The following is a 57,519-nucleotide window of genomic DNA, read 5'->3' as shown; positions in this document are numbered from 1 at the left end:
TGACGGCCTCGGCCAGGGTCAGCCCGCCCCGCGCCAGCTCCAGGCAGACCTCGATATCGAGTGCGACACGGGCGTCGGCGCGGGCGGCAAGGCCGTCCCCGTAGACCGCCGCTCCGTCCTGCGCACCACCGGCACGCACATGGAACTCGCCCTCGTCCAGGTGAACTTCGACGATCCCCGGATGGGTCAGCCCGTCCAGCGCGCGCAGCAGCGGGAGCGCGAACCAGTGGGCCCGCACCGCGTCGGTGGCCCGCCGTTCGGCCAGCGCGGGCGCACCCCACTCGGCGAGCGCGGCGAGCACCGGCATCAAGTCGCGGCCGCGCGCGGTCAGTTCGTAGACCGAGGCGGCGGCGGGCGGCGGGAGCCGCCGACGGGTGGCGAGGCCGCTCTGCTCCATGTCCCTGAGCCGGGAGGCGAGCACATCCGTGCTGACGCCCGGCAGATCGGCATGGAGGTCGGTGTAGCGGCGGGGGCCCGCCAGCAGTTCACGGACGATCAGCAGGGTCCACCGGTCGCCCACGGAATCGAGGGCACGCGCGGTGGCGCAGAACTGGTCGTAGCTCCGGCGGCGGACCGGGCGTGTTGCGGACTGTTGCTGACGTGGCATGCGACGCAGTCTAGACATGATGTTGGACTTTCCAAGCCCGAGCTTGGTAAAACCAAGTATCGCAATCAGGTCGGGGAGGCCACCGCATGGAGTTCCGGCAGTCCAGCAAGCTCGACGAGGTCTGTTACGAGATCCGGGGCCCGGTCATCGAGCACGCCAACGCCCTGGAGGAGGCGGGCCACAGCGTGCTCCGGCTCAACACGGGCAACCCCGCGCTCTTCGGTTTCGAGGCGCCGGAGGAGATCGTCCAGGACATGATCCGGATGCTTCCCCAGGCCCATGGGTACACGGATTCGCGCGGCATCCTGTCCGCCCGCCGGGCGGTGGCGCAGCGCTACCAGGCGATGGGGCTGGCGGACGTCGGGGTCGACGACATCTTCCTCGGCAACGGCGTCTCCGAACTGATCTCGATGGCCGTCCAGGCACTGCTGGAGGACGGCGACGAGGTGCTCGTCCCGTCCCCCGACTACCCGCTGTGGACCGCGGTGGTGACCCTCGCGGGCGGCAAGCCCGTGCACTACGCCTGCGACGAGGCGTCGGACTGGAATCCGGACCTCGCCGACATGGCCTCGAAGATCACCGGCCGCACCAGAGCCGTCGTGATCATCAACCCGAACAATCCGACCGGCGCCGTCTACCCGCGCGAGATTCTCGACGGCATCCTCGATCTGGCGCGCAGGCACGGCCTGATGGTGTTCGCCGACGAGATCTATGACCAGATCCTGTACGACGACGCCGAGCACCACAGCGTGGCGGCCCTCGCCCCCGACCTGGTCTGCCTCACGTTCAGCGGTCTGTCGAAGACGTACCGCGTGGCGGGGTTCCGCTCCGGCTGGATGGTGGTCTCCGGCCCGCAGCAGCACGCCCGCAGCTATCTGGAGGGGCTGACCACGCTCGCCTCCATGCGTCTGTGCCCCAACGCACCCGCGCAGTACGCCATTCAGGCCGCGCTCGGCGGCCGGCAGTCGATCCGGGAGCTGGTCGTGCCGGGCGGCAGGCTGCACGAACAGCGCAACCGCGCCTGGGAGAAGCTGAACGAGATCCCCGGGGTGTCGTGCGTGAAGCCGAAGGGCGCGCTGTACGCGTTCCCGCGCCTCGACCCGAAGGTGCACCGCATCGTCGACGACGAGAAGTTCGTACTGGATCTGCTGCTGCGGGAGAAGATCCAGGTCGTGCAGGGAACCGGCTTCAACTGGCCGCGGCCCGACCACTTCCGGATCCTCACCCTCCCGTACGCTGACGATCTCGACGCGGCGATCAGCCGCATCGGCCGCTTCCTGACCGGATACCGCCAGTGATCGGATGCCCCCGGTGACCTGCTCCACGTGCCGCTTTCCCGTCCATACCCAGTTCGCCTCGTCCGGGCTGGTCGGCCCGATCGTGGAGGACGGGCTCGATCCGGCCACCGACCCGGCGTGGGCGGATTCGGGGGCGCGGTCACCGGCCGAGTACGCGCGCTGGGCGGGTCATCTGTGCGGTATGACCTGCCTGCGCATGGCGCTCGGCGCCGGGGCCCCGTCCCTGTTCGCGCTGCGCGACGGGGCGCTCCGGTACGGCGCGTACACCGAGGACGCGCAGGGCGGGATCCGGGGGCTGATCTACGCCCCCTTCGCCGAGTACGCACGCGAGGTGCACGGCGTGGACGCCATGGTGCACCCCCGTCTCACACCGGAGGAGATTCCTGGTCTGCTGGACGGCGGCCGTACGGTCATGGCTTCGGTGCACCACGGAATCCGGTACCCCGGGCGGCCGGCTCCGGGGCGGGGCGGGCATCTGCTGCTGCTGACGTCCCGTACGGCCGACGGCACGGGCGTCCACTTCCACAACCCGTCGGGCACGACGGCGGGGACGCGGGCCGCAGAGCTCGCACTGCCCGACTTCGAGCGCTTCTTCGCGGGGCGCGGGGTGTCGCTGCCCGCGAGCGGCGCGCCGTCCGGAACGGGAGCGGGCCCGGGGGCGTAGCCGGCCCCCGAGCCCTGGTGTGCCACCCGTTCGGCACGCCGACACTTTTAAGGACCCGCGTCAGGTTTATGTCGCCGCGTCCTGCCTTTAGACGACCGCAGATCGAAGCTCTGCGAGCCGGAGTCGAACCGGCATCTCGACGCCCATGGGCACGGGCCCGTTTGATTCGGCGATGGGTGGCGAATGCTGAGTCTGGAGCAAGAGTCTGAGATTGATCGCGGTCTGCCTCTGCCATTTGGGCTACCCCGGCCCGTTCATGTGCGCAGAGCGCGTAATGCCGGGGGGAGGAATCGAACCTCCACTGGAACCGCGTCGTCACGACAAGCTTCAGTTTCAGCTTGCGCTCCTCGCGCACCCCGGCCGAAATGAGTCGGCCGGGGAATCAATGGTCGGTCACCCGAAGAGGTAACCGAATACCGCATCACCCACCCGCTGGTCGGTGACCTCCGCGCCGTTGGCTTCCTCGCGGGCGTACTTCACGGCCTGCTGGAGCTTCTCCACCCGGTCCAGCAGCTCGTTGACGCGCCGTGCGGGAAGGGCGCCGGAGAACTTCACCGTCGTCCAGTACCCGATCGGGACGTCCTCGTAGTACACCTCGACCTGCGCCGGGTGCTTGTCGGTGGCCTCCGCCTTCACGTGGTTGCGGGGCACCTTCTTCGTACGGAGGGTCCGCACCGGCTCGGTCTTCCAGGAGTCCGTCGACGGGTCCTGGGTCCAGGCCTCCGCGGCGTCGAGCACCGGTAGTTTGCGGACAAAGGTGGTCAGGTCCGTCAACTGCTTCTCCAGGAAGAGCAGATACGAGACCGGCACATCGCTCACGAGCACCCGCCCGTCGACCTTCACGTCCGCGCGGGCCGTGCAGTTGGCCCAGTCCTTCGTGGCGGTCACATCGAAGAGCCGGGTGAGGGTCGCCGCGGTCTCCCGCAGCACGTCCTCGGCCTTGATCTGCACCAGCGTCGACTCGGGCGGCAGCTGCTCGCCCTCCTCGTCCTTCGGCTGGTACGTCCGGGAGATCCCGGCCAGCAGGCCGGTCTTCTGGAGGCCGTGATGTGCTGCCGACAGGTCCTGGTGGGCCTTGGACTTGACGCCCTTCTCCACTGCGATGATCTGATTGAGTTTCGCCACAACGAGGAAGCTAGCAACGGCGATCCGGTCGGAACAAACGATTTTCATACTGCCCATCCCTCTCCGTACGGGTGGTTTCCGCCGGATGCACATGTCCTTGCCGCCGCCCGGCCGGGACCGCTTGCGACAGTGAGGCCCGCGCATGTGCGCGCCACCGCCCGAGGCCCCCGCTCGCGCACGGGCTCCGCCCTCGCGGCCTCTCCCCCGCCCGCGTCCGGACTCCATCCGCCACCGCCGTTCCCAGGCACCGAACGAAGGTCCCCGCCTTGCCTCGTCTTCCCCGCATCACCGTCCCCAAGAGCCTCACCGGCCCGAAGAAGCACACCGCGCTCACCGCGACGGCCGCTGCCCTGACCGTACTGGCCGCCGGAACGCCCGTCGCGTACGCCACACTCGGCGACGGAGCGCCCGCGGTCTCGCACACCACGGCGCGGGCGTTCGCCTCGCGCGGGGAGGCCTACATCGAGACCCGGCTCCTCTTCGGCACCGAACGTCCTGACGGGAGACCCGATGTGACGGTTCGCCAGTTCCTCGCGTTCGTCGACGAGGAGGTCACGCCGCGCTTCCCCAACGGGCTGACCATCCAGGAGGGCCGGGGGCAGTGGCGCGACTCCAACGGGGTCGTCGAACGGGAGCGCAGTTACGAACTGACCCTGCTCTACCCCGCGTCCGAGGCCCGCGTGCGCGACGCCCGGATCGAGCGCATCCGGGACGCCTACGAGAAGTCCTACGCCCAGGACTCGGTGGCCCGGATCGAAGAGCGCACGACCGCGGACTTCTGACACCCGGTCACCGTCTTCCGGCACCCTGCCGTCGCCCTCCGGTGCGCGGCGGCCGCGCGGCCGTTCCGCCGCCCGGTCACATCGCCGCGCGGGCCCCGCGCCCGCGCGGCCGGTTGATCCGGTGCGCCAGCGCGTGAACTCCCGCCACGGTCACCGGGAGAAGCGCCAGCGCCGCAGCCTTCGCGCCGGCGCCGTCACTCGTGATCCCGGCCGCCTTCAGCCGCCGCACGGCCCAGACCGAGTACGGGATGACGACCGTCGGCGCCGTGACCACCCCCGGCGTGTAGCCCCGGTAGGCCAGCGACTGCACCAGGTGCGCGACACCGTGCACGCCGAAGCCGACCAGCACGGTCCGGAAGAACGGACTGCGGCCGCCGGTGCGCGCTCCCTCCGCCGACGCCGCCGCCATGACCCCGCCCATGAGGCCGATCGCGACGGTGACATCGCGCTGCGAGAGCTCCATCCGCTCCCAGAACGCTTCGGGCACTCGCGGGAACCGCTCCTGGAGGCCGGGCCGGGCGTCCCGCGACCAGCCGGCCATGGTGGCCAGCTCCTCCAGGTCATTGGCCACCCAGGCGGCGAAAAGCCCCCAGGTCACCGCCTTGGAAACCGTTGCCTCCGCCATACCGGGCCCCCTGCGTCGTAGTACGAAGTACGATGACAGCACCCTACAACGCAACGCAACGTTGCGTTGCATTTCCCTGGAGTGCCCATGCCCGACCCGACCGTGAACCGCCGCCCGGGCCGGGGCCCCCGCGCCGCGGAGGCGATCTTCGACACCACGCTGCGCCATCTCGCGGAACGCGGCTACGCCCGGCTCACCATCGAGGCCGTCGCCCAGGAATCCGGGGTCAACAAGACGACGATCTACCGCTGGTGGCCCTCGAAGCCGGCGCTCCTGCGGGCGGCCCTGATCCATGCCCGGGTCCTCGACATCGACATCCCCGACACGGGCAGCCTCCGCGGTGATCTGATCGCCCTCACCGAACAGATCACCCGTCTGCTCACCGACGGGCGCACCGAACCCGTGGCCCGCGCCATGACCGCGGGCACCGGCCTGCCCGACGACGAACTCGCCGCCCTCACCCGCGACTTCTTCGCGGATCGCTTCTCCCGGGAACAGCCGGTCTTCACCCGCGCCGCCGCCCGCGGCGAACTCCCCGTGGACGCCGACCCGATGCTGCTGCTGGACCTGATCGCGGGGGCGGTCTGGATGCGGGTGCTGCTCCGCCGCGAGCCGGTACCGCCGGACTTCGCCCGGGATGTCGTCGATGCCGTACTGCCTCGCTGACCTCGCCGGGGGCGGGCGCGGTCCGGTCGGGTACTGTGCCGCGGCCGGGGCCGGGTTCAGCCTCCGCCGAGTTCCATGAGCGCGCTCACCGGGTCGGTGTCCGGGGTGGCGCGGGGCCACCAGTCGTCCTCGCCCGGCTCGGATTCGTAGCCGTACCAACGGCCGTCGTGGCCGAAACGGAGCTGGAGCGTGCCGCCGGGGTGGGTGAGGTGGTTGCGCCGGGGCTGGAAGCGCGGGAAGCCGGCTGCCGCGAGCGCGGGGCGGGCCCGGTCGAAGGGGCCGGCCGGGGGGTCCCAGGGGGTTTCGAGGACGGCCAGCCCTTCGGCGCCGCCCTGGCGCCAGGCCGCGACCGCCCTCGCCAGGTCGGTGGTGGTGCGGCCGGTGGCGTACGCCAGCTCGCGGTAGAGGGCGCGGGTGGTGGCGGTGAGCCCGGCGGTGGGACGGGACGCGGCCAGGCGCACCGCGTCCTGCCAGGGGGTGAGTCCGGCGAGCGGGTCGGCACCGGTGGTGAGGAACGTGTGCGCGCGGGCCGCCGCGTCCGTGGCGAGGTGGTCGAGGGCGAGCGGGTCACGTGCACCGGGCAGGCTCGGATACGAGGGCGGCTGTGCGGGATGCGGCAGCACCGGCAGCGGGGCGGGAAGCGGCGGGAGGTAGCGGTCGGCGAGGGCTTCGCGCGCTGGCACGGAAGGGGTGGCGGGGGCCGTGGGGCGTTCCCGGGCAAAGTGCGCGGCGTTGCGGCGGCCCAGCTCTTCGAGGAGTTCCCTCTCGCCCCGGCCGCGCAGCAGCAGGAGGACGAACGGGTCGGCGTCCAGGAGCCGTGCCATCTGGTAGCAGAGCGCGGCCACGTGCTTGCAGGGCCAGCCGTGGTCCGGGCAGGAGCAGCCGGGGTCGAGGTCCCCCGCTGCGGGCAGCAGCCCGATTCCGGCCTCGGCCGCCGTGTCGGCCAGCGAGTGCGGCATCTCCTTGGTGAGCAGCGCGGCGAGATGGCCGGGCCGGGCCGCGACCGCGTCGAGGAAGGTGTCCCAGTCGGGGTCGGTGAGGGTGCGCAGCCGCAGTTCGCAGCGGTAGGGGCGGGGGCGGCTGCCGTGGACGTAGGCGACGACCCGGCCGGGGGTGACGGTGATCGCGGCGACCTTGCCGCTGTCGGCGTACGTCCGGCCGCGGGAGAGCCGGCCCTCGTCCATCGAGAGGGCCTCCAGGGCGTCCACCCAGGCACGGCCCCACCAGCTGTCCGCGAAGGGGTCGTCGCCGTCGCCGGCGCGGGGCGGCACGGCCTCGAAGGTGCGCCGCAGGTCGTCGGGGCCTGGCCGTGGGCGCACGGCGGGGCGGGGGCCGTGGCCGGTGGGCGGGCGGGGGCTCATGCGGGCCTCCGGAGCGAGACGAGATCGGCCAGGTCGCGGTCGCTGAGCTCGGACAGCGCGGTCTCGCCGGTGCCGAGGACCGTGTCGGCCAGGGCACGCTTCGCCTCCAGCAGCTCGCCGATCCGGTCCTCGACGGTGCCTTCCGCGATCAGCCGGTGGACCTGGACGGGCTGCGTCTGGCCGATGCGGTACGCCCGGTCGGTGGCCTGTTCCTCGACGGCCGGGTTCCACCAGCGGTCGTAGTGGATGACGTGGGCGGCCCTGGTGAGATTCAGTCCGGTGCCCGCCGCCTTGAGGGACAGCAGGAAGACGGGGACCTCGCCGGACTGGAAGCGGTCCACCATCCGCTCCCGCTCGGCGACCGGCGTACCGCCGTGCAGGAGCTGGGAGGGAATGGCACGTGAGGCGAGGTGGGCGGAGAGCAGCCTGGCCATGGTCACGTACTGGGTGAAGATCAGGACGGAGCCGTCCTCGGCGAGGATCGTGTCGAGGAGTTCGTCGAGCAGGGCAAGCTTTCCGGAACGGCCGACGAGGCGGGTCGGCTCCTCCTTCAGATACTGCGCGGGGTGGTTGCAGATCTGTTTGAGCGAGGCCAGCAGCTTCATGATCAGACCACGCCGGGCGATGCCCTCGGACGCCTCGATGAACGCCATCGTCTCGCGGACCGCCGCCTCGTAGAGCGTGACCTGCTCGCGGGTGAGGAAGACGGGGTGGTCGGTCTCCGTCTTGGGCGGCAGCTCGGGGGCGATGCCCGGGTCGGACTTCTTGCGGCGCAGGAGGAAGGGCCGGACCAGGCGGGCGAGCCGTTCGACCGCCTCGTCGTTGGCGAGCCCGGCGGCCGTGCCGGTGCTCTCGACGGTGCGGGCGTGCCGGGCCCGGAAGGACTTGAGGGGGCCGAGCAGTCCGGGGGTGGTCCAGTCGAGCAGGGCCCACAGCTCGGAGAGGTTGTTCTCCACCGGGGTGCCGGTGAGGGCGACTCTGGCGGGGGCCGGGATGGTGCGCAGCGCCTTGGCCGTGGAGGACTGCGGGTTCTTCACGTGCTGGGCCTCGTCGGCGACGATCAGTCCCCAGCTGTGGCCCGCCAGTTGCGCGGCGCTGGAACGCATCGTGCCGTACGTGGTGAGGACGAAGCCGCCGTCGGGCCCGGCGAGGGTGCGGTCGGCGCCGTGGAAGCGGCGCACGGGGACACCGGGAGCGAATCGGCTGATCTCGCGGTGCCAGTTGCCCAGGAGGGAGGCGGGGCAGATCACCAGGGTGGGCGCGGGACGGGCGCGGTGCAGATGGAGGGCGATGAGGGTGATCGTCTTGCCCAGGCCCATGTCGTCGGCGAGGCAGCCGCCGAGGCCGAGCGAGGTCATCCGGTCCAGCCAGGCCAGACCGCGCAGCTGGTAGTCGCGGAGTGTGGCGTCGAGGCCGGGCGGCGGTGCGATGGCGGCGTGGTCGGCGGTGATGCGCTCCCGGAGCGCGGCCAGCGCGCCGACGGGCACGGCTTCGACCTGTTCGCCGTCGACCTCGGCGGTGCCGGTCAGGGCGACGGCGAGGGCGTCGACCGGATCGAGCAGGCCGAGCTCCCGCTTGCGTGCCTTGCGTACGAGCGCGGGGTCGACGACGACCCATTGGTCGCGCAGGCGCACCACCGGCCGGTGGGCCTCGGCGAGGAGGTCCATCTCCGCCTCGGTGAGCTGCTCGTCGCCCAGCGACAACTGCCAGTTGAAGGCGAAGAGCTGCTCGGCGTCGAAGAACGAGGTGCCGTCGGTGGCCGAGCCGGGCGCGGGCCGCACGACGGCGGAGGCGGTGAGCGAACGGACGAGCTCCCTGGGCCAGTGAACGCTCACTCCGGCCGCCGCCAGCCGGGCTCCGGCGTCGCTGAGCAGCTCGTACAGCTCGTCCTCCGTCAGGGCGAGCACATCGGGCACCGGCTGGTCCAGCAACCGCTCGAGCGGCGCCCAGACGCGGGCGGCGCGGCGCAGGGCGAGCACGGCGTCGATCCTGGCGCGCGGGCCGAAGGGCTCGCCCGCCCCGCCGTTCCACAGCGCGGCGGCGTCGGTGACGTAGGTCGGGTCGGCGAGGCTGTGCACCTGGGTGATGGCCGCGGCCGCGTGCCGCGCGGCGGCGGCATCGGCCCCTGCGGAGCCGGTGGCGTCGGCGGTGTCGTAGGTGTCGGCCGTGTCGAAGAGTTCGTACGCCGACAGGTCGAGGCGCAGCGACACCCGTACGCCCGCGTCGAGCCCGGCCGCGACCTCGACCGCCCAGTCCCGCGCCCCCGGCAGGTGCTGGGCCTCGCGGGCCGCGAAGGGCGTCCCCATCGCGTACGCCGCGGCGGGCGTACGGGGCAGGGTGTCGGCGACCGCGTCGAGGAACGAGCCGAGCAGCCACTGCGGCTCGGGGACCCGGAGCGGCGTGCGGTCCGGCAGCGGGACCGCGTGGCCCTCCGCGGGCATGGCGGCGGCTATCGCCCGGAGGTGGGCGATGTCCTCGGCGTCGCGCGGCCCTGCCCGCCAGGCGTCGTGGTCGTCGTCCGTCAGACCGGGGAGGAGTCTGCCGCGCGCGGCCAGGTTGAGCGCCTGGAGTGTGGCGGCGCCCCAGCATCGCGTGGCGGGGTGGGCGGACTCCTGGTGCCGGGCCCGGGCCAGCAGCGGGAGCGCGTCGGCGACGGGCAGCAGGACCGCGGGAACCGTACGGCGGCGGACGCCGTCCCCCTGCCCGTGCCGGCGGACGACCGTGATCTGCCCCGCACGCGCGCCGGGTGCCGGGCTCCCCGGGTCCGCGGGGTGCCCGCAGACCTCGCCCGGCTCCGGGAGGGGACCGCCGTCGGGGTCCCAGAAGGCGATGCTCCCGGCCCTCGGCAGCGGTGCGGGCAGGAAGACGGCGGCGCAGCGCACGAGACCGGCGGCGGAGGCGTCCTGCCGGTGTGGTGCCGTGGTCATCGGTCCCCCTCCCCTCCCGCGCCGGTCCTCTTGACCGCCTTGATCGTCATGACTCCTGCGAGTCTAGGCGGGGGGTCCGACAACCGGTCCTCAGTGCTTGGCCAGCGGCTTCGCACGGGACGGCCGTGCGGGAACCGCGGCCGGGGGCGCGGGAGCAGGCGCGGGCCCCGCCGCAGACGGCTGCTGCGGCCTCTGCTGGGCCGGGGCGGGACGTTGGGCCTGCACGGGTCGCTGCGGCTGAGCGGTGGGGCGGGGAGGCTGCGCGTGGCGCTGCGGCGGCGTCGGCCGCGGCGGCTGGGCGCTCTGCGGCGGCGAGGTCAGCTGCTGCTGCGCGGGCTGCTGTGCCCGTTCCAGGAAGCGGAGCAGCTCCACCGGGAACGGCAGCACCAGCGTGGAGTTCTTCTCCGCGGCGACCGCCACCACCGTCTGCAGCAGACGCAGCTGCAGCGCGGCCGGCTGGGCGGACATCTGCCCGGCTGCCTCGGCGAGCTTCTTCGACGCCTGGAGCTCGGCGTCCGCGTTGATGACGCGGGCACGCCGCTCACGGTCGGCCTCGGCCTGACGCGCCATGGAGCGCTTCATCGTCTCCGGCAGCGAGACGTCCTTGATCTCCACCCGGTCGATCTGCACGCCCCATCCGACCGCGGGGCTGTCGATCATCAGCTCAAGGCCCTGGTTCAGCTTCTCGCGGTTGGACAGCAGGTCGTCCAGATCGCTCTTGCCGATGATCGACCGCAGCGAGGTCTGCGCCATCTGCGACACCGCGAACCGGTAGTCCTCGACCTGGACCACGGCACTCGCCGCGTCGACGACCTTGAAGTAGATGACCGCGTCCACCCGCACCGTCACGTTGTCCCGGGTGATCCCGTCCTGCGCGGGCACCGGCATCGTGACGATCTGCATGTTGACCTTGCGCAGCCGGTCGATACCGGGAATCACCATGGTGAAACCGGGTCCCCGTACGTCGTCACGGAGCCTGCCGAGCCGCAGCACGACGCCCCGCTCGTACTGCTTGACGACCTTGGCCGCCGCGGCCAGGTACAGCGCACCCGCCGAGGCCGCCGCGACTATCGCGATCACGAGATCCTGGACCATGACGGCCCCCTGAAAGCCGGAAACTGACCGAGCTGACCGAAGCCGACCGAATCCAACGGATCAAGAGATCCGTACGATTCAGCCGCTAATACCACGGTATGCCCAGTCTCGGCCAATATGAACATGGATGGGCCCTCACCGTGTGCGGCCGTCCCCCCGCCGGCCGCGCACCGGATGCCGGGGCGCCGAGAAGGCGGCAGGGTGTCCAGCGTCAGCACGCACTTCGTAGACGAGGACCCGCCCATGCCCGTGATCGCTCCCCGACGCCGCCGTCTCGGCATCGCAGCCGGGACCGCGCTCCTGACCCTCACCGTCGCAGGTTGTTCCGGCCTCGGCCGGACCGCGGTCGGACCGATCACCTATACGACGGGGCGGGGCGCCGTGATCATGGTCAACAGCCCGTCGGTGAAGGGCTGCCACCGGCTCGCCCCCTCCGGCGCCACGGCAGTGAACAACGGCACCCTGATCGACATCATCCTGTACCGCACGCGCGACTGCACCGGTCCGGGGACGACCTACCTCGCGACGATGCTCAGCGATGTCAAGGGGCTCTCCGCCCTGCCGTGGCGCAGCTACAGCACCGTTCACTGACGAGAACCCCGGGCACGCCCGCGTACGAGTGCGACCAGGGCGGCCGTCCGGTCCCACCGCTCCCGGGCGATCAGCACGAGCACCACGATGAGCAGCGCCGGCATGATCGCGTTCGCCCGGTCCAGCAGCGTCAGCTGGACGACGGAGGCACCCGCCATCAGCCCGCAGAGCGCGATCGCCGCCAATGCGGCCAGGGCCGGGATCAGCAGGGCGATCGCCCCCGCCATCTCCAGCCCCCCGATGGTGTACATGGCGAACTGGCTCCAGCCCATCCGGTCGAAGCTCTCGACCGCCGACTCATGGGCGGTCAGCTTCGCGAACGCGCTGAACCCGAGGAACAGGGCGAGCACGACCCGTGCGACGGCGAGCGCGACGGCGCCGCGGCCGCGCCCCTCGGCCCGGGTGCCCGAATCGGCGGCGGGGGTGTTCCTGGCAAGTGTGGACTTCGGCATCCAGGTCTCCTCGGGGGAAGGCTTCGCAGCGTGTCGCTCACGAAGCAGCGTGTTCCTCACGAGAAGACAGACCCGTGCACGGCCCCGGACTCATCGCTTCCCCGACCGCGGATTCCCTCCGCTCCCGGGCTACTCGGGCACGGCACACACCCATATGCCGTCATCCGTGAGATACCGGTCGACGGCCAGGCCCGCCGCCGCCAGATGCCCCTCGAACTCTTCCTTCGACAGCTCCCGCGACCGGAACGTCTGGGTCCATCGCGCGTCGTCGAAGACGTACTCGGCATGCACCGAGTCCACCCCGTCCCCCACAGGCTCCGCCGAGACGATCCGTACGGTGTATCCGGCCGGATCGGTCCTCTCCCGCGGCAGGTTGCTGTGGTAGTCGGCGCCCTCGCGCTGGATGAGCACGACGCCGCCGTCCTTGACGTGCTTGCGGCAGGTCCGCAGCATCCCCTCACGCACCCGGTCCTCGCTCGTGTGCACCAGGAACGAGGCCAGCATCACCACGTCGAACCTCTCCTCGCCGAGGTCCAGCGACTCGATGGGGCTCCGCACGGTGCGGGCACCCCTGATGTGCTCCAGCATCCGCGCCGACTCGTCCACGGCGGTGACCTCGAAGCCGCGCTCGATCAGCGGATGGGTCACCCGGCCCGCACCGCAGCCCAGCTCCAGAATGCTCGCCCCGGCGGGCACGGCGGCGGCGATCACCTCCGGTTCGTCGCCGACGGACAGCCGTCGGTACAGCTCGACCGCGCAGCCGTCCGGTGTGATCGCCCCGGGGCCCGTCCCTGAATAACCCTCACGCACCAGTTGTCCGCTCATGTACCCACGAACGAACGGCCGTTGACGGCGGTTCCGGCGGCGGATCGATTTCCGTCACCGGACACCGTTCACACCGAGTGACGGGCGACCAGTGCCGCGCTGATGTGCTGGAGATCGGCCGGGCGGGCCGGGGAGAGGCCGGTCAGCCGGTCGATGCGGCGGATGCGGTAGTCGACGGTGTTGGGGTGGATGTGCAGGGCGGCGGCGGTGGCCCGCCGGTCCAGGCCCAGTTCGAGATAGGTCTCCAGGGTGCGCAGCAGCTCCGGCTTCGCCTCCAGGGGCCGTAGCAGCTGGGCGAGCCCGTGCAGGGCCTCGCTGGGCCGGCTGAGCTGGTACTCCAGCAGGACATCGGCCAGCCGGTACAGGCCGGGCGGCCGGCCCGTACGGGCGACCAGGTCGACGATCTCGGTGTTGCGGGCCACGGCGGCCGGCACCGCCTCCGGTTCGGCGGTCTCCGCCGCGGCGATGACGGTCACACCGGCCACGCGGGCCGCCTCCTCGACCAGCGCGCACAGACCGCCCGGTCCGCGCCACGGCGGCGGTGGCTCGGCGGCGGGCAGCAGCACCGTGCCGCCGGAGGCGTCGAGGGCGGTGAGCACCGGCGTACCGGCGAAGTGGTCGAGGGCCGTGCGGACGCGGCGGATCTTGCGCCGGGCCGCGACGCCCGCCCCCGGCCCCGGTGACTGGTTCAGTTCGTCGGGGTGCGGGGCCAGGGCGAGCGTCATCGTGAGGTAGCGGGCGGCCGGGCGCAGCCCGGTGCGGTGGGTGAAGCGGTCCAGGGGTTCGCCGGTCAGCAGGGCGGCCATCAATGCGTGCCGGCCGCCGTGTTCCTGGCTGTCGAGGATCTTCCGGGCCTCCAGGTACGCGCTGCTGACGGCGGAGGTCAGCTGCTGCTGGAGGACCATGATGCGGTCCATGATCTCCAGGACGGCGGGGAGATCGCCGGGGAGCGCCCCCTTCGCGGTCTCCTGCCAGCACATCGCCGTGCCGACCTGGTAGGCGGTGAGGATGGCGTCCAGCGGCACGCCCTCCTCGGCGCGCTCGGCCGCCGAGTCGCGCTGCTGGGCGAGTTCGGCGTCCGTGGCGGGGCGGCGGTGCTCGACGACGTCGGCGAAGAGCCGCAGATTGTGCTGGACGATGTCGGCGATGTCGCCGGAGATCTCCTCGTGCGGCAGCCCGGCGTAGACCGGCAGATCGGCCAGCAGCCGGGCGACGACACGGCCGGTCAGGGCCGGGACGCGGGCGCGCAGATGCGCGGCCACCGGGCGTCCGGCGATCGACAGCGGCCGGCCCTCCGGCTCCTGTGGGGGGCCGTGCTCCCCCGTGATGACGAGCGGCCGATTGTCACGCGTCACAAGTTCCCCCGCAGAAGTCTGCGTTACCCACCAGTTAAACGACGGCTGTTGAGTCTGCATGATGACCGGCGTCACACGCCATGCCACGCCCCGCCCCCCACCGTCGGAGGATTACGTGAACATGCCGCAGAACAAAGGTTTCTGTCGATCCGTCAGGACCATCATGGGCGCGCTCGCCCTGGCCGCTCTGGCCGTGGGAACCGGCGCGGTTCCGGCATCCGCCGCCGAGGACGGCACCACGTCCTATGTCGCGCTCGGCGACTCCATGGCCTCCGGGCCGCTCATCCCGGACATCACGGGGCCGGTGGCCTGCGGGCGCTCGACGCACAACTACCCGCACGAACTCGCGGAGCGCCTCGGAGCGTCGCTGCGCGACGTCACCTGCAGCGGCGCCGCGTCCAAGCACATGACCGAGAAGCAGTCGCTGTCGCTGCTCGACATCCCGATGGGTTCGGCCCCGCCCCAGTTCGACGCGCTGCGCCCGGACACCGACCTGGTGACGCTGACCATCGGCGGCAACGACGCCGGTCTGGTCGGCATCGCGCAGAAGTGCACCACCCTCGACCCGAACGCCACCCCGTGCAAGGAGAAGTACAACGAGGGCGGTGTGGACCAGGTGGGCCTGCGCATCGCGGAGTTCGCGCCGAAGCTGGGTGTCGTACTGGATTCGATCCACCAGCGCTCGCCGCATGCCCGGGTGATCGTCACGGGTTACGGCCTGTACATCAAGGCCGGCGGCTGCTGGCCGCTGCAGCCGGTCCTCCCGGTGGACGCCGACTTCCTCCAGGGCAGTGTCGACCGGATGAACGCGGTGATCGCCGAGCAGAGCGCGGCGCACGGCGCCGAGTACATCGATCTCGCCACGCCCAGCAAGGGCCACGACTCCTGCCAGGCGCCGTCGGACAAGTGGGTGGAGGGCTACGTGCCGACCGCGGCCGCCGCCCCGCTGCACCCCAACCGGAACGGCGAGGCGAACTACGCCGCCGTCATCGGCGCGCACCTCCAGGGGAGCTGACCGTTGCGGCACCGCCTGCTGCGCGGGCTGCTGGCGGCGGCGCTCGGCGCCGCCGCCCTGCTCGTCCCGGACGCCCCCGCGGCACGGGCCGACGGGCCGTCCGAACCCAACTGCGACCCGCTGGCGCCCGTCGAGTGCCTGCTGCCGTTCCCGAACGACTGGTACACCCGGCCCGACCCGGCCACCGACACCGGCCGCCGGGTGTCCTTCGGCGCCACCGCACTGCCGCGCGCCACGGCCGGCCGGCCCGTCGACCCGACGGCCTGGAACCGGTCCGACGGCTTCTCCCCCGGCTCGACGCTGATCGCACACGTCCCAGGTCTCGACCCGGCGGCGACCGGCACCGCCCCGCTCACCGGCATCGGCCGCTCCCTCGCCCCGGACGCCCCCGTGGTGCTGATCGACACCCGGACCGGAGAGCGGTGGCCGTACTGGGCCGAGGCGGACGCCAACGCCACCGACCCCGCGCGCCGGGCCCTGCTGATCCATCCCGCACGCAACTTCCGCGACGGCCACCACTACGCCGTCGCCCTCAGGCACCTCAAGGACGGGGCGGGGCGCACGATCCCGGCCGCCGAGCCGTTCGCCGCCGTCGCCGGGAGGACGCTGTCCGGCGGGCATCCGCTGCGCGCCCGGCAGCGACAGCTGCGCCCGGCCCTGAAGGCGCTGCGCAGGGCCGGAGTACGGTCCGAAGGGCTGTACCTCGCCTGGGACTTCACCGTCGCGAGCACCCGGAGCCTCACCGGCGACCTCTTCACCGTCCGCGACGACGCGTTCCGTCGGCTCGGCGGCCGTTCGCCCGCGTTCGCCGTCACCGGTGTCACCGACTTCACGGCCGGCCAGGACTCCCGGATCGCCCGGGAGGTGACCGGCCGGATCAGCGTGCCCGGCTATCTGGACCTGCCCGGCGGCCCGCCCGGCTCGGTGCTGCACCGCGGCCCGGACGGACTGCCCCGACGGCTCCCGGGAAGCACCCGACTCGCCTCGTTCCGCTGCGAGATACCGCGCTCCGCCTTCCGTACCCCCTCGTACCCCGCGCTCTACGGGCACGGTCTCCTCGGCCGCCGCTCCGAGGTCGCCGCGGGCAACGTCAAGGCGATGGCGGCAGAGCACAACTTCACATTCTGCGCGACGGACTGGATCGGGATGGCCGAGGAGGACATCCCCGTGGTGCTCGGCGCGCTCGCCGACCCGAACCTCTTCCCCGCCGTTCCCGAACGCAGCGAGCAGGGCATGCTGAACGCCCTCTTCCTCGCCCGCGCCCTGATCCACGCCGACGGGCTGACCACCGACGCGGCCTTCCGCGACGCGGACGGCCGCCCGCTCGTCGACATCCGGCACGGCGTCGGGTACGACGGGAACAGCCAGGGCGGAATCCTCGGCGGCGCCCTGGTCGCCGCCTCGCCCGACATCCGGCGCGGGGTCCTCGGCGTCACCGGCATGAACTACGGCCTGCTCCTCAACCGCAGCGTCGACTTCGCGCCGTTCCAGCAGGTCCTGGACCTCTCCTACCCGGACAAGCTGCGCCAGCAGATCGTCCTCCAGCTGTTCCAGATGGTGTGGGACCGCGGCGAGACCAACGCGTACGCGAACCACCTCACCGACCGCCATCAGGTACTGATGCACATCGCGTACGGGGACCACCAGGTCGCCAACGCGGCTGCCGACGTGGAGGCGCGCACCATCGGCGCCCGGCTGATCTCCCCGGCGCTTGCCCCGGACCGCAGTCCGGACGCCGTCCCGTACTGGGGCATCGCGACCGTCGCCTCCGGCCGACTGCCGTACCGGGGGTCCGCGATGACGGTGTGGGACAGCGGCACGCCCACCCCACCGCTCACCAACACCCCGCCCGCCGGGCCCCTTTACGGCCACGACCCGCACTCGGACCCCCGCAATTCGCCGGCCGCACGTCAGCAGAAGGCCACCTTCCTGACCACCGGCCGTGTCATCGATGTCTGCGGCGACACGCCGTGCACCGCCGCCCCCACCTCCTGACACCCCCACACCCCGACAGGGATGCAGACAAGGAGCACCATGCGCACGCACCGCATCACCCAGGCAGCCGTCGCGGCCGTCCTGCTCGCCGGTACGGTCCTCGTCCCGCCCGCCCTCGCCGCCACTCCCGCCGGCGCACCCGCGGCGAGCGCCGGGGCCACCGCGCGGGCCGCCGCCGTGCCGTTCACCGCGGCCACCGCCAACCGCGCCGCCGACGGCGGCTACACGCTCTCCTGGTCCTCCGCCGCCGGTTCGGTGACCGTCACCGCCGTCACCTCCCCCGACGCCACCACCGGCACCACGGTGGGCACCGCGCCCGGCACCGGTTCACTGACCGTCCCCGCCGGAACCCTCACCGAAGCGGGGCGCTGGTACTTCCGGCTGGTGCCGGACAGCGGTGCACCGCTCGTCGTCGCCGAACGCTCGCTCGGGATCGAGTCCGCCCGCAACTTCCGGGACATCGGCGGCTACCGCACCACCGACGGGCGCTGGGTGCGCCCGGGGCTGGTCTACCGCTCCAACAAGATCAACAAGCTCAGCGACGCCGAGCAGCAGCGCCTGCTCTCCCAGCGCCTCACCCTCGACGTGGACCTGCGCAACGCGGTGGAGCGGCACGAGGACCCGGACCGGCTGCCCGCCGGTGTGAAGTACCAGGTCGCCGATGTGGTGTCGCTCAGCCACGGCATCCGCTTCCACGACTCGGCCCTGATGACGCTGGCCGAGGCCATCGCGGCCGGGCTGTTCTCCGGCTCGTCCGACCTCGGCCAGTCCATCGGCTACCCGTTCATGGTCAACTTCGTGGGCGCCGACTACGCCTTCCGCGACCTGCTCACGGCCGTCGCGACGAACGACTCCGGCGCGACGGTCTTCCACTGCAGCTCGGGCAAGGACCGCACCGGCTGGAGCACCGCCGTGCTGCTCACCCTGCTCGGTGTGCCGCGCGAGACCGTCGAGGCGGACTTCCTCGCCAGCAACGACTACCTGGGCAACCCGAAGGCCGTCGAACTGAGCTGGCTGCGCGCGGCTTTCGACGAGGTCGACCATCTGTACGGCGACTTCGACAGCTACATACGCGAGGGCCTGAAGCTCGACGACGCGACGGTGGCCGCCCTGCGCAACAAGCTGCTGACGGACTGACGCACCGTCAATGACCGGTGTACTGACGCGTGGTGCCCCCGCCTTTCACCGGCTGAGGCCCGCCGTCAGTACGCCGGATAGCGGTCGGCCGGCCAGGCCACCGCGTGCTCGAACTCCACGCACAGGTCGTCGGCCAGCTCACTGATCACGCCCCGGCCCTCGGTCGACACCAGCCAGGCCGACGGCAGGTGTACGTCCCCGTGGCGCGCGCCGAGCAGATTGCCGCAGATCGCGCCCGTGGAATCGCTGTCGCCCGAGTGGTTGACCGAGAGCAGCAACGCCCCGGCCACCTGATCGGCGCCGGGCAGCACTAGGGCGCAGTACACCGCGATGGCGAGGGCCTCCTCGGCGACCCACCCGGCACCCAGCGTCTCCACCTTCTCGCCGGTCGGCGCGCCCTGCGCGGCCAGGTCGACGGCGGCCCGCAGCGCCGCCGTCGTCTCCTCGTGCCCCGGGTGGCGGCGCAGCAGCTCCATGGCCCGCAGCACGGCGCCCTCCGTCGAGTCGCCCTCCAGCAGGTGCGCGACGATCGCGGCGAAGGCCCCGGCGGCGTACGCACCGGTGGGGTGGCCGTGGGTGATCTGCGCGCACCAGTAGGCGAGCCGGAAGGCAGCCTCGGCGTCCTGGCCCACCAGCCCGAAGGGGGCCGACCGCATCACGGTGCCGCACCCCTTGGACCCGGTGTTGACGGGTCCGGGCTCACCGAGCCGGTCCTTCGGTTCGGGGACATGGCCGGTCGCGAGCCCGGTCAGGCAGGCGTTGCCGGGCGCCCGGCGCGCGTAGAGCCAGGGCTGCTGCCTGAGCCGGCCGGTACGCACCGGGTCGTCGCCGCCCCGGGCCGGTGGCGCGGGGTGGTTCTGGGTGTCCAGCCAGCGCAGATAGGCGTTGCGTACGATCCGGGTCTCGGCGCCGCCGTCCTCGGTGCCGCCCTTCGCCATCGCCCGGGAATGGGCCCTGATCAGCCCCTCGGCGGTGAACAGGGTCATCTGCGTGTCGTCCGTGACCCGCCCGACGGCCCCTTCCTCGTCCGGGAGCAGCCCCTGTACGCCGTGCTCACCGTGCGCGCGGCGGATACCGGCCAGGGACAGGAACTCCACCGGATTGCCCAGCGCGTCCCCGACGGCCCCACCCAGCAGACAGCCCCGGACCCTCGCCCTGCGGCCTGTGAGGTCCTCCCATGATGTGCCGTTCACGCACACTCTCCCAATCCGACGTCGACAGGTCGTCCCAAAAAGCCGTCGCGGGTCCATCCTGGTAGGAGAGGCGATCGCCATGCGTACCGGCAATGAACCGACGACTGCCCGCAGTCCACTGCGGCTGCGGCTCTGGCTGAGTCTATGGGGGCTGGCCTGGGCCGTTTTCGGCCTGGCCGCCTTCACGATGACCGGCCGGCCGGGCTGGGCCGCCGCCTGCGGCCTGCTGCTCCTGCTCGTCCTCGTGGACCTGACGATGATCGTCCACCACATCCACCAGGGCCCGCACTACCAGCCCGGCCGCGATGTCCCGCCGTACGAACCCGACCACGGCGGGCACGGCAGATACGGCCACTGAGCCGGGCCGGGCTCCCGCGTCCGCCCGGCGCCGCGGCTCAGTCCTGGGCCGGGAAACGGGCCGCCTTCAGGTACTCCGGGTTCGGGTCGAGCGCGGCGGCCAGCCGGAAATGACGGGCGGCCCGGTCCGTACGGCCGGAGCGCTCGAAAGTGCGGGCCAGCGCGAAGTGCGCGAAGGCGTTGTCCGGTTCGCGTTCCAGGACGAGTTCGAATTCGAGCTCGGCGGGGCGCAGCTGGGCGGCGGCGAAGAACGCACGGGCGCGCAGCAGCCGGGCCGCGGTGTTCTCCGGATGGGCCGCGATCACCGAATCCAGCAGCTTGACCGCGCCTCGGGGGTCGCGCGCGGCCAGCAGGTGTTCGGCCGCGCGGAAGTCGATGACGTCTGTCTCCGGGGTCCTCTCGGGCACGGTCTCGTCCTTCCCTTCGTCACCGGGTCCACAACGTCCGGCCGGGGCCCGGTATTCCGCGGCGGGGCCTGCGGACCGGACGGCGGGGTCAGTCTGCCGCGGCCCGCTCGGTCAGCTCCGACCAGACCTTGCGGACCTGCGGCTCCAGGTCCTCCAGCGGTCCGTCGTTGTCGATGATCAGATCGGCCACGGCCCGCCGCTGCTCCCGGGTCGCCTGGGCGGCCATCCGGGCGCGGGCCTCGGACTCGGTCATGCCGCGCAGCCGTACCAGCCGGTCGAGCTGGGTCTCGGGGCTCGCGTCCACGACGACTACCAGGTCGTAGAGCGGTGCCAGACCGTTCTCGGTGAGGAGGGGTACGTCATGCACGACGACCGAGTCGGGCTCCGCGGCCCGCTCCAGCTCGGCGGAGCGGGCGCCGACCAGCGGGTGGACGATCGCGTTGAGAGCGGCGAGCCGGCCGGCGTCGGAGAAGACGATCGAGCCGAGCTTCGGCCGGTCCAGGGTGCCGTCCGCGGTGAGGACGCCGTCGCCGAACTCTTCGACGACGGCCGTGAGCCCGGGTGTCCCCGGCTCGACGACCTCGCGGGCGATCCGGTCCGCGTCGATCAGCACGGCTCCGTATCCGACGAACAGCCGTGACACCTCACTCTTGCCGGCGCCGATCCCACCGGTCAGGCCCACTTTCAGCATGACCGGCAGCCTAGTACGCAAAGGGAGCGGCGGGAGGGGTCAGGCAAAGGGAGCGGCGGGAGGGGTCAGGCAAAGGGAGCGGCGGGAGGGGTCAGGCAAAGGGAGCGGCGGGAGGGGTCAGGCGTCCCCCTCGCGCTCCGCGAGGAACCGTTCGAATTCGAGGCCGATCTCGTCGGCAGACGGCAGGTCCACCGGCTCGGCCACCAGATTGCCGCGGGTCTCGGATCCGGCGACCGCGTCGTACTGGTGCTCAAGGCCCTCGACGAGCGAGACGAGCTCCTCGTCGCCCTGGTCGATCTGCCGGTCGATCTCGGTCTGGGTGCGGTGCGCCTCCGTGCGCAGGGCATGGGCGACGGCCGGCAGGACCAGGCCGGTCGCGGCCGTGATCGACTCCAGCACGGTGAGCGCCGCGTCCGGATATGCGGAGCGGGCGACGTAGTGCGGCACATGGGCGGCGACACCGAGGACGTCGTGTCCGGCCTCCATCAGCCGGTACTCCACCAGGGCTTCCGCGGAGCCGGGCACCTGCGCCTCGTCGAAGGGGCTGCGATGGCCGGGCATGAGGTCCGTGCGGTTGCCGTGCGGGGTGATGCCGACGGGGCGGGTGTGCGGAACGCCCATCGGGATGCCGTGGAAATTCACCGCGAGGCGGACGCCGAGGCGCTCGACGATCTGCTCGACGGCGGCGGCGAAGCGCTCCCACTCCACATCGGGCTCGGGCCCGGACAGCAGCAGGAAGGGGGCTCCGGTGGCGTCCTGCACGACCCTGACGTCGAGCGTCGGGGTCTCGTAGGCGGCCCAGCGGTCGCGCCGGAAGGTCAGCAGCGGGCGCCGGGCGCGGTAGTCGACGAGACGGTCGTGGTCGAAGCTGGCCACGACCTGGTGCGGCAGCGTTTCGAGCAGGCCGTCCACGATCTGCTCGCCGGTCTCGCCCGCGTCGATGTATCCGTCGAAGTGGTAGAGCATGACCAGGCCGACCGACTCCTGGGCGAGCGCCATGTCGACGACGGCCAGGCCCTTCGGCTCCCATTCGTACAAACTCTGCGGATCAGGCACGGTTACCGCTCCTCCTCGTGTTCCTGGAGAAGAACGTCCGGCAGGGCACACGCATTCCCGGACTGTGCCCTTTCACCCGCCGGTTCATGCCGGTACCAGGGCGGGAATCCGGGCCCCGGCGACAGCGGCGGGCGCCCCGTCCGTCTCACGAGGACACCGGCATCGGCGCCGAAGACACGGGCGTTGACGTTCATGTCGGTGAACAGCCGGGCGGAGAAGCCGAGTTCACGACAGGGGCGGTGCGTCCGGGGTCCTCGCCGGGTTGCGTCACGGGGCGTCAGCTCCCCAGGTAGCCCACATACGTTCCCCCGTTCACCCCCCAACCACTCACTCCTCTCACAACCCCTTCGCGGGCATTGGTCCAGACATTGACACGGCCGCACGGCGTCCCTACCGTCACTGGGCAGCACGTTCAGAGACTCGCCCCACATTCATGTACGAGAACCTCGGACATCTTCGACGGGAAGGCACCCCCATGCGCACCCGCACGCTGCTCCCCGCCCTGCTGGCCACCGCGCTCGCCACCGGCGGCCCCGCGCTCGCCTCCGCCACCACGGCGGGTGCGGCCACGGTCATCGATGTGAGCACCGCCGCCCAGCTCAAGTCCGCTCTCACCGCCGCGGCCCCCGGCGACACGATCCGGCTCGCGGACGGCACCTACACCGGCAACTTCAAGGCGACCGTCCCCGGCACCGCTTCCGCCCGGATCACCCTCACCGGCTCCGCCAGGGCGGTCCTCACCGCCGGCGGAGGCTACGGCCTGCATCTCGACGGCGCCTCCTACTGGACCGTCAAGGGCATCACCGTCACCGGCGGCCAGAAGGGCATCATGGCCGACGCCGCCACCGGCGTCGTCATCGATTCGGTGACCGTGCACGATCTGGACATGGAGGGCGTCCACTTCCGCAAGTCCAGCAAGGACGGCGTCATCAAGAACTCATGGATCCACGACACCGGACACGACGGCCGCGGCATGGGTGAGGGCGTCTACGTCGGCACGGCCGGTGATCTCTCCGACCGGAGCGACCGGGTCCAGATCCTGGGCAACACGATCGGCCCGGGGGTCGGCGGCGAGAACGTCGACATCAAGGAAGGCACCACCGGGGCGAAGATCATCGGCAACACCTTCGACGGCAGCGGGCTGACCGGCGCCAACTACGACGACTCCTGGGTCGATGTGAAGGGCAACGACGTCCTGGTCGAGGGAAACAAGGGCTCCCGTACGACCAACAACGGCTATGAGACCCACACCCAGCAGAGCGGCTGGGGCTGTGGCACCGTCTTCCGCGACAACGCCTCGGACCTGACCGGCGCCAAGGGCGACAAGCAGATCGCGATCAACGTCACCAACTACGGCGCGAGCTGCCCGACCACCGTCCGCAGCAGCAACACGGTGACCGGCGGCAAGGGCCTGACCAACATCACCGTCACGCCGTAACCGCGCCGCGCAAACGGGTGAGGCCCGCTCCCCGAGGGGAGCGGGCCTCACTTTTCAGCTACTGCGGTCGATCAACGACCGGAGGGGGTGCAGAGCGTCAGCTCTGGCCGCCCGCCAGCTTCTCGCGCAGGGCAGCCAGGGCCTCGTCCGACGCCAGGGCGCCGGAGTTGTCCGCGGACTCCGAGGAGTACGAGCCGCCACCGCTGCCGCCGGAGGCAGCCGGGGCGCCACCGGCCGGGGCAGCAGCGCCCTCGGCAGCAGCGGCCTCGTCGGCCTCGCGGGACTTGATGACCTGGGCCTGGTGCTGCTCGAAGCGCTGCTGCGCCTCGGCGTACTGCGTCTCCCACGCCTCGCGCTGGGTCTCGTAGCCCTCGAGCCAGTCGTTGGTCTCGGGGTCGAAGCCCTCGGGGTAGATGTAGTTGCCCTGGTCGTCGTAGGACGCGGCCATGCCGTACAGGGTCGGGTCGAACTCGACCGAGGCCGGGTCGGCACCGAAGGACTCGTTGGCCTGCTTCAGCGAGAGGCTGATGCGACGACGCTCGAGGTCGATGTCGATGACCTTGACGAAGATCTCGTCGTTGACCTGGACGACCTGCTCCGGGATCTCCACGTGGCGCTCGGCCAGCTCGGAGATGTGGACCAGACCCTCGATGCCCTCGTCGACACGCACGAACGCACCGAACGGAACGAGCTTGGTGACCTTACCGGGAACGACCTGCCCGATCTGGTGCGTGCGGGCGAACTGCTGCCACGGGTCTTCCTGCGTCGCCTTGAGCGACAGGGAGACGCGCTCGCGGTCCATGTCGACGTCGAGAACCTCGACGGTGACCTCCTGGCCGACCTCGACAACCTCGGAGGGGTGGTCGATGTGCTTCCAGGAGAGCTCGGAGACGTGCACGAGACCGTCGACGCCGCCAAGGTCCACGAACGCACCGAAGTTGACGATCGAGGAAACGACGCCGGAGCGGACCTGGCCCTTCTGCAGGGTCGTGAGGAACGTCTGGCGGACCTCGCTCTGGGTCTGCTCCAGCCAGGCACGGCGGGACAGGACCACGTTGTTGCGGTTCTTGTCCAGCTCGATGATCTTGGCCTCGAGCTCCTTGCCCACGTAGGGCTGGAGGTCACGGACGCGGCGCATCTCGACGAGGGAGGCCGGCAGGAAGCCACGGAGGCCGATGTCGAGGATGAGACCACCCTTGACGACCTCGATGACGGTACCGGTGACGATGCCGTCCTCTTCCTTGATCTTCTCGATCGTGCCCCAGGCACGCTCGTACTGAGCGCGCTTCTTGGACAGGATGAGGCGGCCTTCCTTGTCCTCCTTCTGGAGAACCAGGGCCTCGATCTCGTCGCCGACCTTGACGACCTCGTTCGGGTCGACGTCGTGCTTGATCGAGAGCTCGCGGGAGGGGATGACGCCTTCGGTCTTGTAACCGATGTCGAGCAGGACCTCGTCCCGGTCGACCTTCACGATGACGCCGTCGACGATGTCGCCGTCGTTGAAGTACTTGATCGTCTCGTCGATCGCGGCGAGGAAGGCTTCCTCGTTACCGATGTCGTTGACCGCTACCTGCGGGGTGGTGGCGGTGGTCTCGGTGCTGCTCGTCATGTGGGAAAGGGCTCCGGTACGGACAGTGAGTCGTAGGTACTGCTACGCCGGGAGCCCGTATCACCTCTGCAGAAGCCGGACAGCTCGGGAAGCGCCGATCCCGCCGGACGGGAGGCGCCTCGTGAACCGAGGGGACATACAACAGATGCGAGCGCGGCCTGCTAGGTCTGAGGCGCGCAGGCTCGCAGCGCAACTTGTAGCATACGGGGGCAGCCGGGCACGGTCAATGCGCGAAGCCGCACACCGGGGGCGCAACGGCTCATATCCGGCGCAACTCGTGTTCCCCGAGGCCAGATCGGCTCCAGGAGACAATCCGTGGGCACGGGAGCCGTGCTCACAGGCACCCCCGGTACGTACCGCGTGCGGCGGGGTGAAGGCAAACTACAACGACGGACACGATGAGCCAAGAGATCTACGCGGCCGAACCGGCAGCGACCCGCCGCGAGGCGTCGGAGGCCGAGAGCAGCCGGGCCAGCCGCGGCTGGTGGAACCGGAACGCCGACGAGTACCAGAGCGACCACGGCGCCTTCCTCGGCGACGACCGTTTCGTCTGGGGGCCCGAGGGGCTCGACGAGGCGGAGGCCGGCCTGCTGGGGTCCGCCGCGTCGCTGCGCGGCCTGGACGTCCTGGAGATCGGCGCGGGCGCCGCGCAGTGCTCGCGCTGGCTCGCCGCGCAGGGCGCCCGTCCGGTGGCCCTGGACCTCTCGCACCGGCAGCTGCAGCACGCGCTGCGGATCGGCGGCAGCGACGTGCCGGCCGTCCGGCTGGTGGAGGCGGACGCCGGGATGCTGCCGTTCCGGGACGGCTCCTTCGACCTGGCGTGCTCCGCCTACGGCGCGGTGCCCTTCGTCGCCGACCCCGTGCAGGTCTTCCGCGAGGTGCACCGCGTGCTGCGCCCCGGGGGCCGCTGGGTCTTCTCGGTGACGCACCCGGTCCGCTGGGCGTTCCCGGACGAGCCGGGGCCGGAGGGCCTCTCGGTCGCCGCCTCCTACTTCGACCGCACCCCCTACGTCGAGCAGGACGAGCGGGGCGACGCCGTGTACGTCGAGCACCACCGGACGCTGGGCGACCGGGTGCGGGACGTGGTGGCCGGCGGCTTCCGTCTGGTAGACCTCGTCGAACCGGAGTGGCCCGCCTGGAACCACCAGGAGTGGGGCGGCTGGTCACCGCTGCGCGGCAGCCTCATCCCCGGCACGGCGATCTTCGTCTGCGAACGGGCCTGAGCGGACGGGACCGAGCGGGCGGAGCGCGGGGGCCCGGGTCCGGGCGGGGGCGCGCCGTACGAGACTGGGGGCGTGATCCGTACCGACGCCCTGGACCAGTTGCCCGTACGCACCGCTGTGCCCGCCCTGGAGCGGGCGCTCGACGACCGCGGCGTCGCGGTGCTGTGCGCGCCGCCCGGCACCGGCAAGACGACGCTCGTACCGCTGGTCCTGGCCGGTCTGGCCGGGGGCGGTCCGGTGCGCAGGGTGGTGGTGGCCGAGCCGCGGCGGATCGCCGCGCGGGCGGCGGCGCGGCGGATGGCCTGGCTCATCGGGGAGCAGGCCGGCGGCCGGGTGGGGTTCACGGTCCGCGGCGAGCGGGTGGTGGGGCACGACACGGTGGTGGAGGTGGTGACCACCGGTGTGCTGCTCCAGCGGCTCCAGCGCGACCAGGAGCTGGCCGGGGTCGATGCGGTGATCATCGACGAGTGCCACGAGCGGCACCTGGACGCGGACACGGTCGCCGCGTTCCTGCTCGATGTGCGGGAGGCGATCCGGCCCGATCTGCGGCTGGTCGCCGCCTCGGCGACGACGGACGCACAGGGCTGGGCACGGCTGCTGGGCGATGCTCCGGTGGTCGAGGCGCAGGGTGTCTCGCACCCGGTGGAGGTGGTCTGGGCGCCGCCGGCCGCTCCGGTACGGCCGCCGCACGGGATGAGGGTCGATCCGGCGCTGCTGACGCATGTCGCCGCGACGGTGCGCCGGGCGCTCGCCGAGCGGGACGGCGACCTGCTGTGTTTTCTGCCGGGTGTCGGTGAGATCGGCCGGGTGGCGGGGCAGCTGGCCGGGGTGGCCGCCGAGGTGCTCCAGGTGCACGGGCGGGCTCCGGCGGCGGTGCAGGACGCGGTGCTGGCCGGGTCGTCGGAGGGCCGGCGGGTGGTGCTGGCGACCTCGGTGGCGGAGTCGTCCCTCACCGTGCCCGGGGTGCGGATTGTGGTGGACTCGGGGCTGGCCAGGGAGCCGCGTACCGATCACGCCCGGGGGCTGAGCGCGCTGACGACGGTGCGGGCCTCGCAGGCGGCGGGGAGGCAGCGGGCGGGCCGGGCCGGCCGGGAGGCGCCCGGGGCGGTGTACCGGTGCTGGGCGCAGGCGGAGGACGGGCGGCTCGCCCGGTTCCCGTCCCCGGAGATCAAGGTCGCGGATCTGGCGGCGTTCGCGTTGCAGGCGGCGTGCTGGGGCGATCCGGACGCATCGGGTCTGGCGCTGCTCGACCCGCCGCCGGCGGGTGCGATGAGCGCGGCGCGCGAGGTGCTGGCGGCGGTCGGCGCGGTGGACGCGGACGGACGGGTGACCGACCGAGGTGTACGGATGTCCCGTCTCGGCCTGCATCCGCGCCTGGCGCGGGCGTTGCTGGACGGCGCCGCCGAGGTGGGCGGGCGGCGGGCGGCCGAAGTGGTGGCGCTGCTGGGCGAGGAGCCGCCGCGGGAGTACGGGGACGATCTGGCGGCCGCGCTGCGCTCGGCGCGGCGGGGCGGGGACGGCTACGCGGCGCGCTGGCGGCAGGAGGTCCGGCGGCTGTCCTCGTCGGTGCGGGACGTGGCCGGGGGTTCGGGTCCGGACGACGCGGCCGTCGGTCTGGTGGCCGCGCTGGCGTTCCCGGAGCGGGTGGCGCGGGCGCGCGGCGAGGGGGTGTTCCTGATGGCGTCGGGGACGGGCGCGGAGCTGCGGGACGGTTCGGGGCTGCGCAGTGCGCCCTGGCTGGCCGTTGCGGTCGCCGACCGGCCCGCGCACGCGGCGTCCGCGCGGGTGCGGCTGGCGGCCGTCGTCGACGAGGAAACGGCACGGGCGGCGGCCGGACATCTGCTGCGGGAAGGCGAGGAGGTCCGGTGGGCCGGCGGTGATGTGGTGGCCCGCCGGGTGGAGCGGCTGGGCGCCGTCGAGCTGTCGGTGCGTCCGCTGCGGCAGCCGGAGCCCGCGCTGGTGCGCGAGGCGCTGGTCGAGGGGCTGCGGCGGGAAGGGCTCGGGCTGCTGCGGTGGACGCGGGAGAGCGAGCAGCTGCGGGAGCGGCTCGCGTTCTTGCGCCGTGAGCTGGGAGAACCTTGGCCGGACGTGTCGCAGGACGCGCTGCTGGAACGTGCCGGGCAGTGGCTGGAGCCCGAGCTGTCCCGGGCCCGGCGGCGCTCCGATCTGGCGCGGATCGACGCGGGGCAGGCGCTGCGGCGGCTGCTGCCGTGGGCGACGGGCGAGGCGGCGCGGCTGGACGAGCTGGCGCCGGAGCGGATCGAGGTGCCGAGCGGTTCCCGGGTCCGGGTGGAGTACGGCGGGGCGCAGCCCGTACTCGCGGTGAAGCTCCAGGAGCTGTTCGGCCTGCGGGAGACCCCGAGGGTGGCCGGGGTTCCGGTCCTGGTCCATCTCCTCTCCCCGGCCGGCCGTCCCGCGGCCGTCACCGCGGATCTGGCGTCGTTCTGGCAGGACGGCTACCGGGCCGTACGGGCGGAGCTGCGCGGCCGCTACCCGAAGCATCCGTGGCCGCAGGACCCGACGACGGTGGAGGCGACGCGGTTCACGAAGGCGCGGCTCAAGCGGGAGTAGGGGCGGGGTCCGGTGTCGTGTCCGGGCGGCGGGAGCGGGCCTCCAGCCACAGGGCGAGCGCGAGCAGTCCGACGCCGAGGGCCAGGAAGCCCCACGGCAGGTACGAGGTGAGCAGCAGGACCAGCAGGCGCTGGGACTCGACCAGGTCGACGATCGATTCGACGTAGTCCGGGCGCATCTTCACGTGCCCGGCGAACACGGTCATGGTGTCCTGCGGCATCCCCATCTTCCTGGCGTTGCGCAGCTCCTCCTTGTGGATCTCCTCGCCGTTGACGGGCGCTCCGGTGACCGGGTCCACCCAGAACATCCGCTTGGTGGTGTACCAGCGGGTCATGCCCGTCTTCGCGATCTGCTGCGGGGTGACGCCCTTGATCGGCATCTTCTTCGGCATCGGGACCTTGGTCCACGGGACGGTCTGCTCGAAGTAGTACACCTCCATGCCGTGGAAGGTACGGGTGCCCCGGTAGTGGATGGGTGAGCTGGTGCGGGCCTGGGCGTCGAAGTACTCGTAGTCGCGCTTCTGGGTGAGGAAGGGCCACTTGAACTCGATGCCCTCGCGCCTGACCGGGTCGCCGTCGACGGATTCGCCGGTGGCGTGGACGGGGGCCTGGGTGTGGGCGTCGAAGATGTAGCGCTCGGGGATCTCGGAGACCATCTTGCCGTCCGGGCCGGCCACGAAGCTGAGGGCGTCCCAGACGACGACGTCGCGGCCGGCGTTGCGTTCGATCTTCTCGGACTCCTCGACGTTGCCCTTGAGGGTCTGCACGATGGTGACCTTGGGGACCGTCTTCACCTTCATGTTGTCGTTGTAGTCGAGGAGGGTGGCGGGTTTCGCCTCCAGCACCGTCTCCTGGTATTGGCTGGGCGGGATCTTCGCCAGCCTCGGGAAGGCGTACCAGCGCAGCAGCGGCGACATGGCGGCGAAGAAGACGGCGAACGCCAGGAGTACGAGGCTGGCTCGGCGGCGCATGATGGTGCCCTCCCTCGGCTTCGGTTGCTTCTTCCGGTGGTCGGTGCCCCAGGAGCACTAGTTCTTGGGGCCCGGGACGGTGGTCAGCAGGGGTTCGGGCGAGGTCTCTCCCGGCGGGGCGCCGATCGCGCTCATGGTCAGGACGAGCGCGAGGGCTGCGGCCAGCCCGATGGCGGCGGCGACGAGAGCACGCATGCCGGTCCTCCCGGAGAGCATGGATCTGATGGGTCGTCAGCGTTGGGGCACCGTAGCAACGCGGGCGCGAGATGAGAACACGTGGAACAGCCCCTGTGCCGGGTGACGGCAAAGGGGCTGCTCGGACGTGCGGAGGATCCGGGTCAGGCGGCGGGTGTCTCGGGCGTCCCGGAGGGGTCGGGCGTCGCCGAAGGCTCGGACGCCTCGACCTTCAGCTCGACGACGACCGTGGCGCCGCCCTCGGTGGTGAGGCGCAGCTTGTAGGTCCCCTCGGTGCCGTCGGCGTAGATCCTGGGCAGCTTCAGGGTGCCGTCGGCGCCGGTCCTCAGCCCCGTGAGGGTACGGACCGTCTTGCCGTCGGCGTCCTTGAAGCAGGGGCCCTTGTCGTTCTCGACCGGCTTCACGTCATCGGTGATCATGGTGGCGGTGACGGCGACACCCGCCGCGACCGCACCCTTGTAGGTGGCCTTGACCTCGACGGTGTCGGCGAACTCGGTGCCGGGCGCCGCAGTCAGCGCCTTGTCGTCGGTCCTGGCGATCGCGTCGGCCCGGCGGGCGGTGACGGTCGCCGTGTAGGCGACGGGGGGCAGCGAGCGGCCGGTGGCGGCGGCCCGCACCGTGAACTTCCCGGACTTCTCGCCCGCCTTCAGCACCGGGGCGGTGGCCGTCCCGTCGGCTCCGGTGAGGAGGGTGACCGTCTTCTTCCCGCCGTCGAAGGCGGCGTCGGTGTCACCGGCGACGGTGAAGGTCACGGACACCTTGGCGAGCGGGCCGCCGAGGCCGTTCCTGGCCCGCACCTTGATCCGTTCGGCGAAGGCGTCGCCCGCGGTGGCGGTCAGCGTGCCGGTACCGGCGTTCTCCACAGCCGCGAGGGTCCGGGACGGCTTGGGAGTGGGCTTCGGGGTCGGCTTCGGGCTGGTCGACCCGCCGTCACCCGGCTTCGACGGGTTCGGCTTCGGCTTGGTCGTTCCGGACGGCGAGGGCGACGGGCTCGGGCTGCCGGAGTCGCGGTCCGCGCCTCCGCCGAGGCCGGGCGGCACGGCACCGGTGCCGTCGGGGATCTCGTGGGTGCCGCGGTTGTAGTAGTCGAACCACGAGCGGACGGTACGCAGATAGGCGTCCGAGTGGTTGTAACTCAGGACCGCCCGGTCGAGGTCCGCGGCGAGGGACAGATCGCGGGAGCCGGCGCAGAGGTAGCGGCCGGCGGCGAGCGCCGCGTCGTAGATGTTGTTGGGGTCCTTGCGGCCGTCGCCGTTGCCGTCCTGGCCCCAGGTCGCCCAGGTGGACGGGATGAACTGCATCGGGCCCACGGCGCGGTCATGGGTCGAGTCCCCGTCGTACGCCCCGTTGTCGGTGTCCTTGATCATGGCGAAGCCCCGGCCGTCGAGGACCGGGCCGAGGATCGGCGAGAACGTGGTGCCGTTCGCGTCGACCCTGCCGCCGCGGGCCTGGCCGGACTCGACCTTGCCGATCGCGGCGAGCAGCTGCCAGGGCAGCCGGCAGGCGGCGTCGCTGTCGGCGACGGTCCGCTCGGCCTTCTTGTACGCGGCCAGGATCGAGGCCGGGATGCCGGATTCCGCGCTGCCGGTGACGGGCAGATGCGTGGACGTGCCGGGCTTGTCGGGGGTGTTCAGCGGGGGGAGGTCCGTGTAGTACGGCGAGTTGCCGGTGGCCGCGCTGTCGTCGGGCGGAGGGGTCGTCCCGGTGGACTGCTGGTCGCCGCTGTCGGTGACCAGTGTGGCGCCCGGGGCCCCCGAGGCGGAGAGCGCCGCGACGGCGACGGCGGCCACAGCAGTGGTGGTCGCCCCCTTGCGAAGTCGGCGACCGAATTGCGCTGCCATAACCTCTGGCCCCTCCCCTTCGACGGCTGTCCGCGCTCCCCAGCAGCAGGACTCAGGCGACCCTACGGCAACTTGTGCCGTCGGGACACCGTGTGCTGACCGGTTCTCACCTGTTTTTCACGTTCCGGACAGCAAGCTGTACGGCGGTGGCCGGGCGAGCGGGACGGCTCGCCCATACTTGCCGCCATGCCGTTCACACTCAGCCATGCCGCCGCCGTCCTCCCCGGGATACGGCGGGACGGGACAGCACGCGGCCCGCTGTTCGCCTCGGCGCTCGTCGCGGGCTCCTTCGCCCCCGACATGACGTACTACGCGGACACCGCGGTTCCCGGCGCCATGGAGTTCGGGCAGGTCACCCACTCGGTGTGGGGTGTGCTCACGGTCGATGTGCTGATCACCGCGGCCGTGGTGGCGTTGTGGCTGCTGCTGCGCGAACCGCTGGTGGCGCTGCTGCCGGAAGCCTGGCAGGGGCGGGTGCACGCGTTCCTGCGGGGTCGGCGCGGGGCCCGGGGTGTCCGGGAGGCCGCCGGGTTCGTGCTGTCGGCGGTGACCGGGGCCGCCACCCATGTCGTCTGGGACGCCTTCACCCATCACGACCGGTGGGGGGTGCGCCTGGTGCCGGTGCTCGACGGCAGCATCGGCGGATTCCCGGTGTTCCAGCTGGTGCAGTACGGCAGTTCGGCGGTGGCCCTGGCCGTGCTCGCCCGGTTCACGGCGTCGGGGCTGCGGCGGACCGGGGCGCGCCCGGTCCCGTCGTCGGTGCCGGTGCTGGACCGTCGGGGCCGGTGGGCGGCGGGGGTGCTGCTGAGCGTCTGCGTACTGCTCGGTGTCGCCCACCGGTGCGCACGCTGGTACGCGTACTTCGGTCACATCGGCACCCCGCTGGACATCATCCCGACCGCCTGCTTCGGCGCCGGGGCGGGGCTGGCGGTGGGCCTGGTGCTGTACGGGGCGTGGCTGCGGCTGCGGCGACCGCGCACAGCCGCAGCCACGGTCGCCGAACGGATGTAGGGCCGACTTGCGCGCAGGCATCCGGGCGGGCCGGGGACGTGTTGTCCCAGGCCCGTCCGGCGCCTTCGGCGGGTCAGTGCGCCGCCGACTCCCAGTCCGTACCGACGCCCACCGAGACATCCAGCGGGGCGCGCAACTGCACGGCCGTGGACATCTCGTGGCGCACGATCTCCTCGACCTGCGCCCGCTCGCCCCCGGCGATCTCCAGCACGATCTCGTCATGGACCTGGAGCAGCATCCGGGACTTCAGCTTCGCCCCGGTCAGCGCCCGGTCGACCTGGAGCATGGCGACCTTGACGATGTCCGCGGCCGTGCCCTGGATCGGTGCGTTGAGCGCCATCCGCTCCGCCATCTCACGGCGCTGGCGGTTGTCGCTGTTGAGGTCGGGGAGGTAACGGCGGCGGCCGAAGACCGTCTCCGTGTAGCCCGTGGCCCTGGCCTCCTCGACCACCCGGTGCAGATAGTCACGCACTCCGCCGAACCGCTCGAAGTACGTGTCCATCAGGCCGCGCGCCTCGCCCGCCTCGATGTTCAGCTGCTGGGAGAGGCCGAACGCGGAGAGCCCGTACGCGAGTCCGTAGCTCATGGCCTTGATCTTGCGGCGCATCTCCGGGTCGACGGCCGACTTGTCGACGCCGAAGACCTGCGAGGCGACCGTGGTGTGCAGGTCCTCCCCGGAGGTGAACGCCTCGATCAGGCCCGCGTCCTCGGAGAGGTGGGCCATCACCCGGAGCTCGATCTGGCTGTAGTCGGCCGTCATCAGCGTCTCGAAGCCCTCGCCGACGACGAAACCCCGGCGGATGGCCCGGCCCTCGTCCGTACGGACCGGGATGTTCTGCAGGTTGGGGTCGGTGGAGGAGAGCCGGCCCGTCGCCGCCACCGTCTGGTTGAACGTGGTGTGGATACGGCCGTCGGCCGCGATCGTCTTGATCAGGCCCTCGACGGTGACCCGCAGCTTGGCCTGCTCGCGGTGGCGCAGCATGATCACCGGAAGCTCGTGCTCGGTCTGCGCGGCGAGCCAGGCCAGCGCGTCGGCGTCCGTGGTGTACCCGGTCTTCGTCTTCTTCGTCTTCGGCAGCCCCAGCTCGCCGAAGAGGACCTCCTGGAGCTGCTTGGGCGAGCCGAGGTTGAACTCGCGGCCGACCGCGGCGTGCGCCTCCTTCACCGCCTGCTGCACCGCACCGGCGAACTGCTGCTCCATGCCTTCCAGATGCGCCCGGTCCGCGGCGATGCCATGCCGCTCCAGACGGGCCAGCAGCGCGGACGTCGGCAGCTCCATGTCGTGCAGCAGCCCGGCCGCGCCGACCTCCGCCAGCCGTGTGGTGAAGGCGCCGCCCAGGTCCAGGACCGCGCGGGCCTGCGCCATCAGGGACTCGGCCTCGGCCTGGTCGTCCGCACCGAAGGCCAGCTGCCCGTCGGACGCGGCGGCGGGGGCCAGCTCACGGCCCAGATACTCCAGCGTCAGCGCGTCCAGCGCGAAGGAACGGCGGCCGGGCTTGACCAGATAGGCGGCCAGCGCGGTGTCCATCGTGACGCCGTCGACCCGCCAGCCGTGCTCGGGAAAGACCCGCATGGCGCTCTTCGCGTTGTGCATGACCTTGGGCCGGTCCGCATCGGCGATCCAGGCGGCGAACGCCTGCTCGTCGCCCTCGTCGAGCTGGGCCGGGTCGAACCAGGCCGCCGCGCCGTCCGCCGCGGCCAGCGCGATCTCGGAGACTGTGCCGCTGCCCACCACCCAGGTGTCGACCGTGGCCACGCCGAGCGGCTGCCCGCCGTGCCCGGCGAGCCAGGGCGCGAGCTCGCCCGCGCCCAGCACCACGCCGTCCAGCTCGACGCCCGCGGCGGGCGCCGGGGCCTCTTCCTCGGCGCCCGGGTCGACGGCCAGCAGCCGCTCGCGCAAGCTCGGGTTACGGATCTCCAGGACGTCGAGCACCCCCTTCACCGCCGCGCGGTCGTACGGTGCGCGCTCCAGGTCCTGCGGGGTCCTGGGCAGCTCCACGTCACGGACCATCTCGGTCAGCCTGCGGTTCAGCCGCACCGCGTCCAGATGGTCCCGGAAATTCTGGCCGGCCTTGCCCTTGACCTCCTCGGCACGCCCGACCAGCTCGTCGAACGAACCGAACTGGTTGATCCACTTCGCGGCGGTCTTCTCGCCCACACCGGGAATGCCCGGGAGGTTGTCCGACGGGTCGCCGCGCAGCGCCGCGAAATCGGGGTACTGCTGCGGCGTGAGCCCGTACTTCTCCTCGACCTTCGCCGGGGTGAAGCGCGTCAGCTCCGAGACGCCCTTGGTCGGGTACAGCACGGTGACGTTGTCCGTGATCAGCTGGAACGAATCCCGGTCACCGGTGACGATCAGCACCTCGAAGCCCGCCGCCTCGGCCTGCGTGGCCAGCGTGGCGATGACGTCGTCCGCCTCGAAGCCGTCGACCGCGAAACGGTGCGCGTGCATCGCGTCCAGCAGCTCGCCGATCAGCTCGACCTGCCCCCTGAACTCGTCCGGGGTCTTCGAGCGGTTCGCCTTGTACTCGGGGAACTCCTGCGCGCGCCAGGTCTTGCGGGAGACGTCGAACGCCACCGCGAAATGCGTCGGCGCCTCATCACGCAGCGTGTTCGCAAGCATCGACGCGAAGCCGTACACCGCGTTCGTCGGCTGCCCCGACCCTGTCGTGAAATTCTCCGCAGGCAGCGCAAAGAACGCCCGGTACGCCAGGGAGTGCCCGTCCATCAGGAGCAGGCGCGGTCGGTTGTCTGCCGTCTTCTTCGATGCCGTCTCAGCCACGCCCCCGATCCTGCCACGGACCACTGACATTCCCGACCGGCCCCGCTGGCCGCCCTCCCCGCCGGTGCCGCGTGACAGGATCCCAGGAGAAACAAGGACAGCCTCGATGCGCACCGCGCACCGCTCGGCTTCGCAGTCGGATCAAAGGGGAGCACACCATGGCCACCAAGCCGCCCACAGGAGATCCGGCCCAGGACGCACCCCGGGTCGGGCCGGCGCAGCACGCCGCCGCCGGGCTGCCGGCCGTCGCCCACAGCCTCCTCGTCGCCCAGCAGCAGATGGGCGTGCGACGCACCGCGCAGACCCTCCTCAAGGTCAACCAGAAGAACGGCTTCGACTGCCCCGGCTGCGCCTGGCCCGAGAGCGACAAACGGCACACGGCGGAATTCTGCGAGAACGGCGCCAAGGCCGTCGCCGAGGAAGCGACACTGCGCCGGGTCACCCCCGACTTCTTCGCCGCGCACCCCGTCGCGGACCTCGCCACACGCAGCGGGTACTGGCTGGGTCAGCAGGGGCGGATCACCCAGCCGGTGTACCTCCCCGAAGGCGCCGACCGGTACGAGGCGGTGACCTGGGAACGCGCCTTCGCGATCATCGCCGAGGAGCTGAACGCGCTCGCCTCCCCCGACGAGGCCCTCTTCTACACCTCGGGCCGCACCAGCAACGAGGCCGCGTTCCTGCTCCAGCTGTTCGCCCGCGAATTCGGCACCAACAACCTCCCCGACTGCTCCAATCTGTGCCACGAGTCCTCCGGCTCGGCACTGACGGAGACCATCGGCATCGGCAAGGGCAGCGTCTTCCTGGAGGACCTCCACCAGGCGGACCTGATCATCGTCGCCGGACAGAACCCCGGCACGAACCATCCCCGGATGCTCTCCGCCCTGGAGAAGGCCAAATCGGCCGGCGCGAAGATCATTTCGGTGAATCCGCTGCCCGAGGCCGGCCTGGAACGGTTCAAGAACCCGCAGAGCCCGATCGGCATGATCAAGGGCGCCGCGCTCAACGACCTCTTCCTCCAGATCCGCATCGGCGGCGACCAGGCCCTCTTCCGGCTGCTGAACAAAATGATCCTGGAGACCGAGGGCGCCGTCGACGAAGCCTTCGTACGGGACCACACCCACGGCTACGAGGAGTTCGCACGGGCGGCCCGCCAGGCCGACTGGGAACAGACCCTCACCGCAACCGGCCTCGACCGCGGCGCCATCGAGGAGGCGCTCGCCATGGTCCTCGCCTCGAAGCGCACCGTCGTCTGCTGGGCCATGGGCCTCACCCAGCACAAGCACTCCGTGCCGACCATCCGCGAAGTCGTGAACTTCCTGCTGCTGCGCGGCAACATCGGCCGCCCCGGCGCCGGGGTCTGCCCCGTCCGCGGCCACTCCAACGTGCAGGGCGACCGCACCATGGGCATCTTCGAACGCCCCTCCCCCGCCTTCCTCGACGCCCTCGACAGGGAATTCCAGATCACCTCACCGCGCCACCACGGCTACGACGTCGTCCGCTCCATCCAGGCCCTGCGCGACGGTGACGCCAAGGTCTTCTTCGCCATGGGCGGCAACTTCGTCGCGGCCACCCCCGACACGGACGTCACCGAAGCCGCGATGCGCCGCGCCCGCCTCACCGTCCACGTCTCCACCAAGGTCAACCGCTCGCACGCCGTGACCGGCACCCGCGCGCTGATCCTGCCGACGCTGGGCCGCACCGACAAGGACGTCCAGGCGAGCGGCAGGCAGTTCGTCACCGTCGAGGACTCGATGAGCATGGTCCACGCCTCGCGCGGCAACCTCACCCCCGCAAGCCCCCATCTGCTCTCCGAGCCCGCCATCGTCGCCCGCCTCGCCCGCGCCGTCCTCGGCCCCGGATCGGCCACCCCCTGGGAGGAGTTCGAGAAGGACTACGCGACCATCCGCGACCGCATCTCCCGCGTCGTCCCCGGCTTCGAGAACTTCAACGCCCGCGTCGCACACCCCGGCGGCTTCACCCTCCCGCACGCCCCCCGCGACGAACGCCGCTTCCCCACCGCGACCGGCAGGGCCAACTTCACCGCCGCCCCCGTCGAGTACCCCGAACTCCCCGAAGGCAGGCTGCTGTTGCAGACCCTGCGCTCCCACGACCAGTACAACACCACCATCTACGGCCTCGACGACCGCTACCGCGGTATCAAGGGCGGCCGCCGCGTCGTCCTGGTCAACCCCGACGACGCCCGCGCCCTCCACCTGCCCGACGGCGCGTACACCGACCTCGTCGGCGAATGGAAGGACGGCGTGGAACGCCGCGCCCCCGGCTTCCGCATCGTCCACTACCCGACCGCCCGGGGCTGCGCCGCCGCCTACTACCCGGAGACCAATGTGCTGGTTCCCCTCGACTCCACCGCCGACACCAGCAACACCCCGGCCAGCAAGTCCGTCGTCATCCGCTTCGAGAACACCGGCACACGGCCCGCCCAGGACCGCCCCGCGGGGTGAGCGGAGGCGGACAGGAGCGGTGCCGCAAGGCGTACAGGCCGCCGGGACGTCACGGGAGCGGGCGCCAAACACCCGGAATCCGGGGGTCCCGCCCGATCCCCGGACGGGACCTAAGCACCCGCTCAGTCGTCTGATAAGAACGATGTACACAGCACCGAAGCTGTGAACCACCGCAGACGATCGGAGCAGGCCCATGGGCGAGCACACCACACCCAAGTTCCCCCAGGAGATCATCGACGAGTACGCCGCAATCGGCGTCGACCTGCCCGCCCTCTTCTCCGCCGGCCACCTCGGCGAACGCATGGGCGTCACCATCGTCGAAGCCTCCGCGGACCGTGTCGTCGGCACCATGCCCGTCGAGGGCAACACCCAGCCCTACGGACTCCTGCACGGCGGCGCCTCCGCCGTCCTCGCCGAGACCCTCGGCTCCATCGGCTCCATGCTCCACGGCGGCAGCACCAAGCTCGCCGTCGGCGTCGACCTGAACTGCACCCACCACCGCGGCGTACGCAGCGGACTCGTCACCGGCGTCGCCACCCCCGTACACCGCGGCCGCTCCACCGCCACGTACGAGATCACCATCACCGACGAACAGGACAAGCGGGTCTGCACCGCACGCCTCACCTGCATGCTCCGCGACGCCCCCCGCCCCGGCGCCGCCTGACGGACCGGAACACACCGAACACACCGCGGCACCACTGCCCGGCCGGAACACAATCCGGCCGGGCAGCGTCATACCCGCACACAACCACCCCACCGCCACGGGCAATTGGCAACGGGAAACGCCAACTCCCTTGACCGAGAACCATGTTGTGTGGCCCACTCGGCACCGCGAACACACCGGCCCCGCACCCCGCACACACAACACCGCGTCGACCAGATCACCGCCGATGTGACACAGCGTAACCATCCTCCGGTTCGTCGACGCCCCACACGGCCCCCCGGCCCGGCCCCCCTCAGCCACCCGGGCACCCCGCCATGCCCGCACACACCACACCCCTCCCCACCTCGCACGACAGCACCATGATCGGCTCAAGCCCCTTAGCAGAGCTGCGCGTTCTCAGAATGCGGTCACTTCACCGTCCAGTAAAAAGCCGTACATGTCCGCACAGCCACCTCAAGCCTTGCTCAACGGCATAACAAGACAGTCACATCCTGCGGCGGACCCATCCCCGACCCCCACACCTACGCCTAGAGTCACCGCCAGTCACCGCGCCGCCGGGCGCGTCTGCAGCACGGCCCTGTACCACCCAGTACGGCCCGGCGAACGACACGGCACCTCAAGCAGAGGAGGCCGCGCCAGGGAAAGGACCTTTCGTGCGACACCGTTCTTTGCTCATACTCACCACCGTGCTCACCACCGGAGCACTCACCCTCACCGCCTGCGGGTCGCGCGACGACAGCAACAAGAGCAGCGACAGCGGCGGCACCCAGACCGTCGTCATCGGCGTCGACGCGCCCATCACCGGCGACCTGTCCGCCCTCGGCCTCGGCATCAAGAACTCCGCCGACCTCGCCGCCCAGACGGCCAACAAGGAAAAGACCGTCCCCGGCATCAAATTCGAGGTCAAACCCCTCGACGACCAGGCACAGCCCTCCGTCGGCCAGCAGAACGCCCAGAAGTTCATCGACGACGAAACCGTCCTCGGCGTCGTCGGCCCCCTGAACTCCGGCGTCTCCCAGTCGATGCAGAAGCCGCTCAACGACGCCGGCCTCACCCAGATCTCCCCCGCCAACACCGGCACCGAACTCACCCAGGGCGAGAACTGGAAGACCGGCGACAAGAAGCGCCCCTTCAAGACCTACTTCCGCACCGCCACCACGGACCAGATCCAGGGCGCCTTCGCAGCGAAGTACCTCTTCAACAACGCGAAGATCAAGCAGGTCTACCTCATCGACGACCAGAAGCCCTACGGCGCCGGCCTCGCCGCATCCTTCAAGAACACCTTCACCACCCTCGGCGGCAAGATCGTCGGCAACGACCACGTCAACCCCGACGACCGCGACTTCAACGCCGTCGTCACCAAGGTCAAGAAGTCCGGCGCCAAGGCCGTCTACTACGGCGGCGAATACCCCGCCGGCGCACCCCTGAGCCAGCAGCTCAAGGACAGCGTCCAGATCCCCCTCATGGGCGGCGACGGCATGTACAGCGCCGACTTCATCAAGCTGAACAAGAAGGCCCAGGGCGACATCGCCACCTCCGTCGGCAAGCCCGTCGAAGAACTCGACTCGGCCAAGAAGTTCATCGCGGACTACAAGACCGCCGGATACAAGGACGCCTACGAGGCCTACGGCGGCGGCACCTACGACGCCACCTGGTCGATCATCGAAGCCGTCAAGATCGCCGTCGCCGACAACGGCGGCAAGCTCCCCACCGGCGACGACGCCCGCGCCAAGGTCCTCGCAGCCATGGCCAAGGTCAAGTTCGACGGCGTCACCGGCCCCGTCTCCTTCGACGAATACGGCGACACCACCAACACCATGATGACCGCCTACCAGGTCAACGGCGGCAAGTGGACCTCCAAGCTCAGCGAGGCCTACAAGCCGTAACCAGCTCCCCGGCCCACGCCTGACAACCCACACCAGACCGCGCGGGAGCGCTACCAGCCTCCCGCGCGGTGCCATATCCGAACCACTCCACGGAGGCCCTGCGGTGAACGAACTGCCGCAACAGCTGGCCAATGGACTCATCCTCGGCGCGATGTACGGACTCATCGCGATCGGCTACACGATGGTCTACGGAATCATCCAGCTCATCAACTTCGCCCACGGCGAGATCTTCATGATCGGAGGCTTCGGAGCTCTCACCGTGTACCTCTGGATGCCGGCCGGTGTCTCCCTCCTCGCAATCATCCCCATCATGATCATCGGCGGCGTCATATGCTCCGTCGCCGTCAGCGCAGCCGCCGAACGCTTCGCCTACCGGCCCCTGCGCACCGCCCCACGACTGGCCCCGCTCATCACCGCGATCGGACTCTCCCTCGCACTCCAGCAGGCCATCTGGAAGTGGTACCCCGACGCCAAGAAGGACCACCCCTTCCCCCAATTCAAGGGCGAAGCGATCGACATCTTCGGCGCCCACATCCAACGCGGTGACCTCTTCGTCCTGATCACGGCACCCATCTGCATGCTCGCCCTCGGGCTCTTCGTCTCCAAGACCCGCGCCGGCCGCGGCATGCAGGCCACCAGCCAGGACCCCGACACCGCCAAGCTCATGGGCATCAACACCGACCGCATCATCGTCATGGCCTTCGCCATCGGCGCCGCGTTCGCCGCCGTCGCCGCCGTCGCCTACGGGCTCAAGAACGGCCAGATCGGCTTCCGAATGGGCTTCATCATGGGCCTCAAGGCCTTCACCGCAGCCGTACTCGGCGGCATCGGCAACATCTACGGCGCCATGCTCGGCGGCGTCGTCCTCGGCATCGCCGAATCCCTCGCCACCGGCTACATGAGCAACGTCCCCGGCATGGAACTCTTCGGCGGCGGCGCCTGGAAGGACGTATGGGCCTTCGTCCTCCTCATCATCGTCCTGCTGCTGCGCCCCCAGGGCCTGCTCGGCGAACGCGTCGCGGATCGGGCGTGATACCGATGACCACCAACCACACCACCACACCCGGCCCCGCCGTCCTGCCGATCCCCGCCGCCGCGGCCCGCATCGGCACCGTCGCCGGCTCCGTCGTCGCACTGGCCGGCACCTTCCTCGCCTGGACCTGGACCGACGAATTCCCCGGCGACCTCACCGTCACCGGCTACCCCGGCGGCCTCCAGGTCCTCACCCTCATCGCCGCAGCACTCACCCTGCTCCTCACGCTGTCCGGGTACGGCATCCGGGGCCTGGGCTGGCTCACCCCCGGCGGCACCAACAGCCCCGTACGCCTCCTGGCCCTGGGCACCCTCGGCACCACCGGCTACACCATCGGCGCCATCGCCTACGACCTCGGCGGCGCCGTCAACCTCGAACCCGGCGCCTGGGTCAGCGGCATCGGCGCACTCATCGCCACCGTCGCCGCACTCGGACTCCCCGGCGACCAGCCGCTCGACAGGACCGAGACCACCGCCTGGCAGCGCTTCCGCAACAGCCTCGGCGCCCCCCAGGCACCCCGCGCCAAGGCCCTCCCCTCCTGGGCCGAAATCCTCATCATCGTCGCCGCGTTCGGCATCGGCCTCTACGTCTTCGCCTACGGCATCGACACCGACTACACCGAACTCTTCATCGGCTTCCTCATCACCGTCGGCTTCGCCTTCACCGCACTCCACCGGGCCGGACTCGTCTCCCGCCTCACCGCACTGACCGCGAAGCACCGCAACATCACCCTCACCGCAGCCCTCGTCGCAGCCGTCTGCTTCCCCTTCACCCAGCAAAAAGAGGAATACGCGCTCATCGGCGCCAACATCCTCATCTTCGGCACCGTCGCACTCGGCCTCAACGTCGTCGTCGGCCTCGCCGGCCTCCTCGACCTCGGATACGTCGCCTTCCTCGGCGTCGGCGCCTACGCCGCCGCCCTCGTCTCCGGCTCCACCATGTCCGCCATCGGCGTCGAATTCCCCTTCTGGGCCGCCGTCCTCACCGGCGCCGGAGCCTCACTCGTCTTCGGCGTACTCATCGGCGCACCCACCCTGCGACTGCGCGGCGACTACCTCGCCATCGTCACCCTCGGCTTCGGTGAAATCTTCCGCCTCACCGTCAACAACCTCAACGGCAACAGCGGACCCGACCTCACCAACGGCTCCCAAGGCATCCCCAGCATCCCCGACCTCAACTTCTTCGGCTTCGACTTCGGCCTCAAACACAACATCCTCGGCTTCGACCTCGGCAGGTCCGCCAACTACTACCTGCTGATGCTCGTCTTCACCGCCGTCGTCGTCCTCGTCTTCCGCCGCTCCGGAGAATCCCGCATCGGCCGCGCCTGGGTCGCCATCCGCGAGGACGAAACCGCAGCCACCGCCATGGGCATCAACGCCTTCCGGCTCAAACTGCTCGCCTTCGCCCTCGGCGCCACCCTCGCCGGACTCGCCGGAACCGTCCAGGCACACGTCAACTACACCGTGACACCCGAGCAGTACCAGTTCGCCGGCTCCGTACCCCCCAACTCCGCCTTCCTCCTCGCCGCCGTCATCCTCGGCGGCATGGGAACCCTCAGCGGACCCCTCGTCGGCGCCGCACTGCTCTACCTCATCCCGGCCAAACTCCAGTTCATGCAGGACTACCAGCTCTTCCTCTTCGGCATCGCACTCATCCTCCTGATGCGCCTGCGCCCCGAAGGACTGGTCGCCGACCGCAGGAAGCAGCTCGAATTCCACGAGAACGACCAGCCCGGCGTACCGGAACCACGACAGTCCGAAGAAACCGGCACCGGCATCGCCAAGGCGGGGGCGTGACCACCATGACCACCACAAAGACCGCCACCACCGTCCTCGACGCCAACGGCGTCACCATGCGCTTCGGCGGCCTCACCGCCGTACGCAACGTCGACCTCACCGTCAACACGGGCGAAATCGTCGGCCTCATCGGCCCCAACGGCGCAGGCAAAACCACCTTCTTCAACTGCCTCACCGGCCTGTACGTCCCCACCGAGGGCAAGGTCAGCTACAAAGGCACCGTCCTGCCGCCCAAACCCCACCTCGTCACCCAGGCAGGCATCGCCCGCACCTTCCAGAACATCCGGCTCTTCGCCAACATGACCGTCCTGGAAAACGTCCTCGTCGGACGCCACACCAGAACCAAAGAAGGCCTCTGGTCCGCCCTCCTGAGGCTCCCCGGATTCACCAAGGCCGAAAACGCCAGCCGCGAACGCGCCATGGAACTCCTGGACTTCATCGGCCTCGCCGACAAGGCCGACCACCTCGCGCGCAACCTCCCCTACGGAGACCAGCGCAAGCTGGAAATCGCCCGCGCACTCGCCAGCGACCCCGGACTCCTCCTCCTCGACGAGCCCACCGCCGGCATGAACCCCCAGGAAACCCGCGTCACCGAAGAACTCATCTTCGCCATCCGGGACCAGGGCATCGCCGTCCTCGTCATCGAGCACGACATGCGGTTCATCTTCAACCTCTGCGACCGCGTCGCCTGCCTCGTCCAGGGCGAAAAGCTCGTCGAAGGCACCGCGACCGAGGTCCAGAGCGACGAACGCGTCGTCGCCGCCTACCTCGGCACCCCCTTCGAAGGCGCCCCCGGCGCCGAAGAAGCCGTCGAAGTCGAAGCAGCCGAAGCCGACGCCGCGAAAACAGCCACCACCAGCACCGAGGAGGAGGACACCCGATGACCGCACTTCTGGAGGTCGAGGACCTCCGCGTCGCCTACGGCAAGATCGAAGCCGTCAAGGGCATCTCCTTCACCGTCGAAGCCGGCCAGGTCGTCACCCTCATCGGCACCAACGGCGCCGGCAAGACCACCACCCTGCGCACCCTCTCCGGCCTGCTCAAACCGGCCGGCGGCCGCATCGTCTTCGACGGCAAACCACTCAACGACGTACCCGCACACAAGGTCGTCTCCCTGGGCCTCGCCCACTCCCCCGAGGGACGCCACATCTTCCCCCGGCTCACCATCACCGAGAACCTCCAGCTCGGCGCCTACCTCCGCAACGACAAGGCAGGCATCGAAAAGGACATCCAGCGCGCCTACGACCTCTTCCCCATCCTCGGGGAACGCCGCAAACAGGCCGCCGGAACCCTCTCGGGCGGCGAACAGCAGATGCTCGCCATGGGCAGGGCCCTCATGTGCCGGCCCAAGCTCCTCATGCTCGACGAACCCTCCATGGGCCTCTCCCCGATCATGATGCAGAAGATCATGCAGACCATCGTCGAACTCAAGGCCCAGGGCACCACCATCCTGCTCGTCGAGCAGAACGCCCAGGCCGCACTCTCCCTCGCGGACCAGGGCCACGTCATGGAGGTCGGCAAGATCGTCCTCTCCGGCACCGGCCCGGACCTCCTCCACGACGAGTCCGTCCGCAAGGCGTACCTCGGCGAGGACTGACACATACGGGAGAGGCCCGCGTCCCGGACATCCGGGGCGCGGGCCTCTCCCGTACGCTCACCTACGGCCTACTCAGCCGCCTTCTTCTTCTCCTCGGCATCCTCGATCAACGCCTCGGCAAGCTGCTGCATCGACAGCCTGCGGTCCATCGACGTCTTCTGGATCCACCGGAACGCAGCAGGCTCGGACAGCCCGTAATCCGTCTGCAGAATGCTCTTCGCCCGGTCCACCAGCTTCCGCGTCTCCAGCCGCTGCGCGAGATCCGCGACCTCGGACTCCAGCGCCTTCAGCTCCGCGAACCGCGACACCGCCATCTCGATGGCCGGCACCACGTCGCTCTTGCTGAACGGCTTCACCAGATACGCCATCGCCCCGGCATCCCGGGCCCGCTCGACGAGATCGCGCTGCGAGAACGCGGTCAGCATCAGGACCGGCGCGATGGACTCCTCGGCGATCTTCTCCGCCGCGGAGATCCCGTCCAGGACCGGCATCTTCACATCGAGGATGACCAGGTCCGGCCGGTGCTCCCGCGCCAGCTCGACGGCCCGCTGCCCGTCCCCGGCCTCGCCGACGACCGCGTAGCCCTCTTCCTCCAGCATCTCTTTGAGATCGAGACGGATGAGCGCCTCGTCCTCGGCGATGACGACGCGGGTCGTCAGCGGCGGAACGTGCGACTTGTCGTCTTCGGCGGGTGACTGGGGCGGCTCGGGGGTTGTCACGGTGCTCCTTTTTTCAAGGCAGGTCCTGCTACCTGAGCCTACCTAGCTCCTGTATGTTTGAGTCACAGCGGGCCTGCGCTAACCTTTGATGCTAAGGCCAGCCCTGGTAGTCCAGCGGAAGAGACACGGTGCTCAAACCACCGACAGCGTGGGTTCGAATCCCACCCAGGGCACTTCACCTTTGATTCCAAGGTCCAGCATCGCCTTGCGATCTTCACTCCTGCCGGTGAACGCTTCTTCGAATCTGGCACACGCCACCGAAGGCCGCACAAGACTCCACTGCATGGAACAGCACAATCCATCGATACGTGACGAAGCACTCGCCCTCTTACGGAGCGGCTCCACCAATCGAGCGGTTGCAGAACTCCTCCACGTCCCTCGCGGAACTATCGGCTGGTGGCTGCACCAGGATCGCAAGCAGCGCGGCGTGCAATACGAGCAGCCCACCGACTGCCCGGCGTGTACTGGGAGAGACATCGATCGCGCTGCTTACGCATATCTCCTCGGGCTCTACCTCGGAGACGGCCACATCACCTCCAAGCCCAAACAGCACCACCTGTCGATCTTCTGCGGCAACACATGGCCCGGCTTGATCGATGAAGCAGAATCGGCAATGCGCCGAGTGATGCCCTTGCCGCGCACCGGACGACGCCACAGAAACGGGTGCGTCGAGGTCAAGTCCTATACGAAGCACTGGACATGTGTCTTCCCCCAGCACGGCCCCGGCAAGAAGCACGAGCGACCCATCGTCCTCGCCTCCTGGCAGCAGGAGATCGTCGACGCCCACCCCTGGGACTTCGTCCGCGGCCTCATCCACTCCGACGGCTGCCGGAACATGAACTGGACGACGCGGATGGTCGGTGGCGTGCGGAAGCGGTACGAGTATCCGCGGTACTGGTTCACCAACGTCTCGGACGACATCCGGCAGCTCTACACCGACACTCTCGACAAGCTCGGCATCGAGTGGAAGCACTGCACCCGCGCCGGAAAGCACTACAACATCTCCGTCGCCCGACGGGCGTCCGTCGCGTTGATGGACGCCCATGTCGGGCCGAAGTACTGACGACCGGCCTACCTCGGGCTGTCGTCCTCGCCGATGTGGTGCACCCGCACCAGGTTCGTCGAGCCCGGGACGCCCGGCGGGGAGCCGGCCGTGATGACGACGATGTCGCCCTTTTTGCAGCGGCCGATCTTCAGCAGCTCCTCGTCGACCTGGGCGACCATCGCGTCCGTCGAGTCCACCTGCGGGCCGAGGAAGGTCTCGACGCCCCAGGTCAGGTTCAGCTGGGAGCGGGTGGCCGGGTCCGGGGTGAAGGCGAGGAGCGGGATGGGTGAGCGGTAGCGGGAGAGGCGCCTGACCGTGTCGCCGCTCTGGGTGAAGGCGACCAGGAACTTCGCGCCGAGGAAGTCGCCCATCTCGGCCGCCGCGCGGGCCACCGCGCCGCCCTGGGTGCGGGGCTTGTTGCGGTCGGTCAGGGGCGGGAGGCCCTTGGTGAGGATGTCCTGCTCGGCGGCCTCGACGATGCGGGACATCGTGCGGACCGTCTCGATCGGGTGCTTGCCGACGCTGGTCTCGCCGGAGAGCATCACCGCGTCCGTGCCGTCGATGACCGCGTTGGCGACGTCCGAGGCCTCGGCGCGGGTGGGGCGGGAGTTGTCGATCATCGAGTCGAGCATCTGGGTGGCGACGATGACCGGCTTGGCGTTGCGCTTGGCGAGTTTGATCGCGCGTTTCTGGACGATCGGCACCTGTTCCAGGGGCATTTCGACGCCGAGGTCGCCGCGGGCGACCATGATGCCGTCGAAGGCGGCGACGATGCCGTCGATGTTCTCGACGGCCTGGGGTTTCTCCACCTTGGCGATGACGGGGAGGCGGCGGCCTTCCTCGTCCATGATGCGGTGGACGTCCTCGATGTCGCGTCCGCTGCGTACGAAGGAGAGGGCGATGATGTCGGCGCCGGTGCGCAGGGCCCAGCGGAGGTCTTCGATGTCCTTCTCGGAGAGTGCGGGGACGGAGACGGCGACGCCGGGGAGGTTGAGGCCCTTGTGGTCGGAGACCATGCCGCCTTCGATGACGGTGGTGTGGACGCGGGGGCCGTCGACTTCGGTGACTTCGAGGGTGACGCGGCCGTCGTCGACGAGGATGCGTTCGCCGGTGGTGACGTCGGCGGCGAGGCCTTCGTAGGTGGTGCCGCAGGTGTGGCGGTCGCCTTCGACGGGTTCGACGGTGATGGTGAAGTGGTCGCCGCGTTCAAGGAGTACGGGGCCTTCGAGGAAGCGTCCGAGGCGGATCTTCGGGCCTTGAAGGTCGGCGAGGATGCCGACGCTGCGTCCGTTCTCGTCGGAGGCTTTGCGTACGTGGCGGTACCGCTCTTCGTGTTCGGCGTAGGTGCCGTGGCTGAGGTTGAGGCGGGCGATGTCCATTCCCGCGTCGACCAGTGCCTTGATCTGGTCGTATGTGTCGACGGCGGGGCCCAGGGTGCAGACGATTTTTGCTCGGCGCATGGTTCGACCCTAGACCTTACCTACGGGTAGTTGATTGGCGTGCCGTGACTGCTCAACGACCTTTGGGTGAAGGGTTGTTGACAAGTGTTGAATTGTGCGGCGGGGTGCTCGGATGAGCATTTTTTCTAGAGTTTTGGCGGTGTCATGAGGAAGCGGGCGTTGACCTGGGCGTGGACGGTCTGGCGTTGTGGTTCGAGGTCGAGTGCGGGGGCGGGTTCGGGTGCGGCTCCGGCGTAGGCGGCGCGGCTGCGGGTGGTGCCGGGTGTGGGGAGGGCTGTCGGGGTGGTGTTCTCGGCGCCGAGGTCGGCGAGTTCGAGGAGTGCGGTGAGGTGGGCGCCGAGGGCGTCGGCGTATTCGCGGGCGCGTTGGACGGCTTCGTGGACGGCTTGGCGGCGGGCGGCGGCGTGGGCGGGTGAGTCGGGGCGCAGGCCCCACCAGGGGCCGTTGACCCGGGTCATGTCGAGGTCGGCGATTCGGGTGGTGAATTCGCCCAGTGCGGTGAAGTCGTTGAGGACGGCGGTGATGTGGACGCGGCCGTGGTAGGCGCGGATTTGTTCGTTGCGGCCTTTCTGGGTGAGTTCGGGTGTGATGGAGAATGCGCCGGTTTCGAGTTTTTCGATGGCTTGTCCGTAGGAGCGTGCGAGTTCGAGTACGTGGTTGTTGCGGCGGGTGAGGTCTTCGAGGGCGTTGCGGCGGTCCTTGCCGCGGGTGGTGACGGTGATGGTGATGCGGGCGGTTTCGGGGTCGACTTCGAGGCGGGCTTCGCCGCGGACGGCGACGCGGGGGTGTTCGGGGGTGCCGTAGGGCGGTGGTGTGGTGGTCATGGGTTCACTGTCGCATCCGGGTCCGACAGTGGGTGGTCATCAGATCGAAACCCGCAGGGGGTGTTGCGGGGTGTGGCTCCTGGGTCATCATCTACGCGCGTTGTGCGCGGTGGGCCTTGTTGTCGGGGAGCCGCGTGGTGCGCGAACCGAGTTGTGTGAGATCTGAGATGTGGGAGACGAAATGCCGCTGAACCGTAGGACGTTCCTGGGCACATCGGCGGCCGCCGGTGCGGGTGTGGCGATCGCGGGGGGTTCTGCGGTGCCTGCCGCGGCCCACGGTCATGGGCACGGCCATGGGCGTGGGCCGAGGCGGTACTCGTTCACGGTGATGGGGACGACGGACCTGCATGGGAATGTCTTCAACTGGGACTACTTCACCGACAAGGAGTTCGACGACAAGGCGCACAATGATGTGGGTCTGGCGAAGATCTCCACTCTGGTGGAGCAGGTGCGCCGGGAGAAGGGGCGTCGTAACACGCTGTTGATCGATGCGGGTGACACGATCCAGGGCACCCAGTTGTCGTACTACTACGCCAAGGTCGATCCGATCACGGCGAGGCGTGGTCCGGTGCATCCGATGGCGCAGGCGATGAATGCGATCGGGTATGACGCGGCGGCGTTGGGCAACCATGAGTTCAACTACGGCATTCCGGTGTTGCGGAAGTTCGAGGAGCAGTGTGACTTCCCGCTGCTGGGTGCGAACGCGTTGGATGCGAAGACGTTGCGGCCGGCGTTTGCTCCGTATGTCATGAAGCGGTTGCGTACTCCGCATGGCCGGGATGTGAAGGTTGCGATTCTGGGGCTGACGAATCCGGGTGTCGCGATCTGGGACAAGGCGAATGTCGGTGGGAAGATGGTGTTCCCGGGGTTGGAGGAGCAGGCGGCGAAGTTTGTGCCGCGGCTTCGTTCGATGGGTGCGGATGTGGTGATTGTTTCGGCGCATTCGGGCAGCAGTGGTACGTCGTCGTACGGTGATCAGATTCCGTATGTGGAGAACGCGGCGGGTCTGGTGGCGGAGCAGGTGCCGGGTATCGATGCGATTCTGGTGGGGCATGCGCATCAGGAGATTCCCGAGCATTTCGTGGAGAACAAGCAGACCGGTAAGAAGGTGGTGCTCTCGGAGCCGTTGAAGTGGGGGCAGCGGTTGACGTTGTTCGACTTCGATCTGGTGTGGGAGAGGGGTCGCTGGGTGGTGGAGAGGGCGGGTTCGCAGGTGCTGAACTCCAACACTGTGGCGGAGGATCCGGGGATCACGGGGCTGTTGGCGGATGAGCACAAGAAGGTTGTGGCGTATGTCAATCAGGTCATCGGTACGTCGACGGCGGCGATGACGACGGCGGAGGCGGCCTGGAAGGACGAGCCGATCATCGATCTGATCAATGTCGTTCAGACGGAGACGGTGAAGGCGGCTCTGGCGGGTGGTGCGTATGGGGCGCTTCCGGTGCTTTCGCAGGCGTCGTGTTTTTCGCGTACGGCGCAGATTCCGGCCGGCGATGTGACGATCAGGGATGCGGCGGGTCTGTATCCGTTCGAGAACACGCTTGAGGCTCGGCTGCTGACGGGTGCTCAGCTGAAGGATTATCTGGAGTTCTCGGCGCGGTATTACGTGCAGACTCCGGTGGGCGCGCCGGTGGACACGGCGAAGTTGACGAATGCGGATAATATTCCGGATTACAACTATGACGCGGTGTCGGGTCTGACGTACGAGATCGATGTCGCGAAGCCGAATGGTTCGCGGATCGTGGGTCTTTCGTTCGAGGGGAAGCCGGTCGATCCGGCGGCGGAGTTCGTGCTTGCGGTGAACAATTACCGGGCGAGTGGTGGCGGTAACTTCCCGCATGTTGCGGGTGCCAAGCAGTTGTGGGCGAATTCGGAGGAGATCCGTAACACGATCATTGCTTGGGTGCAGGCGAAGGGTTCGGTGGATGGTGCGGAGTTCGCTTCGGTTGACTGGCGGCTGACGCGTGAGGGGACGCCGGTGTTCTAGCCGGTTGTTCTTGGTGGGCGGCCGTCTTCTCCTTCGGGAGGGGGCGGCCGCGTTCTGTGTGTGGTGGGTGTCAGGTGGCTCTCAGGGGGATGAGGTCGGGTCCTTGGGTGGGGATGTGGGGGTGTTGGGGGGTGAGGCCGAAGGTGGTGAAGGCGGTGCGTTCGGGGAGGGGGTAGGGGTTGGTGCCGGTGAGGTCGTTGAGGATGGTGGCGCTGCGCCAGGCGGCGAGTCCGAGGTCGGGGGCGCCGACGCCGTGGGTGTGGCGTTCGGCGTTCTGGACGTAGACGTTGCCGGTGACGGTGGGGTCGAGGACGAGGCGGAACCGGTCGTCGATGCGGGGGCGTTCGGAGTCGTCGCGGTGCATGTAGGGGTCGAGGCCGCCGAGGATGCGGTCGAGGGAGCGTTCCCGGTAGCCGGTGGCGAGGATGACGGCGTCGGTGGTGAGTCGGGTGCGGGTGTTCTGCTGGGTGTGTTCGAGGTGGAGTTCGATGCGGGCGTTGGCTACGCGTCCTGCGGTGCGTACGCAGACTCCGGGGGTGAGGGTGGTGTCGGGCCAGCCGCCGTGGAGGGTGCGACGGTAGAGCTCGTCGTGGATGGCGGCGATGGTGTCGGCGTCGATGCCTTTGTGGAGCTGCCATTGGTGGGGGACGAGTTCGTCGCGTACGGGTTCGGGGAGTGCGTGGAAGTAGCGGCTGTAGTCGGGGGTGAAGTGTTCGAGGCCGAGCTTTGAGTACTCCATGGGTGCGAAGGCCCGGGTGCGGGCGAGCCAGTGAAGGTTTTCTTGGCCTGTGGGGCGGGCGCGCAGGAGGTCGAGGAAGATTTCGGCGCCGGATTGTCCGGAGCCGATGACGGTGATGTGTGGGGCTTTGAGGAGTTCTTGGCGGTGGTGGAGGTAGTCGGCTGAGTGGATGACGGGGAGGTTCTCGGCTTCGGTGAGGGGTCTGAGGGGTTCGGGGATGTGGGGTTCGGTGCCGATGCCGAGGGCGATGTTGCGGGTGTGGGTGCGGCCGAGTGCTTGGGCTTCGCCTTCGTTGTCGAGTTGGGTGAAGTCGATTTCGAAGAGTTCGCGTCGGTTGTTCCAGCGGACTGCGTCGACCTGGTGGCTGAAGTGGAGGCCGGGGAGTTGGTCGGTGACCCAGCGGCAGTAGGCGTCGTATTCGGCGCGTTGGATGTGGAAGCGTTCGGCGAAGTAGAAGGGGAAGAGGCGGTCGCGGCTGCGTAGGTAGTTGAGGAAGGTCCAGGGGTTGGTGGGGTCGGCGAGGGTGACGAGGTCGGCGAGGAAGGGGACTTGGAGGCTGGCTCCGTCGATGAGGAGGCCGGGGTGCCAGTGGAAGGCGGGGCGTTGTTCGTAGAAGGCGGTGTTGAGGGGGTGGGGGTTGGGGGGTACGCCGTGGGCGAGGGCGGCGAGGGAGAGGTTGAAGGGGCCGATGCCGATGCCGATGAGGTCGTGTGGCTGGTCGGTGTGGGGGGTGGGCAGGTCGGTCATCGGGGGGTGTTGCCTTCCGCGAGGTCGTTGGCGAGTTGGTTGACGAGGTCGAGGAGTGTGTGGAGGTGGTCGGGGGTGGTGTGGGGGTTGAGGAGGGTGGCTTTGAGCCAGAGGCGGTCGCGGGTGTGGGCCCGGCCGAGTACGGCTTGGCCGCGGGTGAGGAGGGTGCGGCGGATGGTGGCGACGGTGGTGTCGTCGGCGTCGGTGGGGCGGAAGAGGACGGTGCTGATGGTGGGGCGGTCGTAGAGGTCGAGGGTGGGGGTTTCGGCGATGAGGTCGGCGAGGTGGTGGGCGGTGGTGAGGGTGCGGTCGACGAGGTCGGCGATTCCGGTGCGGCCGAGTGCCTGGAGGGTGACGGCGATCTTGAGTGCGTCGGGGCGTCGGGTGGTGCGCAGGGAGCGGCCGAGGAGGTCGGGGAGGCCGGCTTCGGTGTCGTCGTCGGCGTTGAGGTAGGGGGCTTGGTGGTGGAGTGGGTCGAGGTGGTGGCGGTGGGGGACGGCGAGGATGCTTGCGGGGGCGGGTTGCCAGCCGAGTTTGTGCAGGTCGAGGGTGACGCTGTGGGCGCGGTCGAGGCCGTGGAGCTTGCCTCGGTGGGTGGGGCTGAAGAGGAGGGGGCCGCCGTAGGCGGCGTCGATGTGGAGTTCGGCGCCGTGGGTGGCGCAGAGGTCGGCGATGTCGGCGAGTGGGTCGATCCGGCCGGTGTCGGTGGTGCCTGCGGTGGCGGTTACGAGGAGGGCGCGGTGGGGGCTGTGGAGCCGGGTGAGGGCTTCGTCGAGTGCGGCGAGGTCCATGACGCCGGTGGGGGCGGGGATGACGACGGGGGCGGGGAGGCCGAGGAGCCAGGTGGCGCGGGTGATGCTGTGGTGGGCGGTGGTGGCGCAGATGGTCCGTACGGGGCCGTTGCGTTCGCGGGCGAGGAGGAGGGCGAGTTGGTTGGCTTCGGTGCCGCCGGTGGTGATGAGTGCGTCGGGGGTGGGTTGGTGGGGGTAGATCTCGGCGGCGAGGGCGGCGGTGGTGTCGGCTTCGAGGGCGGAGGCGGCGGGGGCCTGGTCCCAGGAGTCCATGGAGGGGTTGAGGGCGGAGGCGGCGAGGTCCGCTGCGGTGGCGAGGGCGAGGGGCGGGGTGTGGAGGTGGGCGGTGCAGAGGGGGTCCGCGGGGTCTGCTGCTCCTTCGGTGAGGGCGGTGACGAGGGTGCGCAGGGCGTGGTGGGGGCCGGTGCCGTGGTCGGGGATGAGGGGGTGGGTGGCGGTGCGGATTCGTGGGGTGACGGCGTCGGGGCCGCCGGCGGGGAGGGGGCCGTCGCGTCGGTGGGCTCCGTCGTGGAGTGCGGTGAGGACGGTGTCGATGAGGGGGCGCAGGGCGGTGGGGCCGGTGGTGGTTCCGGCGAGGGGTGGGGGTGGGGTGGGCATGGCGGTGGGGCCCTTCGGGTGCGCGTGTCGGGGCATGGGTGGGCTTGCCAGCTTTCCGGGTTTTCGTGGGCGTGGCCGGGGAGCCGGGTGATGTGAACTCGAAAGGGGGATGGGTAGTGGGGTGGGGGGGTGTTGGAGTGGGTTCTGGTGGTATGGGTGTGGCGGTGTCGAGGTGGGGTCCGGTGGTGTGGGTGTGGCGGCGGACATGGGTGTGCCCGGCGTCCCCCGGGGTGTGGGGGTGGCGCCGGGCACGGGTGGTGCGGGTGCGGGGTGTCGGTCAGTGGGTGTTGCGTACGGTGAGGGCGCGGCGCAGGTCGTCGATCTGGTCGGTGAGCTTGCGGTGCAGGGCGGGGATGAGGGCCTTGTCGCTGAGGGCCTGTTCGCCGAGGTTGAGGTTGTCGGTGTCGACGGCGTACGCGGGGTAGGCGTAGCGTCCTGCGGCGTCGGCGATGGCGGGGCCCCGGCGGGCGGCGAGCCGGGTGGCTTCGGGGTAGTAGCGGGGCACGTACGAGCGTACGAGGTCGGCCTGTTCGGGCTGCCAGAAGCCTTGGGCGGTGGCGGTGAAGAGGTAGTTGGAGAGGCTGTCGTCGTTGAACAGGGCGTGCCAGGCGGTGGCTTTGGCCTCGGGGGTGGGGAGGGCGGCGCGGCAGCGGGCGGCGCCTTCCCGGCCGGTGGCGCTGGGGTCCTGTTCGAGTTCGGCGGTGATGGTGGCTTCGTCGGTGGCGCCGAGGACGGCGAGGCGGGTGAGGATGCGCCAGCGCAGTTCGGGGTCGAGTTCGGGGCCGCCGGGGACGGTGCCGTTGGTGAGCCAGTCCTGGATGGTGTCGGGCTGGGTGGCGGCGTCGATGAAGTGGCGTACGGCGATGAGGCGGAGGCCGGGGTTGTGGCCGTCCTCGGTGCGGCGGATGAGGTCGCGGCACAGGGCGGTGAGGGTGGCGAGGGCGGCGGGGCGGTGTTCGGGGGTGAGGTAGCGGCCGGCGATGTGGGTGTCTGCGAAGGCGAGTACGCCTTGGGCGAGGGCGAGGTCGGTTTCGTGCGGGAGGTGGGTGCGGGCCGCTTCGAGGTAGGTGGTGGGGGCGAGTTCGCCGTCGCGGACCATGTCGCGGGCGGTGTTCCAGACGACGGCGCGGGTCAGGGCGTCGGGGATGCCGGAGAGGCCGGTGAGGACGGTTTCCCAGGAGTGGGCGTCGAGGCGGATCTTGGCGTAGCCGAGGTCGCCGTCGTTGAGGACGAGGAGTGCGGGGCGGCGGCCGGGGCGTGGGTGGGGTGTGTTGCCCGGGGGGACGTCGATTTCGAACCGCTCGCGCAGGACGAGCCGTTCGGTGCCGTTGTGGGGGTGGATGTCCGGGGCGTGGTCGTAGGCGCCGACGGCGATGCGGTGGGGGCGGCTGCCGTTGTGGTCGATGCCGAGGGTCCAGGTGCCGTCGGATTCCTCGACGCGGGAGGTGAGGGTGTCGACTCCGGTGGTGCGCAGCCAGGCGTCGGCCCAGGCGTGGACGTCGCGGTCGGTGGCCGATGCGAGGTTGTCGATGAAGTCGGCGAGGGTGGCGTTGGCGAATTTGTGGCGGGCGAAGTGGGTGTTGATGCCGGCCAGGAAGTCCTTCTCGCCGAGCCAGGCGACGAGTTGGCGCAGGGCGGATGCGCCCTTGGCGTAGGAGATGCCGTCGAAGTTGAGCATCGCGGAGGCGGTGTCGGGGACGGCGGCGGGGTCGGGTGCGACGGGGTGGGTGGAGGGGCGCTGGTCGGCGTCGTAGCCCCAGCCCTTGCGGGCGACGCCGAAGTCGACCCAGGTGTCGGTGAAGCGGGTGGCTTCGGCGAGGGTCTGGTAGCCCATGTACTCGGCGAAGGACTCGTTGAGCCAGATGTCGTCCCACCAGGCGAGGGTGACGAGGTCGCCGAACCACATGTGGGCCATCTCGTGGGCGATGACCATGCCGCGGGTCTGGCGTTCGGTGTCGGTGACGGCGGAGCGGAAGACGAACTCGTCGCGGAAGGTGACGAGGCCGGGGTTCTCCATGGCGCCGGCGTTGAACTCGGGTACGAAGGCCTGGTCGTAGGAGTCGAAGGGGTAGGGCTCGTCGAACTTCTCGTGGAAGCGGTCGAAGCAGGCCCGGGTGATGTCGAGGATCTCGTCGGCGTCCGCGTCGAGGTGGGGGGCCAGGGAGCGGCGGCAGTGGATGCCGAAGGGCAGTCCGGCGTGTTCGGTGGTCACGGAGTGCCAGGGGCCGACGGCGACGGCGACGAGGTAGGTGGAGATCAGCGGGGTGGGGGCCAGGGTCCAGTGGCCGTCGCCGCGGTGTTCGGCGATGCCGTTGCCGAGGACGGTCCAGCCTTCGGGGGCGGTGACGCCGAGTTCGAAGACGGACTTGAGGTCGGGCTGGTCGAATGCGGCGAAGACGCGCTGGACGTCCTCCATGAAGAGCTGGGTGTAGACGTATGTCTCGCCGTCGGTCGGGTCGGTGAAGCGGTGCATGCCTTCGCCGGTGCGGGAGTAGCTCATGGCGGCGTCGATGTGCAGCTCGTGGGCGCCGGGGGTGAGCGCGGTGAGGGGGAAGCGGTTCTCGACGAGGTCGGCGGGGTCGAGGGGCTGTCCGTCGAGGCTGATCGAGCGCAGGGTGGCCGGCTTGAGTTCGACGAAGGTGTCTCCGGCCGCGGTTGCGGTGAAGTGGATGACGGTGCGGGAGTCGAAGGTCTCCTCCCCCGCGGTCAGGTCGAGGTCGATCGTGTACCGGTGTACGTCGAGGAACTGGGCTCGGGTCTGCGCTTCTTCGCGCGTCAGTACGGACATGCGTCCATGCTGCCGTACGCGGCGGGCGGGGCGCAGGGGGTTCTCGCAGGGCTGAGTGGGGGTGGGTGCCGGGCTGGGTGCCGGTGGTGCCGCTGTCGGCCGGCAGTGCTGCGGCCCGCAGGAGCGGGGGTGGCGCGCGGGCCGTGGCCCGGCTTCGGTCGGTGCTCTGGTGGGCGGTATGTCTCCGGAGCCCGAACCGGCAGCCGCCCCTGCGTGCCGCGGGGACCGTCGTGCCGTCGGGCCGCCCCCGGCCCGCGCGCCGGGGGCGGGGCGGGCTGCTGGTGCGGGCCGTGGGGCGACGCCGTGCCGGTCGGTGTCGTGGGCTCAGTCGCCGGGCGCCGTCTCCGGTGACATCTTCGGGTTCAGCAGGTCGAGTGCGATGTCGGTGATCATGTCCTCCTGGCCGCCGACCATCTTGCGGCGGCCGGCCTCGACCAGGACCGTGCGGGTGTCGAGCCCGTAGCGGCTCGCCGCGTTCTCGGCGTGCCGCAGGAAGCTG

47 protein-coding genes, 1 tRNA gene and 1 pseudogene (2 of these 49 cut by a window edge) are annotated in these 57,519 nt (G+C 70.3%); 23 read left to right on the top strand and 26 right to left on the bottom strand.

All coding sequences use genetic code 11. The features are described from left to right. Positions 1-607, bottom strand: partial view of a winged helix-turn-helix transcriptional regulator gene (locus tag IE107_RS04015; RefSeq protein ID WP_189541087.1) — the 5' portion only. 62 nt of this gene lie to the left of the window's left edge; only the first 607 of its 669 coding nucleotides appear in the window; its start codon is at positions 605-607; its stop codon lies beyond the left edge, outside the window. A gap of 86 nt (positions 608-693) precedes the next feature. Here IE107_RS04015 and IE107_RS04010 point away from each other — a divergent pair, with 86 nt between their 5' ends. Both IE107_RS04010 and IE107_RS04005 read left to right on the top strand, forming a co-directional pair. Further along, on the top strand, positions 694-1,905 hold the full coding sequence (locus IE107_RS04010; RefSeq protein ID WP_189541085.1) for a pyridoxal phosphate-dependent aminotransferase: 1,212 nt from the start codon (positions 694-696) through the stop codon (positions 1,903-1,905). Positions 1,906-1,918: 13 nt separating this feature from the next. Continuing rightward, positions 1,919-2,569, top strand: coding sequence for a peptidase (locus tag IE107_RS04005; RefSeq protein WP_189541084.1), 651 nt, complete (start codon positions 1,919-1,921; stop codon positions 2,567-2,569). 275 nt (positions 2,570-2,844) lie between these two features. Here the strand turns inward: IE107_RS04005 and IE107_RS04000 are convergent. Both IE107_RS04000 and IE107_RS03995 read right to left on the bottom strand, forming a co-directional pair. Next, a pseudogene (locus tag IE107_RS04000) lies at positions 2,845-2,930 on the bottom strand. A 32-nt stretch (positions 2,931-2,962) separates the two neighbouring features. Further along, positions 2,963-3,694, bottom strand: coding sequence for a DUF7873 family protein (locus tag IE107_RS03995; protein ID WP_189541082.1), 732 nt, complete (start codon positions 3,692-3,694; stop codon positions 2,963-2,965). A 266-nt stretch (positions 3,695-3,960) separates the two neighbouring features. Here IE107_RS03995 and IE107_RS03990 point away from each other — a divergent pair, with 266 nt between their 5' ends. After that, on the top strand, positions 3,961-4,476 hold the full coding sequence (locus IE107_RS03990; protein WP_229866676.1) for a DUF3574 domain-containing protein: 516 nt from the start codon (positions 3,961-3,963) through the stop codon (positions 4,474-4,476). 76 nt (positions 4,477-4,552) lie between these two features. Here IE107_RS03990 and IE107_RS03985 read toward each other — a convergent pair whose 3' ends face one another. After that, positions 4,553-5,101 carry an HXXEE domain-containing protein gene (locus tag IE107_RS03985; RefSeq protein ID WP_189541080.1) on the bottom strand — a complete coding sequence of 183 codons (549 nt, stop codon included), beginning with the start codon at positions 5,099-5,101 and terminating at the stop codon, positions 4,553-4,555. Between the two features lie 87 nt (positions 5,102-5,188). On the opposite strand from IE107_RS03985, the gene IE107_RS03980 reads away from it, so the two are divergent. Next, complete coding sequence (locus IE107_RS03980; protein ID WP_189541078.1) at positions 5,189-5,767, top strand: TetR/AcrR family transcriptional regulator; 579 nt, start codon at positions 5,189-5,191, stop codon at positions 5,765-5,767. 56 nt (positions 5,768-5,823) lie between these two features. On the opposite strand, the gene IE107_RS03975 is transcribed toward IE107_RS03980, so the two are convergent. The 3 genes from IE107_RS03975 to IE107_RS03965 form a co-directional block, all read right to left on the bottom strand. Continuing rightward, a complete protein-coding gene (locus tag IE107_RS03975) occupies positions 5,824-7,128 on the bottom strand; it encodes an SWIM zinc finger family protein (RefSeq protein WP_189541076.1) in 1,305 nt (434 codons plus the stop codon). Next, positions 7,125-10,055 (bottom strand): SCO1167/SCO6262 family helicase, encoded by a 2,931-nt coding sequence (locus IE107_RS03970; RefSeq protein WP_189541074.1) that lies wholly within the window; start codon positions 10,053-10,055, stop codon positions 7,125-7,127. The genes IE107_RS03975 and IE107_RS03970 overlap by 4 nt, the downstream gene beginning before the upstream one ends. Before the next feature lie 90 nt (positions 10,056-10,145). Further along, positions 10,146-11,150 carry a slipin family protein gene (locus tag IE107_RS03965; RefSeq protein WP_189541071.1) on the bottom strand — a complete coding sequence of 335 codons (1,005 nt, stop codon included), beginning with the start codon at positions 11,148-11,150 and terminating at the stop codon, positions 10,146-10,148. A gap of 243 nt (positions 11,151-11,393) precedes the next feature. Here IE107_RS03965 and IE107_RS03960 point away from each other — a divergent pair, with 243 nt between their 5' ends. Beyond that, entirely contained in the window at positions 11,394-11,741 is a 348-nt protein-coding gene (locus IE107_RS03960; RefSeq protein WP_189541069.1) for a hypothetical protein, read from the top strand. Here the strand turns inward: IE107_RS03960 and IE107_RS03955 are convergent. From IE107_RS03955 to IE107_RS03945, 3 genes are all read right to left on the bottom strand, one after another. Continuing rightward, positions 11,735-12,193: a DoxX family protein gene (locus IE107_RS03955; RefSeq protein WP_189541067.1), complete on the bottom strand. Its 459-nt coding sequence runs from the start codon at positions 12,191-12,193 to the stop codon at positions 11,735-11,737. The genes IE107_RS03960 and IE107_RS03955 overlap by 7 nt on opposite strands. A 129-nt stretch (positions 12,194-12,322) precedes the next feature. Next, a complete protein-coding gene (locus IE107_RS03950) occupies positions 12,323-13,018 on the bottom strand; it encodes a class I SAM-dependent methyltransferase (RefSeq protein WP_189541065.1) in 696 nt (231 codons plus the stop codon). Between the two features lie 68 nt (positions 13,019-13,086). Beyond that, positions 13,087-14,301, bottom strand: coding sequence for a PucR family transcriptional regulator (locus IE107_RS03945; protein WP_229866694.1), 1,215 nt, complete (start codon positions 14,299-14,301; stop codon positions 13,087-13,089). A 187-nt stretch (positions 14,302-14,488) separates the two neighbouring features. On the opposite strand from IE107_RS03945, the gene IE107_RS03940 reads away from it, so the two are divergent. From IE107_RS03940 to IE107_RS03930, 3 genes are read left to right on the top strand one after another with little or no spacing between them, the layout of a single operon-like run. Further along, a complete protein-coding gene (locus tag IE107_RS03940; protein WP_189541063.1) occupies positions 14,489-15,388 on the top strand; it encodes an SGNH/GDSL hydrolase family protein in 900 nt (299 codons plus the stop codon). Positions 15,389-15,391: 3 nt separating this feature from the next. Next, positions 15,392-17,383, top strand: coding sequence for a hypothetical protein (locus IE107_RS03935; protein WP_189541061.1), 1,992 nt, complete (start codon positions 15,392-15,394; stop codon positions 17,381-17,383). 39 nt (positions 17,384-17,422) lie between these two features. Further along, positions 17,423-18,520 (top strand): tyrosine-protein phosphatase, encoded by a 1,098-nt coding sequence (locus IE107_RS03930; RefSeq protein WP_189541059.1) that lies wholly within the window; start codon positions 17,423-17,425, stop codon positions 18,518-18,520. A 65-nt stretch (positions 18,521-18,585) separates the two neighbouring features. On the opposite strand, the gene IE107_RS03925 is transcribed toward IE107_RS03930, so the two are convergent. Next, positions 18,586-19,713 carry an ADP-ribosylglycohydrolase family protein gene (locus IE107_RS03925; RefSeq protein ID WP_229866675.1) on the bottom strand — a complete coding sequence of 376 codons (1,128 nt, stop codon included), beginning with the start codon at positions 19,711-19,713 and terminating at the stop codon, positions 18,586-18,588. 79 nt (positions 19,714-19,792) lie between these two features. On the opposite strand from IE107_RS03925, the gene IE107_RS03920 reads away from it, so the two are divergent. Then, complete coding sequence (locus tag IE107_RS03920; RefSeq protein WP_189541055.1) at positions 19,793-20,071, top strand: DUF6343 family protein; 279 nt, start codon at positions 19,793-19,795, stop codon at positions 20,069-20,071. A gap of 37 nt (positions 20,072-20,108) precedes the next feature. On the opposite strand, the gene IE107_RS03915 is transcribed toward IE107_RS03920, so the two are convergent. The 3 genes from IE107_RS03915 to IE107_RS03905 all read right to left on the bottom strand — a co-directional run bounded on the left by IE107_RS03915 (position 20,109) and on the right by IE107_RS03905 (position 22,224). After that, positions 20,109-20,477: a tetratricopeptide repeat protein gene (locus IE107_RS03915; RefSeq protein ID WP_124718274.1), complete on the bottom strand. Its 369-nt coding sequence runs from the start codon at positions 20,475-20,477 to the stop codon at positions 20,109-20,111. Between the two features lie 88 nt (positions 20,478-20,565). Then, positions 20,566-21,168, bottom strand: a complete 603-nt coding sequence (coaE, locus tag IE107_RS03910) for a dephospho-CoA kinase (protein ID WP_189541053.1) — start codon at positions 21,166-21,168, stop codon at positions 20,566-20,568. A gap of 117 nt (positions 21,169-21,285) precedes the next feature. Beyond that, positions 21,286-22,224 carry a PAC2 family protein gene (locus tag IE107_RS03905; protein ID WP_189541052.1) on the bottom strand — a complete coding sequence of 313 codons (939 nt, stop codon included), beginning with the start codon at positions 22,222-22,224 and terminating at the stop codon, positions 21,286-21,288. A 475-nt stretch (positions 22,225-22,699) separates the two neighbouring features. Here IE107_RS03905 and IE107_RS03900 point away from each other — a divergent pair, with 475 nt between their 5' ends. Further along, positions 22,700-23,662 carry a right-handed parallel beta-helix repeat-containing protein gene (locus IE107_RS03900; RefSeq protein WP_189541050.1) on the top strand — a complete coding sequence of 321 codons (963 nt, stop codon included), beginning with the start codon at positions 22,700-22,702 and terminating at the stop codon, positions 23,660-23,662. Positions 23,663-23,759: 97 nt separating this feature from the next. Here the strand turns inward: IE107_RS03900 and rpsA are convergent, their stop codons facing one another. Next, positions 23,760-25,271 (bottom strand): 30S ribosomal protein S1, encoded by a 1,512-nt coding sequence (gene rpsA, locus IE107_RS03895; RefSeq protein ID WP_072483117.1) that lies wholly within the window; start codon positions 25,269-25,271, stop codon positions 23,760-23,762. A 398-nt stretch (positions 25,272-25,669) separates the two neighbouring features. Between rpsA and IE107_RS03890 the strand changes: the two genes are divergently transcribed. Then, the gene (locus tag IE107_RS03890) at positions 25,670-26,494 is read left to right on the top strand and encodes a class I SAM-dependent methyltransferase (RefSeq protein WP_189541048.1); all 825 of its coding nucleotides are present in this window, start codon (positions 25,670-25,672) and stop codon (positions 26,492-26,494) included. A gap of 72 nt (positions 26,495-26,566) precedes the next feature. Continuing rightward, positions 26,567-29,065, top strand: a complete 2,499-nt coding sequence (hrpB, locus tag IE107_RS03885; RefSeq protein WP_189541046.1) for an ATP-dependent helicase HrpB — start codon at positions 26,567-26,569, stop codon at positions 29,063-29,065. Here hrpB and pgfA read toward each other — a convergent pair. From pgfA to IE107_RS03870, 3 genes are all read right to left on the bottom strand, one after another. Beyond that, positions 29,052-30,035, bottom strand: coding sequence for a cell envelope lipid trafficking protein PgfA (gene pgfA / locus IE107_RS03880; RefSeq protein WP_189541044.1), 984 nt, complete (start codon positions 30,033-30,035; stop codon positions 29,052-29,054). The genes hrpB and pgfA overlap by 14 nt on opposite strands. A 57-nt stretch (positions 30,036-30,092) precedes the next feature. Next, a complete protein-coding gene (locus IE107_RS03875; RefSeq protein WP_189541042.1) occupies positions 30,093-30,230 on the bottom strand; it encodes an SPW_0924 family protein in 138 nt (45 codons plus the stop codon). 143 nt (positions 30,231-30,373) lie between these two features. Further along, positions 30,374-32,071: a lytic transglycosylase domain-containing protein gene (locus tag IE107_RS03870; RefSeq protein WP_189541040.1), complete on the bottom strand. Its 1,698-nt coding sequence runs from the start codon at positions 32,069-32,071 to the stop codon at positions 30,374-30,376. Between the two features lie 186 nt (positions 32,072-32,257). Between IE107_RS03870 and IE107_RS03865 the strand changes: the two genes are divergently transcribed. After that, the gene (locus IE107_RS03865; protein WP_189541038.1) at positions 32,258-33,082 is read left to right on the top strand and encodes a DUF4184 family protein; all 825 of its coding nucleotides are present in this window, start codon (positions 32,258-32,260) and stop codon (positions 33,080-33,082) included. A gap of 73 nt (positions 33,083-33,155) precedes the next feature. Here IE107_RS03865 and polA read toward each other — a convergent pair whose 3' ends face one another. Then, complete coding sequence (gene polA / locus IE107_RS03860; protein ID WP_189541036.1) at positions 33,156-35,864, bottom strand: DNA polymerase I; 2,709 nt, start codon at positions 35,862-35,864, stop codon at positions 33,156-33,158. 158 nt (positions 35,865-36,022) lie between these two features. On the opposite strand from polA, the gene IE107_RS03855 reads away from it, so the two are divergent. The 7 genes from IE107_RS03855 to IE107_RS03825 all read left to right on the top strand — a co-directional run bounded on the left by IE107_RS03855 (position 36,023) and on the right by IE107_RS03825 (position 45,302). Continuing rightward, positions 36,023-38,326 carry an FdhF/YdeP family oxidoreductase gene (locus tag IE107_RS03855; RefSeq protein ID WP_189541033.1) on the top strand — a complete coding sequence of 768 codons (2,304 nt, stop codon included), beginning with the start codon at positions 36,023-36,025 and terminating at the stop codon, positions 38,324-38,326. 193 nt (positions 38,327-38,519) lie between these two features. After that, entirely contained in the window at positions 38,520-38,990 is a 471-nt protein-coding gene (locus IE107_RS03850; protein ID WP_189541031.1) for a PaaI family thioesterase, read from the top strand. 668 nt (positions 38,991-39,658) lie between these two features. Further along, positions 39,659-40,876, top strand: a complete 1,218-nt coding sequence (locus tag IE107_RS03845; protein ID WP_189541382.1) for a branched-chain amino acid ABC transporter substrate-binding protein — start codon at positions 39,659-39,661, stop codon at positions 40,874-40,876. A gap of 103 nt (positions 40,877-40,979) precedes the next feature. Next, positions 40,980-41,909, top strand: a complete 930-nt coding sequence (locus tag IE107_RS03840) for a branched-chain amino acid ABC transporter permease (RefSeq protein WP_189541029.1) — start codon at positions 40,980-40,982, stop codon at positions 41,907-41,909. A 5-nt stretch (positions 41,910-41,914) separates the two neighbouring features. After that, positions 41,915-43,705, top strand: a complete 1,791-nt coding sequence (locus IE107_RS03835) for a branched-chain amino acid ABC transporter permease (protein ID WP_189541027.1) — start codon at positions 41,915-41,917, stop codon at positions 43,703-43,705. Continuing rightward, positions 43,702-44,589 (top strand): ABC transporter ATP-binding protein, encoded by an 888-nt coding sequence (locus IE107_RS03830; protein ID WP_189541025.1) that lies wholly within the window; start codon positions 43,702-43,704, stop codon positions 44,587-44,589. The genes IE107_RS03835 and IE107_RS03830 overlap by 4 nt, the downstream gene beginning before the upstream one ends. Then, positions 44,586-45,302 (top strand): ABC transporter ATP-binding protein, encoded by a 717-nt coding sequence (locus tag IE107_RS03825; protein WP_189541023.1) that lies wholly within the window; start codon positions 44,586-44,588, stop codon positions 45,300-45,302. The genes IE107_RS03830 and IE107_RS03825 overlap by 4 nt, the downstream gene beginning before the upstream one ends. Positions 45,303-45,370: 68 nt before the next feature. On the opposite strand, the gene IE107_RS03820 is transcribed toward IE107_RS03825, so the two are convergent. Then, positions 45,371-46,021: an ANTAR domain-containing response regulator gene (locus IE107_RS03820; RefSeq protein ID WP_189541022.1), complete on the bottom strand. Its 651-nt coding sequence runs from the start codon at positions 46,019-46,021 to the stop codon at positions 45,371-45,373. Positions 46,022-46,121: 100 nt separating this feature from the next. On the opposite strand from IE107_RS03820, the gene IE107_RS03815 reads away from it, so the two are divergent. Together IE107_RS03815 and IE107_RS03810 are read left to right on the top strand one after the other, a co-directional pair. Continuing rightward, a tRNA-Leu gene (locus IE107_RS03815) sits at positions 46,122-46,194 on the top strand. A gap of 110 nt (positions 46,195-46,304) precedes the next feature. Beyond that, positions 46,305-47,084, top strand: a complete 780-nt coding sequence (locus IE107_RS03810) for a helix-turn-helix domain-containing protein (protein WP_189541019.1) — start codon at positions 46,305-46,307, stop codon at positions 47,082-47,084. 8 nt (positions 47,085-47,092) lie between these two features. Here IE107_RS03810 and pyk read toward each other — a convergent pair whose 3' ends face one another. Both pyk and IE107_RS03800 read right to left on the bottom strand, forming a co-directional pair. Continuing rightward, positions 47,093-48,526 carry a pyruvate kinase gene (gene pyk, locus IE107_RS03805; protein ID WP_189541016.1) on the bottom strand — a complete coding sequence of 478 codons (1,434 nt, stop codon included), beginning with the start codon at positions 48,524-48,526 and terminating at the stop codon, positions 47,093-47,095. Positions 48,527-48,651: 125 nt separating this feature from the next. Further along, a complete protein-coding gene (locus tag IE107_RS03800; RefSeq protein WP_189541014.1) occupies positions 48,652-49,350 on the bottom strand; it encodes an SIMPL domain-containing protein in 699 nt (232 codons plus the stop codon). Between the two features lie 181 nt (positions 49,351-49,531). Here IE107_RS03800 and IE107_RS03795 point away from each other — a divergent pair, with 181 nt between their 5' ends. Beyond that, positions 49,532-51,337: a bifunctional metallophosphatase/5'-nucleotidase gene (locus IE107_RS03795; protein WP_189541012.1), complete on the top strand. Its 1,806-nt coding sequence runs from the start codon at positions 49,532-49,534 to the stop codon at positions 51,335-51,337. Positions 51,338-51,407: 70 nt separating this feature from the next. Here the strand turns inward: IE107_RS03795 and IE107_RS03790 are convergent, their stop codons facing one another. The 4 genes from IE107_RS03790 to dmpG all read right to left on the bottom strand — a co-directional run. Then, positions 51,408-52,823 carry a lysine N(6)-hydroxylase/L-ornithine N(5)-oxygenase family protein gene (locus IE107_RS03790; RefSeq protein ID WP_189541010.1) on the bottom strand — a complete coding sequence of 472 codons (1,416 nt, stop codon included), beginning with the start codon at positions 52,821-52,823 and terminating at the stop codon, positions 51,408-51,410. Beyond that, positions 52,820-54,232, bottom strand: coding sequence for a pyridoxal phosphate-dependent decarboxylase family protein (locus IE107_RS03785; protein WP_189541008.1), 1,413 nt, complete (start codon positions 54,230-54,232; stop codon positions 52,820-52,822). The genes IE107_RS03790 and IE107_RS03785 overlap by 4 nt, the downstream gene beginning before the upstream one ends. Positions 54,233-54,509: 277 nt before the next feature. After that, the gene (gene pepN, locus IE107_RS03780; RefSeq protein ID WP_189541007.1) at positions 54,510-57,020 is read right to left on the bottom strand and encodes an aminopeptidase N; all 2,511 of its coding nucleotides are present in this window, start codon (positions 57,018-57,020) and stop codon (positions 54,510-54,512) included. Positions 57,021-57,344: 324 nt separating this feature from the next. Then, positions 57,345-57,519: the end of a 4-hydroxy-2-oxovalerate aldolase gene (gene dmpG / locus IE107_RS03775; protein WP_189541005.1), read on the bottom strand. Its footprint extends 908 nt past the window's final position; 175 of the gene's 1,083 nt are visible here — the last part of the coding sequence; its start codon lies beyond the right edge, outside the window; its stop codon occupies positions 57,345-57,347.

Origin of the sequence: Streptomyces gelaticus (assembly GCF_014649535.1) — a bacterium.
GTDB lineage: Bacteria > Actinomycetota > Actinomycetes > Streptomycetales > Streptomycetaceae > Streptomyces > Streptomyces gelaticus.
The sequence above is the reverse complement of the archived record's forward strand: the minus strand, read 5'-3'. Positions and strand labels throughout refer to the sequence as shown.

Excerpts from the sequence above, each read along its gene's own strand:
- IE107_RS04010 (WP_189541085.1), top strand. The coding sequence starts at position 694 with ATGGAGTTCCGGCAGTCCAGCAAGCTCGACGAGGTCTGTTACGAGATC.
- IE107_RS03985 (WP_189541080.1), bottom strand. The coding sequence starts at position 5,101 with ATGGCGGAGGCAACGGTTTCCAAGGCGGTGACCTGGGGGCTTTTCGCC.
- IE107_RS03980 (WP_189541078.1), top strand. The coding sequence starts at position 5,189 with ATGCCCGACCCGACCGTGAACCGCCGCCCGGGCCGGGGCCCCCGCGCC.
- IE107_RS03975 (WP_189541076.1), bottom strand. The coding sequence starts at position 7,128 with ATGAGCCCCCGCCCGCCCACCGGCCACGGCCCCCGCCCCGCCGTGCGC.
- IE107_RS03970 (WP_189541074.1), bottom strand. The coding sequence starts at position 10,055 with ATGACCACGGCACCACACCGGCAGGACGCCTCCGCCGCCGGTCTCGTG.
- IE107_RS03965 (WP_189541071.1), bottom strand. The coding sequence starts at position 11,150 with ATGGTCCAGGATCTCGTGATCGCGATAGTCGCGGCGGCCTCGGCGGGT.
- IE107_RS03960 (WP_189541069.1), top strand. The coding sequence starts at position 11,394 with ATGCCCGTGATCGCTCCCCGACGCCGCCGTCTCGGCATCGCAGCCGGG.
- IE107_RS03955 (WP_189541067.1), bottom strand. The coding sequence starts at position 12,193 with ATGCCGAAGTCCACACTTGCCAGGAACACCCCCGCCGCCGATTCGGGC.
- IE107_RS03950 (WP_189541065.1), bottom strand. The coding sequence starts at position 13,018 with ATGAGCGGACAACTGGTGCGTGAGGGTTATTCAGGGACGGGCCCCGGG.
- IE107_RS03930 (WP_189541059.1), top strand. The coding sequence starts at position 17,423 with ATGCGCACGCACCGCATCACCCAGGCAGCCGTCGCGGCCGTCCTGCTC.
- IE107_RS03920 (WP_189541055.1), top strand. The coding sequence starts at position 19,793 with ATGCGTACCGGCAATGAACCGACGACTGCCCGCAGTCCACTGCGGCTG.
- coaE (WP_189541053.1), bottom strand. The coding sequence starts at position 21,168 with ATGCTGAAAGTGGGCCTGACCGGTGGGATCGGCGCCGGCAAGAGTGAG.
- IE107_RS03900 (WP_189541050.1), top strand. The coding sequence starts at position 22,700 with ATGCGCACCCGCACGCTGCTCCCCGCCCTGCTGGCCACCGCGCTCGCC.
- rpsA (WP_072483117.1), bottom strand. The coding sequence starts at position 25,271 with ATGACGAGCAGCACCGAGACCACCGCCACCACCCCGCAGGTAGCGGTC.
- IE107_RS03890 (WP_189541048.1), top strand. The coding sequence starts at position 25,670 with ATGAGCCAAGAGATCTACGCGGCCGAACCGGCAGCGACCCGCCGCGAG.
- pgfA (WP_189541044.1), bottom strand. The coding sequence starts at position 30,035 with ATGCGCCGCCGAGCCAGCCTCGTACTCCTGGCGTTCGCCGTCTTCTTC.
- IE107_RS03875 (WP_189541042.1), bottom strand. The coding sequence starts at position 30,230 with ATGCGTGCTCTCGTCGCCGCCGCCATCGGGCTGGCCGCAGCCCTCGCG.
- IE107_RS03870 (WP_189541040.1), bottom strand. The coding sequence starts at position 32,071 with ATGGCAGCGCAATTCGGTCGCCGACTTCGCAAGGGGGCGACCACCACT.
- IE107_RS03865 (WP_189541038.1), top strand. The coding sequence starts at position 32,258 with ATGCCGTTCACACTCAGCCATGCCGCCGCCGTCCTCCCCGGGATACGG.
- IE107_RS03855 (WP_189541033.1), top strand. The coding sequence starts at position 36,023 with ATGGCCACCAAGCCGCCCACAGGAGATCCGGCCCAGGACGCACCCCGG.
- IE107_RS03850 (WP_189541031.1), top strand. The coding sequence starts at position 38,520 with ATGGGCGAGCACACCACACCCAAGTTCCCCCAGGAGATCATCGACGAG.
- IE107_RS03835 (WP_189541027.1), top strand. The coding sequence starts at position 41,915 with ATGACCACCAACCACACCACCACACCCGGCCCCGCCGTCCTGCCGATC.
- IE107_RS03825 (WP_189541023.1), top strand. The coding sequence starts at position 44,586 with ATGACCGCACTTCTGGAGGTCGAGGACCTCCGCGTCGCCTACGGCAAG.
- IE107_RS03810 (WP_189541019.1), top strand. The coding sequence starts at position 46,305 with ATGGAACAGCACAATCCATCGATACGTGACGAAGCACTCGCCCTCTTA.
- pyk (WP_189541016.1), bottom strand. The coding sequence starts at position 48,526 with ATGCGCCGAGCAAAAATCGTCTGCACCCTGGGCCCCGCCGTCGACACA.
- IE107_RS03800 (WP_189541014.1), bottom strand. The coding sequence starts at position 49,350 with ATGACCACCACACCACCGCCCTACGGCACCCCCGAACACCCCCGCGTC.
- IE107_RS03795 (WP_189541012.1), top strand. The coding sequence starts at position 49,532 with ATGCCGCTGAACCGTAGGACGTTCCTGGGCACATCGGCGGCCGCCGGT.
- IE107_RS03790 (WP_189541010.1), bottom strand. The coding sequence starts at position 52,823 with ATGACCGACCTGCCCACCCCCCACACCGACCAGCCACACGACCTCATC.
- IE107_RS03785 (WP_189541008.1), bottom strand. The coding sequence starts at position 54,232 with ATGCCCACCCCACCCCCACCCCTCGCCGGAACCACCACCGGCCCCACC.
- pepN (WP_189541007.1), bottom strand. The coding sequence starts at position 57,020 with ATGTCCGTACTGACGCGCGAAGAAGCGCAGACCCGAGCCCAGTTCCTC.